Genomic DNA, 43000 nt, shown 5'->3' with positions numbered 1-43000 from the left:
CGGCCCCCAGCCGCTGGTAGAGGTTCTGGTCCGCCAGCAGGAGCAGGAACAGCGGGAGGAAGTAGCCGAGCAGCTGGAGCGGGCTGAGCCCGCCGCTGGGCGTGCGGGCCGCCTCGGGCAGCCCCTCCCAGTAGAGCGGCAGGCCTCCGACCGCCACCAGGATCAGCGGCACGGCCACGATCAGCGCGCCGAAGACGAGGATGGCCGAGACGAAGTCGGTGTAGGCCACGGAGAACAGGCCGCCGGTGACGGTCAGGATCGTCACGACGGCGGCGACCACCAGGGCGCCCTGGGTCGTGGTGAGCGGGGTGATGAGGGCGAGGACGTAGCCGCCGCCGACGAACTGCGAGGCGACCAGGCCGATGTAGGCGATGGTGGTGACCACCGCCGCCACCGTGCGTACCCCGGTGCCGAAGCGGGCTTCGAGCAGTTCGGGCACGGTGTGCCGGGCGGCCCTGCGGATGCGGCGCGCGGCCAGCAGCAGGACCAGGATGCCCAGGGGCGTGCCGGCGAAGAAGATCATGCCGGCCATGGGGCCGTGGTTGTAGGCGAAGTTCGCTCCACCGATGATCGTTCCCGATCCGACCCACGTCACGATGAGGGTCGCGATCATGACGGGTGTGGACAGGCTCCGCCCGGCGAAGAGGAAGTCCTCGCCGGTGCGGACCTTGGAGGAACGGGAGTAGTACAGGCCGATCCCGATCATCACCAGCAGGTAGGCGGTGATGAGGACCAGGTGGGTCGTTTGCATGATCTGCCTCAGGAGGGGACACGGTGGGGTGAACAGCGGGTGAAGCCCGATGTAACCAGCAACGATGTCAATTATGCAATGCTTGTTGCATCTGGTGTGACTCAGATCACCTAGAAGAGCTCGGCTCGTCGCCAGAGCTCCTCAGCCCGCCTGACCGACTCCAGCGCCGCCTCTCCCCCGGCTCGCGCCAGTTCCGCCAGCACCGCGTGCACGACCGTCATCGCCGCGGTCAGGGACGGGAACATCCCCACCCCCTCACTGGGCACGGCCACGACATGGTCGGCCAGCACGCCCAGGGGCGAGTCGCGCCGGTCCGTGATGAGGGCGATCGACACGGACTCCTCGGCGGCGATCTCCACCGCGCGACGCAGGGCCAACGGCAGCATCCACAGGTCGCAGACCACGAGCAGGTCGCCCTCCCCCATCCTGGCCAGCGCGTTGGTCAGGGCGGTCCCGCCGGAGTCGTGCAGCCGCACGTCGTAGCCCATGATCCCGGCGGCGTGGGAGAGCTGGACGCCGGGGGCGGCGAAGGTGCCCGAGCCCAGGACCAGGGTGCTCCGCGCACCGTGGATGGCCGCGGCGACGGCACGCACCCGCTCGGGTTCGAGCGTCCGCTCCAGCAGCCTCAGGTTCTCCCGGTCCGAGCGCACCGCCGCGCGCACGGGGTCGGTGTCGGAGCCCGCGTGCTCGGCCAGCACCTCGCCCGCACTGAGCGAGGCCAGGTAGCGCGAGCGCAGCTCCACTCGCAGGGCGGGCCATCCCGTGAACCCCAGCTGCTGGGCCGCGCGCACCACGGTGGCGACGTTGACCTCGGCTCTGGCCGCCACCTCGGCCGTGGTCGCGTAGGAGGCGAAACGGGGTTCGTCACGCAGGACGTGCAGCACCCTCTCGCTGGCCCTGCCCAGGCGCCCTCGCTCCAGCGTCTCCTCGATCCAGTCCGCCATCGGTCTTCCCTCCGTTCGAGCGGTCCGGAACACCCGGGTCGCGCCAACCCAGCGATACCACCCCCGTTCGACAACCGAGGCCAGATGCAACGTATATTGCATTGCATCGCTGCGGATCGCCCCGCACCAGACCGCGCACCCGACCCCTGGAGGTTCCCCGTGTCCGACGGCCCCCGGCCCACCGCCTACACGAACACAGCCCTGCTCGACCCCGAGACCGGTTCCCGCACCCCCGGGTCCTGGCTGCTCGTCGAGGACGGCGTCATCGCGGCACGCGGCACGGGCGAGGTACCGGTCTCCGTGACCGAACGGGCGGAGACCACCGACCTCGGCGGGGCCACCCTCATGCCCGGCCTCATCGACGCCCACGTGCACGTCACCGCGCTGAGCGCCGACCTCGGCGCGGTCGGCGACCACTCCCCCTCCTACGTCGCCGCCTTCGCCGCCAGGTCGCTGTCCGACATGCTCGGCCGCGGCTTCACCACGGTGCGCGACGTCGGCGGGGCCGACTGGGGGCTCGCCGAGGCCGTGGACGACGGTCTCGTGGACGGCCCCCGCCTGGTCTTCGGCGGCAAGGCCCTCTCGCAGACCGGCGGGCACGGCGACTTCCGTCCGCGCGGCCGCCACGGCACGGACCAGCACGGGTGCTGCCCGGGCGCGGGTCTGGTCTGCGACGGTCCCGTCGAGTTCCGCAGGGCCGCCCGCGAACAGCTCCGTACCGGCGCGCACCACGTCAAGGTGATGCTCTCGGGCGGGGTGGCCTCACCCACCGACCGGATCGACTCCACCCAGTCGTCGGAGGACGAACTGCGCGCGGTCGTCGAGGAGGCCGAGGCCGCGAACCGGTACGTCACCGGGCACGCCTACACCGCACGCGCGGTCAACCGCGGGCTGCGCCTGGGTGTGCGCTGCATCGAGCACGGCAACCTGATCGACGAGAGCAGCGTCGAGCTGTTCGTGGAGCACGGGGCGTTCCTGGTCCCGACCCTGGTCACCTACCGCGAGCTGTCACGTCAGGGGGCGCGCAACGGGCTGCCCGCCGAGAGCCAGGCCAAGGTGGACACCGTGCTGCACCGGGGGCTGGAGGCGCTGCGGATGGCGCACGAGGGCGGTGTGCGCCTGGTGTTCGGCACGGACCTGCTCGGGGGCATGCAGTCGCACCAGAGCGCCGAGTTCTCCATTCGCGGCGAGGTCCAGCCCGCGGCGGACGTGGTGCGTTCGGCCACCAGCGAGGCCGCGGCGCTGCTCGGTCTCGAGGGTGAGGTCGGCACGCTGCGCACGGGGGCGCGGGCCGACCTGATCGTCGTCGACGGGGACCCGCTCTCCGACCTCTCCCTGCTGGCCGAGCCCGAGCGGGGCGTGCGCGCGGTGCTGCGTGACGGTGTGACACGGCGCACCAATTCGTAACGGTCCCGGCCCCCGCCGGGGCCGTGGCGGGCACACGCTGCCCGCCGCCGGGGCCGTGGCGTGAGCCGCCTCGGCCCCGGAGTCCACCCCCTTCCGTTGACGGCGCCGACGAACACGGCCCGACGGAGCTCGGCGCGTGAACCGACCGGCGGGGCGTGGGTCCGCCTCCGCCCCCGAACGCCCGACAGTCAGGGCTTGGCGCCACCCGAGACGCCGCCGACCGGGCCTCCCCCGTCCCACCATGGGTGGGTCGGACACGCTCGTTCCCTCGGTCGGCCGCGAGCGAAGGAGGTCGCGCCCGCCTCGGTGCGGACGCGGGACGGGACTCCCGTGATGGCGCTCCCCGCCTCCCCACCGACCCGGCCCTACGACCCGACGACCGGTGACCGGGGTGGCGTCCCCGCTCCCACATGCGAGTACGCTCTTCCGGAGGCCCTTGCCAGCTCTTCGGCCCCGTGGGGCTCGACCGCTCTCACTCCGACCTCCGAAGGTCGATACGCGAAAGGTCGAACCACGAGCGGTGCCCGGTCCGCACTCCGGTCCGGAACTGCGCGAAGGCCTCCTGAGTCAGTGCCCGCCCGTGCTGTCGACCTCGCCGGGCGCCGACTCGGTCAGAGGCCGTCCCACATGCGGCGGCCACCGACACCCGCGTCGCGGACTCCCTCCGCGGCGCTGTTCTCGTTCTCCCGGGTTCCGTCACGCTCGCCTCGACGCCGATCGTCCCGCAGTTCCGTTCGGCTCGAAGGGCGCCTGCCGCCATGCGCGCTCCGGGACGGTTCCCCGGGTCCGATCTTCCACAGACGAACAGGCGGTTCATTCCCGTGCGACGCTCACCCGACCCCAGAACGGTCGTGCTCCACTGCCCACCGCCGTGCGACGCCCCCCGCGTGTCCCCCGTGACCGCGGCGCGTATCGCCCGAAAGGTGTCCACACATGAATGACGCTCCGACCGGCCGAAGAACCGTCGGGGTGGTCTTCTGGGCCTCCCTTGCGATCTCCGCCCTGTTCGTGGTCTGGGGCGTGGTCGCCCCGGAACACCAGATGTCCACGATGAACTCCGCCCTGAACGCGATCACCTCCGGATTCGGCTGGGCGTACCTGCTCCTCCCCCTCCTCCTACTCGCGTTGCTGGTCGGACTGGCCCTCAGCCGCTACGGACGCGTCCGATTGGGCGCCGACGAGGACCGCCCCGAGTTCGCCACGCACACCTGGATCGCCATGATCCTCTGCGCGGTGATGGGCATCGGTCTGGTCTCCTACGGCATCGCCGAGCCGATCTCGCACTTCGCCGTCCCGCCGCACGACCTCGCCGAGCCGGGAACCCCCAAGGCCGCCGTGCTAGCGCTCCAGTACTCGTTCTACGACTGGGGCCTGCACGCCTGGGCGATCTTCGCCGTCTTCGGTCTGGCCCTCGGGTACTCGATGTACCGCAAGCAGCGCCCCGGCCTGGTCAGCGCGCTGTTCCGGCCGCTCCTGGGCCGGCACGCCGACGGCCCCGTCGGTAAGGCCATCGACGTCTTCACGGTGTTCGCGACCCTGTTCGGCACCACCACCTCGCTCGGGCTGGGCGCGCTCCAGATCGACAACGGTCTGAACCGCATCCTGGGCACGCCCACCGGCGCCACCACGCAGGTCGTCATCGTGGTCGCGGTGACGGTGCTGTTCAGCCTGTCGGCGGCCTCCGGGGTCAAGCGGGGGATCCGCTACACCAGTGAGATCAACCTGTCAGTGGCCTCGGTGCTCTTCCTGTTCGTGCTGTTCCTGGGCCCGACGGCGTTCCTGGTCTCGCTCTTCCTGGAGTCCCTGGGCCAGTACGGCAGCGAGTTCCTGCTGATGAGCCTGCGGGGTCCGGCCTTCGGTGACACCGAGTGGCTCCAGGGGTGGACCTACTTCATGATGGCCTGGTGGGTGTCCTGGGGCGCCTTCGTCGGCGTGTTCCTGGCCCGCATCTCGCGCGGCCGCACGATCCGCCAGTTCATCCTGGTCGTCCTCGGGATGCCCAGCCTGGCCTTCTTCGCCTGGTTCTCCGTGTTCGGCGGCTCGGCCATCGACCTGGACCTGAACGGGGGCACGGACATCGCGGGCGCCACCGCCGCGGACCTGAACAGCGCCTTCTTCGTGACGCTGGCGGAGTTCCCGCTGCCCATGGTGACGGCGACGCTGGTGGTGATCCTGGCGGTGCTCTTCTTCGTCTCCGGGGCCGACGCCAACACCTACGTGCTGGGCATGCTCACCACGCACGGGTCGATCCAGCCCCGGACGCCGATCCTGCTGCTGTGGGGGGCGGTGACCGGCGCCCTGGCGATCATCCTGTTGATCTCGGGGGGTCTCAACGCTCTGCAACAGACGGTGATCGTGGCCTCGGCGCCCTTCCTCGTGGTCATCGTGGGTGTGGTGGTCAGCTTCCTGCGCGACCTGCGCACCGAACCCGCCACGGCTCCCTGCCCGCACCACGACCACGGCACGGCCGCGCAGGCGGACGAGCCGGCCCGTACGGGCTGACGGCCGGCCGGGCACCGGCACCTCGCGACAACGCCCCGGCCGCCACGGGACCACCCGTGGCGCCGGGGCGCGGCCGTGTCCGCCTGCCCTTCTGGACGGCGGGGAGCCGCTCCGGTTCACTGTGATCGCCACGGGGAACCTCCCCGCGCTCCACGGCCGCCCGATCCGATCACTCCCCACCCCCCTGGGAGCCTCCATGACCCCCTCCCCCGACCGCTCCCCCGGCGCCGCCAGGAAGCCCCTCCTCGACCGCCGCACGCTCCGATCCGACCTGCGCCACCTCCTCTTCGACGCCACCGCCGCCCTGGCTGTCACCTTCGTGATGTTCGTGGTCCTGTACCTGCGCGTTGAGGGCGGAACCTCCCAGACCCTGGAGGTGATGCCCCACCTCGCGGACGCCCAGCGGTACTGGCTGTACTGGGCCTGCCAGGCCTTCGGCTGGTCCGCGCTGCTGTGGGCGTGGATCACCGTCATGCTCGGCCTGCTGCGGGCGACCATGCCGATCCCGTCGTCCCCCGTGCGGCACTCCCGGCTCGAGCGCTGGCACCGGGTCACCAGCGTCACCACCATCGCGCTGATGTTCGGGCACGCCCTCGCGTTCTTCCTCGAACTCCTCAGGCAGAACGAGGACGGCCTCGGCACGCTGCCGCTGCTGTTCTCGGCGTTCGTCGACGTGTTCGTTCCCGGCGGGTACTCCTCGGGGACCGGCCAGGTGGCCATCCTGTTGGGGCTGATCGCCCTCTACCTGGCGATTCCGCTCAGCCTGTCGTTCTACGTGCGGGCCTGGACCGGGTCGCGGCTGTGGCGGGTCCTGCACCGGTTCGTCATCGTCGTCTACGTCCTGAGCGTGTGGCACACCCTGCTGTACGGCACCAACGTGTGGTTCGACGGCGCGTTCCGCACTTTCGTGTGGGCGCTCCAGCTGCCCGTGGCCCTGCTGTTCCTGGCCAGGCTGCTCACACCGCTGCGCCCGGAGGAGCGCCTCACCCGGTCCGACCTCCAACGGGGCCCGGTGTTCCGGGGTCTGGCCCGGCTCTGCGGCCGTCTCCTCGCGGCCGCCGCCGTGGTCGTCCTGCTACTCGTGACAGTGACCGGCCGCGACGGAGGGCGGACCCCCGGGCAACCGTCCGGGGACATGCTGGTCACACAGCCGATGGTGTGGGGCGGCCTCGCAGTCCTGCTGACCGTCATGGGCGCGGTCGGGCTGGCCGTCCGGGCCTCCGACCAGGAGCCCGGGCGCGTCCGGCGAGCCCAGCGCACCGGGGACTCGTAGCGGAGGGGGCCGCCGGGTCAGGCCCCGGCGGCCCCGTCACGGCGGTCGGGCCCCGCGAACCTCCCCCTACCCCCGCCGTCCCCGCAGTCGTCCTCTCCCGCCGTCACCCCTTCACGGCGCCCCGGGTGATGCCGTTGACGAAGCTGCGCTGGAAGGCCAGATAGACGGCCACGATGGGGGCGATCACGATCAGGCTTGCCGCCGAGAGCAGCGGGATGTCGGTGCCGTACTGGCCGACGAACAGCCCCAGGCCGGTGGGCGCGGTGCGCAGGGCCGGGGTCTGCATCATCACGAGGATGAGCAGGAACTGGTTCCACGACCACATGAACACCAGGACCGACAGCGTGGTGATCGCGGGCCAGGAGATCGGGAGCAGCACCCGGGCCAGCACGACGCTGTCGCGGGCGCCGTCCACCCGTGCGGCCTCCACCAGTTCCCTGGGGACCCCGGCGAAGTGCGACTGCATCCAGTACACGCCGAAGGGCAGGAACAGGGCGACCTCGGCGAGGACCACCCCGGTGTAGGTGTTGGTCAGGCCCACCTCGCGCAGGTTGAGGTACAGGGCGATGACCAGCAGTTCGACCGGGAGGGTGAGGCCCAGGACGAAGGCGAGGGAGAGCACGCGGCCGCCCCACACACCGAGGATGGCGAGCGCGTACCCGGCCAGGGTCGCGAAGCAGACCGTCAGCGGCACGACGAACGCGGCGATGACGAAGCCCGACCTGGTCAGCTGCTCGAAGCGTCCCGCCTCCCAGGCGAGCCGGAAGTTCTCCCACGACCACTGGTCCGGCACGCTCAGGCCGCCGACCTGGGTGTTGGTGGGATGCAGCGCGGCCAGGACGATCCCGAGGAAGGGAAACAGGATCAGCACGGCGATCAGGGCCAGCACGCCGTGGCGCAGGACCGACAGCGGTACTCCTCGACGCATCACTTCTCCCTCGCGAGCAGTCGGATGACGCTGACCAGGGCGATGACCAGCAGGGTCAGGACCACGGCGAGGGCGCTGGCCGCTCCGATGTCGCCCTCGTTGAAGGCGAGCCGGTAGACGAGCAGGGCCGGGACGTTGGTCTGCCCGGCGGGGCCGCCGTTGGTGGTGACGTACACGAGGTCGAAGCTGGCCAGCGCCGCGATGGTGGTGATGACGCCCGCGATGCTGATCTCCTTGCGGAGCCCGGGCAGCGTGACGTGGAGGAACCGGCGCGGCCGTCCGGCCCCGTCGAGCGCGGCGGCCTCGTGCAGCGCCGGGTCGATCTTCTGGGCACCGCTCATGAACAGCACCATGCACAGGCCGCTCATGCACCAGGTGCCGATCAGTCCGAGGGCGACCAGCGCGACGTGGTAGTCGGCGAGCCAGGAGCGGGCCAGCCCGCCCAGCCCCACTGCGCCCAGGAACTCGTTGACCGCGCCGTCGCCGCTGTAGAGCCAGCGCCAGGTGGTGCCCACCGCCACCAGCGGCAGCACCTGCGGAAGGAAGAAGACGGTCCGGTAGAAGGTGGTTCCCCGGCCGCCGCGGGCGGTCAGCAGCCCCGTCATCAGCAGCCCCACCGCGATGGGGACGATGGAGAAGAAGAGGATGAGCACGAGCCCGTTGCCGATCGCCCCGGCCAGGAGCGGGTCCGTGACGACCCGCCCGTAGTTCTCCAGCCCGGCCCAGGCCGGGGGTTGGACCCCGTCCCAGTCCAGGAAGGAGAAGGAGAACGTGCTCAGCGCGGGGTAGATCGCGAAGCCGCCGTAGACGGCCAGGGCTGGCAGCAGGTAGAGCCAGCCCTTGAGGCCGGACCGGACCCGCCTCCGCCGTCGCGGGCGCCCGCCCCCGGCGCCGTGGCTCGGCGCGGGGGCGGGTGTGGTGGGCGGGTGCGCTGGAGCGCCGTCACTCATGGTGGCTTTCCCATTCGGCCTGCAACGAGGCGAGGAACTCCTCCGGAGTGGCGCTGCCGGAGATGAGCCCCTGGATTCCGGGTGTGAGCTGGTCGATCATGCCCGGCGTGGCGTAGTCCGGGAAGGGGACGATCCCCTCGTTGTCCGCGACCGTCGAGAAGCCGAAGTTGACCTCGTTCAACAGGCCGTAGCTCTCGATCGGCGCCTGCGTGTCCACGGGCATGAAGCCGGTGGCCAGCTGGATCTCGGCCGCCTCGACGCTGCTGAGGTAGTCGAGGAAGGCGGCGGCCACGTCCGGGTGCTCGGTGTGGGAGGACACGGCGTAGGCGACGCTGGCGCCGGAGGCCACCGGTGCCCGGTCCACGGTGGTGCCGGGCATGAGCAGGAAGCCGACGTCGTCGCCCATCTCCGCCTCCAGCTCGGAAGCGGCCCAGTTACCGGTCACGAGAAACATGCTCTCCCCGTCGACGAACTCGGCGCGGGCGTCGTTGTCCGAGGTGGCGTTGGCGCTCTCGGTGACGTACCCGGCCCGGACCCAGCGGTGGAAGGTCTCGGTGGCCTCGGCGGCCGCCTCGGTCTCGATCGTGGCGCCCTCGGCCCCGTACACCCAGTCCTTGTACTCGTTGTGGTCTCCGAGCCCGTTGAGCAGGGCGTTCCAGATCTGGAAGCCGCCCACTTCGAGACCGCCCACGCTCATGGGGGCGATGTCGGCCTCGTGGGCGAGTTCGAGGGCGGCCTCGAAGTCGTCCAGGGTGGCGGGCGGTTCGGGGACCCCGGCCTCCTCCAGGACCTCGGTGTTGTAGAAGACACCGAGGACGGAGAGGGCTCCGGGGGCGGCGTAGAGACTGCCGGTGGCGAACTCGGAGGCCTCGTCGTTGGACTGGAGGGGTTCCAGGCTCGCCTCGGGGAAGGACTCGTCCCAGTTGTAGACCTCGGCGTAGGGGTCGAGGTCGAGGATGTGGCCGCCCGGGATGAGCGACCGCATCGCCCCGGGGTTGTACTGCGCGATGTCGGGGGCGTCGTCCGAGGTCATCGACAGGCTGATGGTCTTGACGTAGTCCGTGAACTGGGTCTGCTGGAGCTCGATGTTCACGTTGGGGTACAGGGACGTGAAGCCCTCCACCAGTTCATGGGTGGGCGGGTCGTCCGCGAAGGCCAGGGTCAGGGTGGCCTCCACGTCGCTGATGTCGGTGGAGACGTTGTCGGGTGTGTTGTCCCGGGCGGAACCGCCGGAGAGGGCGGCGCAGGCCGTGAGTGTGAGCACAGCCGACGCGCTCGCCAGCGAGAACGCGGCGGGGCGCAGAACCTTTTCCTTGGGGGGCATCCTGAATCTCCGTGATCCTTTTTCGCGGGGGGGTGCCGAACCCCCTGGGGAAACCGCCCGTCGAACCCCCGACGCACGAAAAAAAGGGGGGGAACAGCGGCGGGGGAGTTCGCAGGTCGGGGGGCATTTCACCACCACGCACCCGCCCCGGCGCGACAGGGCGAGGCCTGGCACCCCAAGGCTTGTCCGGCCTCAGATCGGTTATGTACTGTACGTAACTGAATTCTCACGACGCAACTTGGATAACCTAAATGTCCGCTCTTGCAACAAATCCTCCAATTTGGGATTCAGTAGTGACCGGCTTGGTCACCAGGATTCTCGGTCCCGCCCATCCGGAAGTCCACTTCGGATCGCTCGACGCGCGGAAACGGTCCTTCGAATACCGCGCCGAGGCGGGAGTCCTCACGGTCGCCGCCACCGACGCGCTCGCCGCCGCCGTGGGCCTGCACACCTATCTGCGGCGCGTCTGCGCCGTCGCGGTCGGCTGGGACACCCCCCGCCCCCTGCCGGTCACCGAGTTCCCGGACGCCCCGACCACCGAGGGGACCGCCGAGACCGACCACCTCTACTACCTGAACTTCTGCACTCAGGGGTACACGTCCGCCTACTGGGCCTGGGAGGACTGGGAGCGCGAGACCGACTGGATGGCGCTGCACGGCGTCACCATGCCCCTCACCCTGCTGGGCCACGAGGCGGTCCTGCTGGACGCGTACACCGGACTCGGGCTGGACGAGTCGACGCTCCTGCGGTTCCTCGGCGGCCCCGGCTACCTGCCCTGGCAGTACATGGGCAACCTGGACGGGTTCCCCGGCCCGATGCCCTCCTCGTGGATCGACGGCCACCTGGCCCTGGCCCGGCGGGTCCTCGAACGCCAGCGCTCCTTCGGCATGACCCCGGCGCTCCCCGGCTTCACCGGGCACGTCCCCGCCGAACTGGCACCCGGCCGGACCCGGACGCGCACCTGGCAGGGCTTCCTGACCCACGTCCTGGACCCCGCCAACCCCCTGTACGCGCGCGTGGCCGAGGAGATCACCCGCAGCCAGACCCGCCTGCTGGGCACCGACCACCTGTACGCCATCGACCCCTTCATCGAGATGGTCCCGGTGGACGCCGACCCGGCCTTCCCCGGAGCTGTGGCACGGGCCACCCTGGACGGCCTGACCAGGGTCGACCCGGACGCGGTGTGGGCACTCCAGGCCTGGCCCTTCTCCTACCAGCGGGACTTCTGGTCCGACTCCCGGGTGAACGCCTTCCTGGACGCGGTCCCCGACGAGCGCCTGCTGATCCTCGACCTCTGGGCGGAGGAGGACCCCCAGTGGTCCCGCCTGGACTCGTTCGGCTCCAAGACGTGGGTCTGGTGCGCCCTCCTCAACTTCGGCGGGCGCACCGACCCCATCGGCGACCTCCAGGGCGCCGTGGACGGGATCAACGCGGCCAAGACCACCGGGAACCGCCCCGTGGGCCTGGGGCTGGCCATGGAGGCCACCCGGAACAACCCGGCCTTCTTCGAGCTCGTGGCGGACCAGGCGTGGACCCGGACCGGGGACGTGTCCCGGGACTGGCTGCCCGGGTTCGTCCGGGGGCGCTACGGCGCGGACGCCGACCCGGCCCTCCTGGCGGCCTGGCGGGCGCTGAACGCCACCGTCTACGGCGCAGCGGAGCTGCGGATCTTCCCCGAGCAGTTCAACGGGGTCATGCCGGCGCGACCGGGCTACGCGGATCTCGGCTCCCCCGACCGCGTCCGTTCGGAGGCCGCCGGGCTGGTCTGGTACGAATGGGCGGACCTCGTCGGGGCCTGGGAGTCACTGGTGGGCGCGGCCGAACGGAGCCCGGGACTCGCGGACGGTCCCCTCGGCGGCGACCTGGCCGACGTCGCCACGGCGGTCCTGGCCAAGGTCGCCGACCACCGCTACGCGGACCTGGTGGAGGCGGCGGCCGGACGCGGCGAGGTCCCGCCGGAGGGTGTGGAGCGGTTCCTGCGCGTATTCGACGACCTCGACGCGCTCCTGGCCACCCGACCCGAGTACCGGTACTCGACCTGGGAGGCCCGCGCGCGGACGTGGGCCACCGACGAGACCGAGCTCCGTGCCCTGCGGGACAACGCCCGCCGTATCCTCACCGTCTGGACCACGTCCGGGGACACCGTGCTCGACGACTACGCCGCACGCCTGTGGGCGGGTCTGGTCGGCGGTTACTACCGGCCGCGGTGGAAGGTGTGGGCGGAGGGCCTGCCCCTGGCCCTCTCCGACCGGTCGGCGGCCTCGGCGGAGCTCGACCGGAAGCTGACCGGGATCGCGGAGCGCTTCCTGGCCGAGGGTGCGCCCCAGGTGCCGGTCCCTGAGGAGGGGATCGTGGGCCGTTCCCGCCTGCTCCTGGACCGCTATGGCCGCTCCGGCGCCCCGTGAGCGCGGTCCCGAGGCGGCCTCCGTTCCGAGGGCGAGCCGCCGGGGACCGGCTCCAACGCGGGTACCCGCACCGGTCAATGGAGGACAGAACCTGACCTCCACCTCTGCGAGGGTCTCCCCGGTACGACAGAAAGCAGGGGGAACAGACCATGCCCACCAGGAACGCGACCGTGCTGGACGACCGGGCGCTCAACCGCGCCACCCTCGCCCGGCAGGCGCTGCTCGAACCCACCGGGCGGTCGGCGCTGGAGACCGTGGCCCACCTGGGCGGACTCCAGGCGCAGGAACCCCAGGAGCCGTTCGTCGGACTCTGGACCCGGATGCGGTCCTTCGAGGCCGCGACGCTGTCCGACCTCCTGGCCGAACGGCGGGTGGTGCGGGTCCACCTCATGCGGCGCACCGTGCACCTGGTCACCGCCGAGGACGCCCTCGCCTGGCGGTCCCGGTTCGCCGCCATGCTGCGCCAGAAGGTCATGGGGGTCTACCGGGACGACCTGCGCGAGGTGGACCTGGACGAACTCGCGGAGGCGGGACGGGAGGTGATGTCCGACGGCCGGCCCCGTTCCATGACCGAGCTGGTCGCGGAGCTCTCCCACCGCTGGCCGGACCCGGGTCGGCGCCCGCTGGGCGAGATGCTGATCTCGGCCCTGGTCCCGGTGGCGCAGGCCCCGCCGCGCGGACTGTGGCGGACCGGGGGCGGGGTGCGCAACGTGCTGTTGTCCTCGTGGCTCGGCCGGGAGGTCGACCCGCTCGCCCCGGACGGCTCCGACCCTGTCGGGCGGGCCCTGGTCCGTCGCTACCTGGCCGCCTACGGCCCCGCGACCTCCACCGACCTGCGCTCCTGGTGCGGTCTGGCCGGGCTGCCCTCGGCGCTGGCCGCGGTCCGCGACGAACTGGTGTCCTTCCGGGACGAACGCGGCCGTGAGCTGCTGGACCTGCCGGACGCGCCGCGCCCGGACCCCGACACCGCGGCCCCGGCCCGGTTCCTGCCCGCCTTCGACAACGCCGTCCTCGGCTACCAGTACCGGAACCGGATCATCGACGACGAGCACCGCGGGCTGTCAGTGGCGGGCGAACGCGTGGTGCTGGTGGACGGCCGGGTCTCGGCGACCTGGCGATCCGAGGACGGCACCGTGGCGGTCACCCCGCTGCGGACCCTGTCCGGAGCCGACCGCGACGAGGTCGCCGAGCAGGGTCGGCTGCTGGCCCTGTTCCTGTCCGACCAGGACAGCGACCGCGTGCGTGTCGAGGCCTCACCCACGTGAGCGCCGCGCCCTCCGGTTGACACCGCCCTGCCCGTGAGCCGTCCGGGCAGGGCACCACGGGCAGCCGTCAGCCCTGCCGACCGTTCGCGGCGAGCCTGCGCAGGGTCTGCTCCGAGGCGGTCGTCATCTCGTTCGGGACACCAAGGGAGTCGAGGAAGTCAGCGGTGGCCCGCACCTCCTCGCTGCGCCGCCCGGCGTGCTTGACCGTCCCGCTGAGGAAGCGGTCGACCAGCTCCGCTCCTCCGGTGAGCTGGGAGGCGATCTGCTCGCGCACCCACTCCTCCGCCCCGGCGGCCCGGCCCGCGACCACGGCCTCGCACACCACCGACGCGAGGGGCTTCATCAGGGAGCTGCGCAGGAGCTTGCGTGCCGTGGCCTCGCCCGGTTCCCCGGGCAGGGCCTCGACGTCGGCGCCCAGGGCCTGGCACACCCGCGCGACCTCGGGGGCACCCGGGCCGCTGGCGATCAGGTCGGTGGCGGCTCCCCCGATGGTCATCGGGCCGAGGATGGCCACGTCGGCGAACCGGGCCCCGGTGGCGTGGACCCTCTCGCTGAGCGACCTCATGACGTCGGGGGTGGCGGAGGTGAGGTCGGCGTAGACCGTGTCCGGGGTGAGCGCCCCGAGCACACTGTCCGCGACGGCGGGGGCGACGGAGGCGGAGGTGAGCACCAGCACCATCTCCGCTCCGGCCACGGCCGTGTGGGCGGAGTCGGCGCGGCGGACGCCCTCGGGGGTGGCCGCCGGGCCGGGGTCGAAGCCGGTGACCTCGTGGCCCGCCCCGGTGAGCGCGGTGGCGTAGATGTTCCCGGCCTCACCGAGACCGATGACTGTGATGCGCATGGTGACCTTTCGTCGTGTGGGAGCCGACGACGGTCCGGTGCGGCACACGGGTGCCCGCTCCGTCCGGTCGCCGCTCCGCCGTGGTCCGGCGGGCGGCGTTCCCGGTGAGGGGTCAGGCGCTGGGCCGGATCACGAGTGCGGGTGCCGCCCGCTGAGGGCGGAGGCTGCTCTTCGGAGTTCGGGGACGGCCTGGCGCAGGCGGTCCTGTGAGGTGTGTTCGGAGGGGCCGGACAGGGAGAGGGCGGCGAGCGCCTCACCGGTCGGGCCGGTGACGGCCACCGCCGCGGCGGCGACGGCGACGTCGCGCTCCCCGATGGTCAGGCTGTGGCCGTCCCTGTCGATGTCGTCCAGTTCCCGGCGCACGCGTTCGGGGTCGAGCGGCTCCCCGGAGGCGTTGACGCACCCCTCCGACATCGCCACCACGGCCTCCCGCTCGTCCTTGGGCAGGTGGGCCGCGATGACCTTGCCGGATCCCACGTAGAGGGGGAACCAGCGGCCGATCGGAACCTGGTAGTGGAGCTGGGGACTGCCGTCGACCCGCACGGCGAGCACACGCTCGAATCCGCTGCGCACGTACAGGGAGGAGGTCAGTCCGGTGACCGAGGTCAGGCTCTGCATGACGGGACGGGCCCGCTGGGTGAGCTGGTCGTTGACCAGGAACCCGTGGGCCATGCGCAGCACGGCCACACCCAGGCGGTAGGTCTGGTTCTCCGTGACCACGAGGCCCCTGCGCTGGAGTACCGCCAGCGACCGGAGCACGGTGGCCGGGTGGAGGTCCACCAGACGGCACAGGTCCACCAGGCGCAGCGGGGTGTCGCTGCGTTCCAGGGCTTCCAGGACGTCCAGGGCACGCTCCACACTGCGCACCGTGGGCTGGCCCGACGACTCTGCGGCCACTGCGGAACCCCTCAGACTAGGGAGCTGGATGTCCCGCAAATGCTACAGGGCGGCGATCCTGGCCCGGGCCTCCTCCTCGCTGGCCCGCTTGTTCTCGGCGGCGGCCACGATCTCCTCCAGACGGTTCCTGGGGATGACGGTGACGCCGTCGTCGTCACCCACGATCACGTCGCCGGGGTTGACCACGACACGGCCCACGGAGACCGGGACCTGGAGCAGGCCGGGGCCGTTGCGGTAGGGACCGGCCGGGGTGACGGCGCGCGCCCAGGTGGGGAAGCCGATGGCGCCGAGGTCGTCGGCGTCGCGGATGGCGCCGTCCACCACGAACCCGGCGAGGCCGCGTGCCTTGGCGCGCCTGCCCATGAGGTCGCCGAGCAGGGCCCGGTGCGTGGCCGCCTGGCCGTCGATCACGAGGACGTCGCCGGGTGCCGCGGCGTCGATGGCCTCGTGGATGTGCTTGTTGTCGCCCCCGGCGGTCATCACGGTGAAGGCCGGTCCCACCACCTTCGCGCCCTTCCAGACGGAGGAGATGGCGGACTCGGCCACGTACAGGCGGTCGAGCACGTCACCGACGTTGGCCGCGGGCAGCGAGCCCAGGCGTCGGTGGAGGTCTTCGGGGAGGGGTGTCGTCTGTCCCGTCATGGGGTTCCTTTCGAGGGCGCGGCCGCCGTGTTCGCTCGGCGACACAGCCAACATTTCACCTAGCGAAGTAACTTGTCAATGCATGAAATTGTCTGCGACGACCGGTGCCACCTCGACGACGGACGGCAACCGTGGCCTCAGGCCGCGGTCTCCTGGTCGTCCTTCTGGAGGTAGGAGGCCAGGAACGCGACGACACCGAAGGTGGAGGCGAGGGTCACCGAGGGGACCAGCAGGTACTCGGAAGCCGCGCTGACGAGCCCGGGCAGCGACAGGATGGTGCCCAGCAGCTGCCCCAGCACCATGAGGATCGCGACGAGGAAGAACCCGGCGAACGTCGCGACGAAGAGGACCCGGAGGACGCTCAGTGCGATGTGGCGCGCCGACTGTGTGCGTTCGGACATCAGGTGTCCCTTTCTGTTCGGGCGGGCGGCGCGGTGCCGCCCGCCCCGGACCGCGGTGGATCAGACGACGAAGATGGGCAGGATCCCCCAGCCCACGAAGCAGGCCAGGAGGATGATCGGCACGAGGTAGAACAGAATCAGCGGCACGAAGGTCTTCTCCGCCTTGACCTGCACGATCCCCGAAGCGATGAAGATCGGAGCGGAGGGCGGGGAGGAGCCCTCGGTGGAGGCGGCCACCAGCGGCACGACCAGCGCGATCACCGGGTCCACGCCGACGGCGACGAGGCTGAGGAAGGACACCTGGCCCACGGCGGTGAGAGCGGCGGTCGAGGTCAGCGGGATGGAGACGATCGCGACCAGGAAGACGGTCAGCGCCACCATGAGGAAGGGCCCGGCGTTGAAGTAGCCCAGCACCTGCTCGACGTCCTCGGCCAGGCCGAGGTCCGCGAGCACACCGCTGGCGGCCATCGCGAAGATCAGCAGCGCGCCGATGGTGCCCAGACGCGGCATCGCCGCGAGAACGAAGTCGTACCACTGGCGCGCGTTCCCCGGCAGCTCGCGGCGGCCGACGATGGCGGCGATGAGGATGATCAGGATTGGGATCCAGGTGATCAGCGAGATGTCGCCGAGTGCGTCCCCGAGCCGGTCCGGCGAGCCGAGGTAGTCCGAGAGCGGGCCGGTGGTCACCGCGATGGGGATGAGGGCGCCGAGGTAGATGAGGGTGGCGGGCCACCCGGTGCGCCACACCCGGCCGAGCGGCAGGCGGGCCTCGTCCTCGGCGACCCGCACGCCGTCCACACGGACGAAGACGAAGGCCATCACGAGGCGGTGCAGGACCTGGTAGAGGCCCGTGACCAGCAGAGCGAGGTAGATGTCCCCGGTCGAGACGGCGGCGCCCGCGAAGCCGAGCATGATCACCATGGAGGAGCTGGGCGGCAGGGCGGCGCCCATGCCGCCGTTGCCCGCCAGGATCGTGGCCGCGCGCGCACGGCTGAAGCCGTTGCGCACCATCCACGGACCGGTGACCGAACCGGTGGAGGCGACGTTGCCGGAGTTGGACCCCGAGAGCGCCCCCATCACGCCGGAGGCGACGACGTCCACGTAGGCGGGGCCGCCGCGCAGGCGCCCCAGGGCCGCGTTGAGGATGTCGAGGATCTTGTTGATGAGGCCGGTGCGCTCAATCATGTAGGCCATGAACACGAAGGCCAGCGCGGCGTAGATGACCTCGTTCGAGGTGGTGTTCACGAGGCCGGAGACCATCGCTCCGAAGAAGTCCTTGCCCGCGAACAGGCAGGTGGCGATGAAGCCGAGGAACATGGCCTCGCCCATGTTCCTCTTGAAGACGGCGCTCCAGACGATGATGACCGCGATGAAGGCGGCCAGGGCCAAGAGTGCAGAGGGCATGGGAGACTCCCGGGCTCGGTGATCAGGGAACGGCGGCGCGGAGTACGCCGCGGGTGGCGCGTGACCGTTCGGTGGAGTCGGACGGTCGGCCCGGTGGGGAGGTCGTCCTCGCCCACATAGTCGACACTTTTCACCTGGACGAAACAACGTTTCAATCAGTGAAGTGTAAGTTCGCTGTGTGAAGTGTGTCCCAGGTTACGTCGGACGTCAACCGTTCGCCAGAAATCTTCTGACCTGCGATGGAGCGGTCACACCGCGCACACGGCCAAGGGCTTGCCCAAGGCACGCGTGGCGGGCGCCCCGCGGCGCTCCGTTCGTCGGCGCGGGGTCGCTCGGGCCCTGAGGCGGGACGGGGAACCGCCCTCCCGCCTCAGGGAGCGGGGGCGGACCTCAGTCCGACCCCCGTTCGGCGATGCTCTCGGCCAGGGCCAGCGTGCGCTGGGCCGCGGCCACCACCGGGGCGTCGATGAAGCGGCCGTCGGGCAGGGCGATCGCGCCGCCGCCCCGGACCGACTCCGCGGAAGCGCCCTCTGCCGCCTCCGCGATCTGGCGGGCGCGGGACACCTCCTCCTCGGAGGGGGTGAAGGCGCGCCGGATCACCGGGACCTGCCGCGGGTGGATCGCCGAGCGGCCGAAGAGTCCGCCGTCGCGCCCGCGCAGGCAGGAGCGGTACAGACCCTCGGTGTCCTGGACGTCGATGTAGGCGGCCATCCCCGGAGCGGCCAGTCCGGCGGCGGCCGAGGCGACGACGATGCGGGTCCGCAGCCAGGAGAAGGCCTCATCTCCGCGAAGACCCAGCTCAGCGGTCAGGTCCGCCTCTCCCAGGGCCAACGAGCGCACGGCGGGGTGCGCCGCGATCTCCGGAGCGTTCTCCACGCCCCGCGCCGACTCCAGGAGGCAGTCCACGGGCACGCCGTCGCCGACCGCCTCCACGACGAGGTCGACGTCCCCCGCCGACTCGATCTTGGGCACGCGCACCCCGTCCGCTCCCCCGGCCGCCACCGCGGCGGCGTCGAGCGCGAACCACTCGCTGTGCGGCGCGTTGATCCGCACGTGCACCCGCACCCCGTCGTCGTCGGCCGCCCCGCGCTCTCCCAGGAAGGCCCGCACGTTGCGCCGGGCCGCTTCCTTCGCCGAGGGCAGGACCGCGTCCTCCAGGTCGAGGATGACGGCGTCCGCTCCGGAGGCGACCGCCTTGGCGAAGCGTTCGGGCCGGTCACCCGGTACGTAGAGCCACGTGACCAGTGGCGCCTGGGTGCCGCTCATCAGATGACCCCCGCTTCACGCAGCCCGGTCCGGGCCTCCTCGGAGTAGCCGAGCTCGGCCAGGACCTCGTCGGTGTGGCGGCCCTTGGGCGGGCCCACCCACCGGATCTCGCCGGGGCTCTCGGACAGGCGGAAGGGCACGTTCTGGATCGCCACGCTCCCGAGTTCGTCGTCCGGGACGTGCACGATCGTCTCCAGGGCCTGGTACTGCGGGTCGGTGGCGATGTCGGACGCGTCGTAGATGGGCGCGATGGCCGCCTGGGCGCGGTCGAACTCCTCGATCACCTCGTCCGCGTCGCGCTCGGCGATCCACGAGCCGACGGCCTCGTCGAGTTCGTCGGCGTGCTCGTAGCGGGTGCGGCCGGACGCGAACCAGGGCTCGTCCACCAGGTCCTCCCGACCGACCAGGCGCATCACGCGCTCGGCGATGGACTGGGCGCTGGTCGAGATCGCCAGCCAGCGGCCGTCCCGGGTGCGGTAGGTGTTGCGGGGGGCGTTGCTGGTGGACCGGTTGCCGGTCCGCTCCGGGATCGCCCCGGTCGCGTGGTAGGCCGTGAGCTGGGGGCCCAGGACCGTGAGGATCGGCTCGATGATGGCCAGGTCGATCACCTGGCCCTTGCCGGTCTCCTCACGGTTGTGCACGGCGACCATGACGGCGTAGGCCACGGCGAGCGCCGCGATCCCGTCGGCCAGGGCCAGGGGCGGGAGCGTGGGCGGGCCGTCCGGCTGCCCCGTCATGGAGGCGAAGCCGCTCATGGCCTCGGCGAGCGTCCCGAAGCCGGGGCGGTGGGCCATCGGCCCCTTCTGCCCGAACCCGGTGACGCGGGCGATGATGAGCCGGGGGTTGCGTTCGAGGAGTTTCTCGGGGGACAGGTTCCAGCGTTCGAGGGTGCCGGGCCGGAAGTTCTCGATGAGGACGTCGGCCTCGTCCAGCAGGCGGAGCGCGACCTCCTGCCCCTCGGGCTGGGAGAGGTCGAGGGTGGTCGTGCGCTTGTTGCGGGCCAGCATCTTCCACCAGAGCCCGACCCCGTCCTTGGTGGGCCCGTGTCCCCGGGCGGGATCGCCCCGCCGGGGGTGCTCGACCTTGACGACGTCGGCCCCGAAGTCGCCCAGGTAGGTCGCGGCCATCGGACCGGCGAAGAGCGTGGCCGCGTCGACGACCTTCAAGTTGCCCAGTGATCTCATAGCAAACAACTTATAAGATATATGAACACACGCAAGGGGGTGGGCGAGGAATCCCACCCCACGAGACCCCGCCAGCCCCGGCGGGACAGCGGCACCGGACCTCTAAGCTTGGTTCCATGAACATCGTGTCGACGGGGAGGTCCGCTCTTGTCCGCCTCTGGTAGCGGGGAGACAGCGGGGCTCCCGCGTACCGGGCGTCCCCCGACGAGCAAGGCCGAGTACGTACACGAGACGCTGCGGCACGAGATCGTGAACGGGGTCCATCCCCCCGGGGCCTCCGTCAACCAGGACGAGGTCGCCACCCGCCTCGGGGTCTCCATCACCCCCGTGCGCGAGGCACTGCGCCGCCTGGAGAGCGACGGCCTGGTGACCTACCGCGCGCACCACGGCGCGACCGTCTCCGGGCTCGGCGTCGAGGCCGCCGAGGAACTCCGGCTCCTGCGCGCGTCAGTGGAGGGTCTGAGCGCGCGACTGGCGGCCCAGCGCGTCACCGCCGCCCAGCTCGCCGAGCTCACCGAGGTCCACGACCGTATGGTCGCCGCACGCGACACGGCCGACTCGCAGGACCTGGCCCGGGACAGCCGCCTGTTCCACCAGATGGTCGCCGACGTCGGCGGCCCCGCCTTCCTGAGCGGTCACGTCCGCTCGCTCCGGCGCAACAACCCCATCCTGGAGACCGTCTCGCGCTGGAAGGACCCGGTCAAGGCCAGCCTGTACCTCGACGCGCACGCGCGGATGCTCAAGGCCTTCGCGCAGGGCGACGGGGCCGAGGCCGAACGCCTCATGGCCGAGCACATCCTGGCCTCCCCCGGAGAGGACGGGGCCCACTAGGGAGCGCTCTTCCCAGGCTCGCGCCGATGGCGGGGCCGCCCCGAGCGACTGGGCCGTCCCCGGCGGGACGACAAGCAAGGGTCAGCCCCGGCGCCGCTCACGGGCGTTGCGAGCCGGTACGCACTGGTACCCGCCGACCCTGACTTGTGAATTCCTGTGCTCATGACGCATCATGTCTTCGTGATCGCACATGTAATCGTTTCCATGCGGGTCGTCAGCCCCGGTGGCCACACCCCGGAACGCGGCAGGGGCGGTGGTCCCGGGTGGTGAGCATCAAGGACGTCGCCGCCTCATCGGGGCTGTCCGTGGCCACCGTCTCCCGGGCCCTGAACGGGCACCCGTCCGTCAGCGACGGCGCCCGTCAGAAGGTCCTCGCGGCCGTTGACGCCCTGGGTTACCGGCCCAACGTCGTGGCGCGCTCCCTGCGCACCGACCGGACCGGCACCATCGGCCTGGTCATCAGCGACGTCCTCAACCCCTACTTCACCGAGCTCGCCCGGGCCGTGGAGGAGGAGGCCCGCGCCCTGGGGTACAGCGTGATCATCGGTAACGCCGACGAGCGGGCCGACCTGGAGGACCACCACGTCCGGGGTCTGCTGGAGCGGCGCATCGACGGGCTGCTGGTCTCCCCCGCGGACGGCCGCTCCCCCACCACGCTCGAAGCCGCCGCCGGACCCACCCCCGTGGTCTTCGTGGACCGCTGGATCGCCGGTGCCGACGCCCCCGTGGTGCGCGCGGACGGCAGGGACGCCATCCGCGACCTGGTCGACCACCTGTTCGCACTGGGCCGCCGCAGGATCGCCGTCATCACGGGCCCGGCCGCCACGACCACCGGCCGCGAACGCCTCGACGCCTTCCGCGAGGCCCTGGCCGGACACGGCCTCCCACTCCCGGAGGCCTACGTGGGACGGGGCGACTTCCAGGCCGAGAGCGGCCGCCTGGCCACCGAACGCTTCCTCGACCTGCCCGAACCCCCGGACGTCGTCTTCGCCACCGACAACCTCATGGCGCTGGGCGCCCTCGACGCGATCTCCGCGCGGGGCCTGCGCGTGCCGGACGACATCGGGCTGGCCGCCTTCGACGACATCCCGTGGTTCTCCCACACCGACCCGCCGATCACCACGATCTCCCAGCCCACCGCCGAACTCGGGCGGGTCGCGGTACGGGCCCTGGCCGCGCTCATCGCGGGCGAACCGGCCACCTCGACCGTCCTGCCCGCCCACCTGGTCGTCCGCCGCTCCTGCGGCGAGCCCGCCACTCCACCCCGAGGAGGAGCCGCACGTGAGTAGCCCGCACGAACTGCTGCGCATCGAGGGCGTACGCAAGGCCTTTCCGGGGGTGGTGGCCCTCGACGACGTCGGCTTCGACCTCCGCCGAGGCGAGGTCCACGCCCTGCTCGGCGAGAACGGAGCCGGGAAGAGCACCCTCATCAAGGTGCTCTCCGGTGCGCACCGCCCCGACCGGGGCCGCCTCCTCGTGGACGGCGAGGAGGTCGTCATCCGCGACGCCCAGGACGCCGCGCGCCTGGGTATCGCCACCATCTACCAGGAGTTCAACCTGGTCCCCGACGTCACGGTGGCCGAGAACATCTTCCTGGGGCGTCAGCCCCGCCGGTTCGGGCTCATCGACCACAGGCGGATGGAGACCGAGGCGGCGCTGCTGCTGGACCGGGTGGGCGTGAACGTCTCCCCGCGCGCCAAGGTACGCGGGCTGGGCATCGCCCAACTCCAGATGGTGGAGATCGCCAAGGCGCTGAGCCTGGACGCCCGGGTCCTCATCATGGACGAGCCCACCGCCGTGCTCACCACGGGGGAGGTCGAGCGGCTCTTCGAGATCGCCGGGCGCCTGCGTGACGAGGGCGTGGGAATCGTCTTCATCACGCACCACCTGGAGGAGATCGCCGCGCTCGCCGACCGCGTGACGGTCCTGCGCGACGGCCGTTCGGTGGCCCACGTGGGCGCCGACACCCCCGAGGACGAGCTGGTGCGCCTGATGGTGGGGCGCAGCATCGAGGAACAGTACCCGCGCGAGCGCCCCGAGCCCGGTGAGCCGCTGCTCCGGGTGCGCGGCCTGACCCGGACCGGTCACTTCCAGGACGTGGACCTCGACGTGCACGCGGGCGAGGTCGTCGGGCTCGCCGGGCTCGTGGGCGCGGGCCGCACGGAGGTCGCGCGCTCGGTGTTCGGGGCCGACCCCTACGACGCGGGCGTGGTCGAGGTGCTCGGCCGCTCGCTGTCCGGCGGGGACGTCAACGCCGCCATGCGGGCCGGGCTCGGCCTGGTCCCCGAGGACCGCAAGGGTCAGGGCCTGGTTCTGGACGCCTCCGTGGAGGAGAACCTGGGCCTGGTCACCCTCGGCCCGACCAGCCGGGCGGGGTTCGTGGACCGCTCGGGGCAGCGGGCCTCCGCCCGGCGGATCGCCGGTGAACTCGGGGTCCGCATGTCCGGCATCGACCAGCACGTGCGCACCCTGTCCGGCGGCAACCAGCAGAAGGTCGTCATCGGCAAGTGGCTGCTGGCCGACTCCAAGGTGCTGATCCTCGACGAGCCCACACGCGGCGTGGACGCCGGCGCCAAGGTCGAGATCTACCGCCTGGTCAACGAACTGACCGCCTCCGGGCACGCGGTGCTGATGATCTCCAGTGACCTCCCCGAGGTGCTGGGCATGAGCGACCGCGTCCTTGTCATGGCCCAGGGCCGCATCACCGGGGAGCTGACCGCCGAGGACGCCACGCAGGACGCCGTGATGTCCCTGGCTCTGGCCGCCGCGCCCCGCACAGAAGAGAACGGAGTGGAGGGCCCCCATGGCCACTGACACAGAGAAGACCGGCGGCGTCTGGCCCGCCCTGCGGCGTTTCCTGTTGGAGAACGGCGCACTGACCGCCCTGGCCGTCCTGGTCGTGGTCATGTCGCTGCTGTCCGGCGACTTCCTCACCGCGCAGAACCTGCTCAACGTGGGTGTCCAGGCGGCCGTGATCGCGGTCCTGGCGTTCGGTGTGACCTTCGTGATCATCGCGGGCGGGATCGACCTGTCCGTGGGCTCGGTCGCGGCGCTGTCCGCGACGGTGCTGGCGTTCCTGGCGACGGTCGAGGGGGTCCCGGTCTGGTTGGCGCTGCCGTTGGCAGCCGCCACGGGTACCGCGTGCGGTCTGGTCAACGGTGCGTTGATCGCCTACGGCAAGCTCCCGCCGTTCATCGCCACCCTGGCGATGCTCTCCGTGGGGCGCGGTCTGTCCCTGGTGATCTCCGAGGGCAGCCCCATCGCGCTGCCGGACTCCGTGGCCGCCCTGGGCGGTTCGATCGGTGGTTGGCTGCCCGTGCCGGTGCTGATCATGGTCGTGATGGGCCTGGTCACCGCCGTCATCCTGCGCCGTACCTTCACGGGGCGCGCGATGTACGCGATCGGCGGCAACGAGGAGGCGGCGCGCCTGTCCGGTATCCGGGTCAAGCGCCAGAAGCTGGGCATCTACGCGCTGTCGGGCCTGTTCGCCGCGGTGGCCGGTGTCATCCTGGCCTCCCGTCTGGCCTCCGCGCAGCCGCAGGCCGCGCAGGGGTACGAGCTGGACGCCATCGCCGCCGTGGTCATCGGCGGTGCCAGCCTGGCCGGTGGCGTCGGGACGGCCTTCGGCACGCTGATCGGTGCGCTCATCCTCGCGGTGCTGCGCAACGGGCTGAACCTCCTGTCGGTCTCCGCGTTCTGGCAGCAGGTCGTGATCGGTGTGGTCATCGCCCTGGCGGTCCTGTTCGACACCCTGCGCCGACGCTCCGGTGGTGCTGGCGGCGGTACCGGGGCCGGAGCTTCGGTGAGCAGGGGCCGACGCGGGATCCAGCTCGCGATCGCGGCCGCGGTCACCGCCGTGGTGGTGGGAGCGCTGTCCTTCCTCGTCCCCAACTCCTCCTCCGACGGTCCCCGCGTGGGGATGTCGGTGTCCACGCTCAACAACCCGTTCTTCATCCAGATGCGGGACGGCGCCCAGGCCGAGGCCGACGAGGCCGGGGTGAACCTGGTGGTCACCGACGCCCAGGACGACGCCTCCCAGCAGGCGGACCAGATCCAGAACTTCATCAGCACCGGTGTGGACGCCATGGTGGTCAACCCGGTGGACTCCGACGCCGCCGGTCCCCCGGTGGGAGGCGCCAACAACGCCGACATCCCCGTGATCGCGGCCGACCGTGGGGTGACCGAAGCCGAGGTCGCGACCCTGGTGGCCTCCGACAACGTCGAAGGTGGGCGTTTGGCTGCGCAGGCCATGGCCGAAGCGCTCGGTGAGGAGGGCCGGATCGTGGTCCTCCAGGGCACCCCGGGTACCTCCGCCAGCCGTGAGCGCGGAGCCGGATTCGAGGAGGGCATCGCGGAGTTCCCGGACATCGAGGTGGTGGCGGAGCAGACCGCCGACTTCGACCGCTCCAAGGGGCTCGACGTGATGACCAACATGTTGCAGGGCAACGGGGACATCGACGGTGTGTTCGCGGAGAACGACGAGATGGCCCTGGGCGCGGCTGCCGCGCTGTCCTCGCGTGGCGAGGAGGCCGTGGTGATCGGCTTCGACGGCACCCCCGAGGGTCTGGAGGCGGTGGCGGACGGCGTACTGCACGCCTCGATCGCCCAGCAGCCCGCCGAACTGGGCAGGACGGCGGTGCGCAACGCCATCGCCGCCGCCAACGGTGAGGCCCTGGAGGAGACCGTGATGGTCCCCGTCGAAGTCGTCACCGAGGAGAACGTCGAGGACTTCTCCTGACCAGGTGAGCATGACCGCGTGACGGCATGAGGGAGGGCCCGGGGCATGCGCCCCGGGCCCTCACCACGATCCTCCGAGCACGCCCTCACCGCCTCGCTCCAGGCCCGCAACCCGCACCTGATCATCTGGTACGGAGAGCGGACCGGCTCCTACTGGATCGCCAGCCCCGCCGGCCTCACCGAGGTCCCCGACGCCCAGACCCTGGACCGCCCTCTGATGTCCCCTGAGTGTCATCGGGGAGACCGCCCACTGCGACATGCGGCCCTCAGAAGGCTCGTTCTGACTGCTCTGTGCGTACTGTGCGGCCCCTCAGCACCGACATGACACTATGGTTCGGCCGCTGGGCGCGGTGCGAAACGGAAACGGAAGACATGGAACGCGAACTCGCCGCTGAGCTGGGCACAGAGGAAACGTGCACCCTGGAGTTCAAGCGAGAGATCAGAAGCCTCGATATCGTTCGCAAGGCCGTGTGCGCGATGGCCAACGACCTCACCAACAAGGGTGGTGGTGACGTTCTGGTCGGGGTCCGGGATGACGGGACGGTCGATCCGGAGCTGGACACCTCCGACAGGGCGCTGCTCAACCTGGCGAACCTTCGCGATGACGGCAAGATCCTGGACCGTCCGTCCTTCACCGTAGAGCGCGCGCTCTTCAATGGCGAGTCGATCATCCACATCCATGTCGAGGCCTCACCCGCCCCGCCGGTCCGACTCAACGGTGTGGCCTGGGTGCGCCCGGGTCCCACCACGCGGAAGGCCACGGCGGACGATGAGCGCATCCTCACCGAGCGCAGGCGTCACAAGACACTCCCTTTCGACAGTCACGCCTGGCCGGGAAGCTCCGTCTCCGACTTGGACATCCAGCTCTTCCGCGGCACCTATCTGCGCTCCGCGGTCTCGGACGAGGTCCTGGAAGAGAACCACCGCCCAGAGGAGCAACAGCTCGCCTCGCTGCGTCTACTCGACCCAGGCTCACAGAGGGCGACTGTTCTGGGACTCCTCCTCATCGGTCTGGATCCGACCGCTTGGCTGCCCGGTGCCTACACCCAGTTCGTGCGCTACGACGGCGACAACATGGACTCCGCGGTGGTCGACGACCAGGAGATCCGTTCCAACGTGGTCGACACGGCCGAACGGCTGGACGCGGTACTTCGCGGACACCTGCACACGCGGCTCGTCGAAACCGGTGGGTTCCGTGAGGAGAGCCGCCCCGACTATCCGCTCCCAGCGCTGCGCGAGGCTGTCATGAACGCCGTGATGCACCGCAACTACGAGTCGTCCAACGCCCCCATCCGCATTCTCTGGTTCGTGGACCGAGTGGAGATCAGCAACCCGGGTGGCCCCTACGGTGCCGTCCGTGAGGACAACTACGAGCACGTCAACGACTACCGGAACCCCTCACTGGCAGGAGCGATGAAGAACCTCGGCTACGTCAACCGTTTCGGCCGTGGCATCGGCCGCATCATGACTGCCTTGGAGAGCAACGGGAACCCGCCTCCGGAGTTCACGGTTGGTGAATCCCACTGGTCCGTCGTGGTGAGGAGAGCCCGATGACGTCGGTCGCGCTGTTCAACAACAAGGGCGGTGTCGGCAAGACGACGCTGGTCTACCACCTCGCGCACATGTACCAGAGGCAGGGCAAACGAGTCCTGGCCGTTGACCTGGACCCGCAGTCCAACCTCACCTCGTCCTTCCTCGACGAGGATGACCTGTCATTTCTGTGGGACGAATCGGAACCGACCATTCCTGACCATCAGGGAAGACTCTTCTCCCGGTTCGATCTCGGCGGCGTCTGGACCATCGCCCAGGCGGTCGACCCGATCGTCAAGGGCACGGGAGACATCAAGGCGGTCGATCCCATCGAGGTGGTCGAGAACCTGTGGCTGATCCCCGGAGACCTGGAGCTCAGCCGATTCGAGGACGAGCTGTCCGCCAACTGGACCAGGGGATTCGGCGGAGACGAGAAGGCACTGCGCACCACCTCGGCCTTCCACCGCATCATCCAGAAGGCGCAACGGAGGATCGATCCTGACATCACTCTGATCGATATCGGTCCGAACCTGGGCGCTATCAACCGGGCGGCGCTCCTGTCGTCTGACACCGTCCTGATGCCGCTGGCAGCCGACCTGTTCTCCCTGCGGGGTCTTCGCAACCTCGGTCCCACGCTTCGCGAATGGCGCGAGAAGTGGCAGAAAGTCGTCCTGCCCTGGGCACCCGACGGACTCGACCTTCCACCCGGGCACATGGCACCGCTCGGTTACGTGATCATGCAGCCGGGCATGCGCCTGGACCGCCCGGTACAGGCCTACCAGCGTTGGCTCGACCGGATCCCGGTCGTCTACGACCGCTTCGTCCTGGACAGTTCCGTCCGATCGAGGAACACCGAGCACGAGATCGCCACCATCCGCAACTACCGCAGTCTCATGCCCCTGTCACACGATGCCCGCAAACCCATGTTCGACCTGCGAGCCGGAGACGGCGCCCTCGGCAGTACCCAGGCCTTCGTCCAGACCTGCTACCGGGACTTCCGGGATCTGGTCGAGAAGATCGACGACCGCCTGGCCCAGTCCTCCAGGGCTCCGAGGCCTGGGAGCATCTAGAGCGGCGCGAAGCCGAATCTGTCTCTGTCTGCTGTCCGCCCTGGGAGTCCGTCGCACGCTGGCTCAGGGCGCGTGCCTCGTCGGAGAGGGCGAGGACCGGCACCCTCCCGAACAACTTCTGCGAGGCCACGAGGCCGGAAGACCACCGGGCGGTCCGGGTTCGGATTCGGGTCTCGGCCGGCGCCGATGGCAATCAAGATCGCCAGCCCCACCGGCCTCACCGAGGTCCCCGACACCCAGACCCTCGCCCGCCTCCTGCCCCCGCTCCTNNNNGGCCGCCCCAGCCCGGGACGGCCACCACCGTGTCTCAGGCATCAGCGTCAGGCTGCGGAGGCGACCAGGTTGGATTCTTCGTCCAGCCAGATCCGTTGGTGCTGGGCGGACACCGTGAGACCGAACCGGGCGTGTCCGGGGCGACCCTCCCGTCGCCACCACCGGTAGGCGGACTCCAGCTCGGCGAACAGCTCCCGTGAACCGTGCTGACGGACCTCATAGCCGGTCCCCCGCTGTTCCGGGTCGATGTGCCAGGACGCCCAGGAGGCGGTGTCGGGGTCGACCAGATAGACCGTGAACCGTCCATCCCCTGCCTCCGCGAACTCGACCCGGTTCAGCACGGTGGGCATGCGCAACCCGATGGCGAACCTCGCGTCGAAGTCGTTGATCGGCTCGTACGGGTGCAGTTCCGTTCGGCTGGTCTCGAACCCCTGTTCCTCGGGGTGGACGTAGGTCTCGACGACGTTCCTCGGCACGCGCTGGTCACGCACCCACATGAACACCACGCCACCCCCGAAGCGCCCGTGCGCCGTGCCATGTGATCCGACCCGGAGTTCCGCGAGGACCCCGTTGTGGAAGGCGTTGCCCCAAGGGGTGAGTATCCTCCCGCCAGGACAGGTCTGGGCGACCCAGTGGTAGGGAACCCGTTGCACGGCGGCGGTGCAGATCACCCGGTCATAGGGGGCGCGGGCAGGCCAGCCCTGGGTTCCGTCACCGGTGACCACCAGCGGGGTGAACCCGGCCGACATCAAGCGGATCCGGGCCAGCTCGGCCAGCTCCGCGTCCACCTCGATGCTGGTCACCTCGCCGTCACCGAGCAGGTGCGACAAGAGGGCCGCGTTGTACCCGGTGCCGGTTCCGATCTCCAGTGCGCGCATACCCGGGAACACGTCAAGTCGGCGAAGCATGTCGGCGACGATCGACGGTTGCGAGGCGGAGCTGGTCGGACACCCGGAGCCGCCCTCGGCGCCGTCGTCGGTCTGGGTGACGACCGGGATGTCGTCATAGGCCAGCTCGAACCACCGGGCCTCGTCCCGGAGCCGGTCCACGGTGGCGCCGTTCAGACTGGTGATCCGGTCCGGGAGGAAACGGTGTCGCTCGACTTTCTCGAACGCGGTGCGCCAGTGCGGGGACAGGTCGCCCGCCTGTACGAGGCGGGCGACCAGCTTTTCGTGTTCAGGAAGCACTACTTGTCGCCCCTCTCGTGCTTGCCGCAGCCAAAGCCCCCGTCATTGGGGGTGAGCGAAGGGATCGGCGGCTTGTGCCCATCGGAGGTGGGGTTGTCGTCGTGCTTGCCGCGCACGGCGGTGATGAACACGGGCTGCTCCAGATGTGGGGGGTTATCGCTTATGTCGGCAGAGTCAGACTAGGGAGCAGCGGGAGCGGACGAAAGCGGAACGCGTGTACATGCAGGACAAGCCGATGACCGGCGAGCGTGGGTGCGAAGGGATGTGATCGCGCCGAACCCGTGGTCGACCCCGTAGCCCTCGTAGATGATCCCGGTGCGCGCCACGTGGGCTGGTCCGGGAGGTCCGGTATCCGAGAGGCTGGCGCACCCGGCGGCGACCGCACTTCTCCGTACTGCGGTCGCCACCGGAACACGCACGCGGCCCGGGTCAGGAGGTCGGGTGGGGAACCGCCGGGACACGGAGCGGGCCGTTGATCAGCAGCGACGGAATCGGGGCCCGGTCCCGTCCCTCCTCCGTGAGGGCGATCCCCGGCAGGGCCGTGAACAGCTCCTCCAGGGCGACCCGGGCCTCCATCCGGCCCAGGTGGGCCCCCACGCAGAAGTGCGCTCCGTGGCCGAAGGACAGGTGCTCCTTGGACGCGCGGTCCGGGTCGAAGACCTCCGGGCGGTCCGGGTTCAGCTCCGGGTCCCGGCCGGGGGCGCCGAAGGCGACCAGGATGGGTTCGCCCTTGCGGATCAGCACACCGCCGACGTCGATGTCCTCCACCGCGTAGCGCAGCGGCACGTACTTGGCGGGCGGGTCGAGGCGCAACGATTCCTCCACCACCTCGTCGGCCGCCAGCGAGCCGTCGACCAGGCGGTCGCGGTACTCGGGGTGCGCCAGCAGCGAGTGCACCGAGTTGGCGATGAGGTTGACGGTGGTCTCGTACCCGGCTCCGATCATGAGCAGGAGCGTGCCGATCAGGTCCGCGTGGGGCAGCGGCTCGCCCTCGGGTGGGGCCACCAGGTCCCCGGTGAGGTCCGCGGCAGGATGGGCGCGCTTGTGCTCGGCGAGCAGCTCCAGGCAGGTCAGCAGTTCCAGCTGCTGGGCCAGGACCGCTTCAGGCTCGGCCGTGGTGTCGACGCCCGCGTCCATCGCCGTGCCGAGCCGATCCCGCAGCTCCTCGGGGACACCGAAGAGTTCGCTGATCACCCACATGGTGAGCGGGCGGGCCAGGGCCGCGCGCAGGTCCACCTCCTGGCCGGGTTCGGTGGCGGCGATGTCCGCGACCAACGAGCGGGCCCGATCGCGAACGGTGTCCTCCATCCGGCGGATACGGCCGGGGGTGAAGGCGGGGGTGACCTTGCGGCGCAGCCTTCGGTGTTCCTCCCCGTAGCGGTTGATGAAGCTCTCCAGGAAGACCAGGGCGGCCAGTGGCCAGTCGTGTCCGACCTGGTCGTGGTCGGGCCAGTGCGCACGGAAGTCCCGGGAGACCCTCGGGTCGCTCAGCAGTTCCCGGAGGAGGTCGTGTCGGGTGATCGCCCAGGCGACCAGGTTTCCGGGGAGCTCCACACGGACGGCGGGCTCACGTTGGCGCAGTTCGGCGACCTCTTCGTGGAAGGCGGTGCCGTCGGGGCGTAAACGGTACGGACAGCCGGATTCGGGGGGTGTGATGGCGGCCTCCTGTGGTGAGGGTGGCGGTCCGGCCGCTGGGCGCGGCCGGTCCCACACCCTCGTTCTACGTCGCCGGGGTCGCCCTGACAACAGTGGCCGGTTCCCAGGCACGGTCCACCACGCGCACCAGCCCGCGGTCGGTGATCTTCACGCTCGGGGACACCGCCAGGGTGAGGGTGGACAGACTCATGAAGGCGTTGCGGTTGTCCCATCCCCAGGCGGCCAGCTCGGCGCGGAGCCGGCGGGAGGCCTCGGCCACCTCGTCCGCGGGCCGCTCCGACATCACCCCGCCGATGGGCAGGGGCAGCCCGGCACCCGGCCCGTCCTCGCGGACCAGCCGCATGCCGCCGCCCCAGGACACCACGTCGGCGGTGGCGGTGAGCAGGGCGTCCTCGGTGGTGGCGACCACGGTGAGGTTGTGGCTGTCGTGGGCGTAGGTCGTGGCGAAGGCGCCCGGCCCGAGGTCCTGGCCGACGACCGGGGCGAAGGCCACCCCGCCGTGCCCGGTGTGGCGTTCGAACACGGCCACCACGGCGGTGCGGCCCTGCCAGTCGACCACCCCGTCGCGGACCGGGAGCACCACCTCGTCGGGTTCGGTGTAGGTGTCCACGCCGTTCACCCGCATCGCGCGGAAGGCGTGCTCACCGTCGGGCAGGTCGACCCGCCAGCGCGCGGTCTCGGCGCGGGGGGCGTCGATCCGGACGGTCGCGCCGAACCCGTGCTCCGGCGCGGGGCCGGGGCCGTCGACCGGGGCGCCGTCGCGGCCCACCACCTCCCCTCCCGCGATGGTCACGACGGGGGTGAGCTCGGTGAGCGAGCGCAGGAGCACGAGGTCGGCGCGCTTGCCGGGGGTGACGGTCCCCCGGTCGTCCAGGCCGAGCCTGCGGGCGGGCTGGAGGGTGAGCGCGCGCAGCACCGCCAGCGGGGGCAGACCGCGTTCCAGCGCCACCGAACCCACCCGGTCCAGGTGGCCGGTGGTCACGATGGCGTCCACGACGATGTCGTCGGTGACCAGGCAGAAGTCGGGCAGGTGGGGCAGGTCCAGGAGGGCGCGGACCACCTCCGGTGTCAGGCACTTCTCCTGGAGCATGAGCAGCATGCCCAGGCGGGCCTTCTCCACGGCGACCTCGGCGGTGTTCTTGCAGTGGTCGGAGTCGATCCCGGCCCACAGGTACTCGCCCAGTTCCGCGCCGGAGAGGTTGGGGCAGTGCCCGTCCAGGCGCACGCCCCGGCGCCGGGCCGCGTCGATGATGGCGTGCATGCGGGGGTCGCCGTTGACCACCGCCCGGTAGTCCATCACCTCGCCGAGCGTGGTGACGCCCCCCCACTCCAGCATCTCCGCGATGTCGGTGTGGTCGAGCCGCGCCCCGGCGGTCTCGAACCCGTCCAGCGCGGGTACGCACGAGGGCACCGCCCAGCGCATGGACTGCGCCGTGTCGCCGCCCTGTTCGATCATCCAGGCCTGCCCGTCGCGTCCGGCGACGTTGACGATCTCGTGGGCGTCGGCGAGCACGGTCGTGGTGCCGCGCGCCAGCGTGACCCGGGCGAACTCGGCCGGTGCCAGCAGCGAGCTCTCGATGTGCATGTGGGCGTCCACGTAGCCGGGCGCGACGACGAGCCCGGTGGCGTCGAGGATCCGTTCGGCCCGCACCGGCGTCCCCGGGGGCAGCACCGCGCGGACGCGNCCCCCCCCCCCCCCCCCCGCCACACCTGGCCGGTGTGCACGGAGACGACCTCCCCGCCTTGGATGAGCAGGTCTGCGCTGAGCTGGGCGTGGGACATCGGTGTCGGGTTCCCTTCGGGTGGGCGGGTGCCTGGTTCAGGGGGCTGGTGCGTGCCTGGTTCAGGCGGTGGGGCGCGTGCGGTGGCGGGCGATGCCCTCGGTGAGCAGGGCGGAGAACGCGTCGGCGTCGACGGTACGGCCCACGCGTACGTTGCGGGTGCGGTCGGGTGTGCGCACGTCGGCGACGAGGGCTCCCCGGGTGAGTTCACCGGAGCACTCCACGGACGCGCTGCCCTCCTCCCAGCCGATGAGGTCGGGGTGGCTGACGGCCGCGACGGCCAGGGCGTCGTGCACGGGGACGGCCGGGACACCGAACCGTTCCAGGTAGCGCACGGCGTAGGCGCGCAGGAGTTCTCCGGCGATCCCTGCGGTACCGGGCAGGGCGGCCAGGTGTTCGGCCTCGGAGAGCGGGTACAGCGCGGCGCGGGTGACGTCCAGCCCCACGATCCGCACCGGCAGGCCGGACTCCAGGACGTAGCGGGCCGCCTCGGGGTCGGCGTGGAAGTTGAACTCCGCCGCCGGGGTGACGTTGCCCTGGGCGAAGGCGGCGCCGCCCATGATGACGATCTCCCTGAAGGCCGGACCGGCCTCGGGGTGGCGGGCGAGCATGGCCGCGACGTTGGACAGCGGGCCGATCGCCACGAGGGTCAGTTCGCCCGGGGACTCCAGGGCCTTTTCCGTGAGCCAGTCCACGGCGTGGCCGGGGGTCAGGGGCCGGGGCGGGGAGTCCGGCACCAGTCCGCCCAGTCCCCCGGCTCCGTGCATGGGTTCGTCCCGGATGCGTGAGGTGCGGGCGATCGGTCCTGCCAGCCCGGAGACCAGCGGGAGTTCGGTCGGCGCCCCGGCGAGGTCGAGCACGTGGGCGGCGTTGCGGTTCACGTCGGCGAGCGAGACGTTGCCCGCGACGGTGGTCACTCCGCGCACGTCCAGGAGCGGTGAGGCCAGGGCCAGCAGGAGGGCGACGGCGTCGTCGACCCCCGGGTCGCAGTCGATCACGATGGGCGCGGGCACCGGTCCTCCTCCGTTGACGGGGACGTCGCTCACTTGGCGACCTCCTCGGTGAAGCGGTCCAGCCAGGCGGAGCGCTCGTTCGCGAGCAGTTCGAGGTCGCCCTGGTGGTAGCCGCTGGCGACCGGGTCCGAGGCCGCCTCCCGGGAGACCTGTTCCATGAGCGGGGTGGGTTCGGCCCCCAGCGCCACGGGCTTGTCGTAGAGCGCCTCGGCCATGCCCTCCTGGATCTCGGGGCGCAGCAGGAAGTCGGTGAAGGCCCGTGCCCCGGCCGGGTTAGGGGCTCCCTCCACCACCTGCACGGTGTTGGCGGTCATCACCCTTCCCCCGTCGGGGGCGGCGAAGCCGACGGGCTGGCCGGCCTCCACGGACCCCATGGCGAAGTTGTCGAGGCCGGGCGCCATCGCGATCTCGCCGCGTTCCAGCAGGCTGGTGAGCTCGGTGGAGCCGGTGTAGAACTGGAGCGCGTCGGGGCCGATCTCGGCCAGCGCCTCGAACCCGGCGTCGGCGTCGGAGGGCCCGGACCCGAAGTGCTCCCCGGCGGCGAGGACGAACATCGGGCCCGCCGACACGGAGATGTCGGGAAGCGCGTAGCCGCCCTCGGGCTCCGCCCAGAGGTCGTCCCAGGACTCGGGCGCCTCGTCCACCATGTCGGTCCGGTACATCAGGCCGAGGAGCTGGAAGGTGTAGGCGGGGCCGTACCCGTCGGGGTCCACGGCCCAGGGCTGGATGGCGTCGAGGTTGGGCACGTCCTCGCTGCTGACCGGGGCGAACAGCCCCATGTCCTTGCCGATCTGCGCGTAGTAGTCGGAGATCAGGACGACGTCGGTGTCGGGCCGCTCGGAGTTGATCCTCAGCTTGGTGAGCCGCCCCGCGTTGTTCCCGGTGTCCAGGACCACCCGGATTCCGGTCTCGGCCTCGAAGGGTTCGGCGACGACCTGGGTGAACTCCTCGGTGGCGAACGCGAAGGTGCTCACCACCAGGGTGTCGGGGTCGTCCTCGCGGACGGGTGCGCAGGAGGCGGTCACGGTGGCCAGGGCCAGCGCCCCGGCGAGGACTGCGGTCATCCGCGCCCTGCGTGCGGGTCGGTTCATCCGGTCGTCACCTCACGGGCGGGCAGTTCCACCAGGTGGCGGTGGGGCAGGGCGATGCGGACGGGGTCGCCGGGGCGCAGGTCGTCGCTGGGGTGCAGCACGCGCAGCACCGAACCCGGTCCCTCGGCCCCGTTGATGGCCGCCTCGACCAGGCAGTTGCTGCCCTGGAAGGTGACCTCGCCGACGGTGCCGTCCAGGCCGGTCTCACCGGACTCCTCGCGGGCCTCGCCGGAGAGCAGCCGCACGTGTTCGGGCCGGACGGTGACGGGCCCGTGCCCCGGCACCTCGGGGAAGTTGTCGTATCCCAGGAACTCGGCGACGAACCGGTTGGCGGGACGCGGGAACACGTCCCGGGGCGAGCCCTGCTGTTCCAGTCGGCCCTCGTTGAGGATGACCATCGTGTCGGACAGCTCCAGCGCCTCGTCCTGGTCGTGGGTGACCAGGACGGCGGTGAGGCCGGTCTCGCGCTGCACGCGCAGGAGTTCGCGCCGCATCTGCACCCGGAGCTGAGCGTCGAGGTTGGACAGGGGTTCGTCCAGGAGCAGCACGGAGGGGCGGATGGCCACGGCGCGGGCCAGGGCCACGCGCTGCTGCTGGCCGCCGGAGAGCTCGGCGGGCTTGCGGTCGGCCAGGTGGGCGAGACCGACCAGGTCGAGCGCCTCCTCCGCGCGACGCCTGACCTCGTCCGAGGCCACCTTGCGGGTGCGCAGGCCGTAGCCGACGTTGTCGCGCAGCGTCATGTGCGGGAAGAGCGCGTAGGACTGGAAGACCATGCCGATGTTGCGCTTCTCGGGCGGCGTGCGGGTGGCGTCCACGCCCTCCAGGAGGATGCGCCCGGAGGTGGGCTGGAGGAACCCGGCGATCATCCGCAGGGTGGTGGTCTTGCCGCAGCCGCTCGGGCCGAGCAGGGTGGTGAACTCCCCCTGGCGCACGGTCAGGTCCAGTTCGGCGACGGCGGTGGTGCCGCCCTTGCCGCCCCGGGCCCCGAAGATGTGGCTGACGCGGTCGAGTTCGACGACGGGTGTCATCTGTGTGTCTCCTTCTTCCCGGCGGGCGGGCTTCCCGGTCATCGGCCGAAGACCTTCGTGAAACCGACCAGGCGTTCGGTGGCGAGGGCGACCCCGACGCTGAGCGCCAGGAGCAGCACACTGACCGCGGCGACGACGGGGTCGAACGAGGACTGGACGTAGTTGAGCATCTCCACCGGCAGGGTGGCCACGCCGGGGCCGGTGAGCAGCAGGGACAGCGGAACGTTGTTCAGCGAGGTGATGAAGGCGAGGATGGTGGCCGAGAGGATGCCCGGAGCCATCACCGGAAGGGTCACCGTGAGGAAGGTGCGCACCGGTCCGGCGCCCAGCCCCCGAGCCGCCTCCTCCAGCCGGGCGTCGGCCAGGGCCAGCGAGGCCCCGACCACCCGGACGGTGTACGGGAGCAGCAGGACGGCGTGGCCGACGATCAGCGCGCCGACCGCGGTCACCCGCATGCCGACCATGAGCTGCTGGAACAGGGCCAGGCCCAGGACCAGCTCGGGGACCACGATCGGGGCGAAGAACAGGTTCTCCATGATCCTGCGCCCGCGCGGGTTGCCCCGGTGCAGCGCCAGGGTCGCGGGGACGCCCAGGGCCAGCGCGATCACGGTCGAGACCGCCGCGACCAGCATGCTGGTGCCGAAGGAGTCGATGAACGGGCCGTAGGCCAGGGCGGCGGAGAACCAGCGCAGGGACAGGCCCTCCGGCGGGAAGGCGAGCGTGCTTCCGGCGGTGAAGGCGACCCCCACCAGGATCACCACGGGGCCGAGCATCAGCACGAAGGCGGCCGCCGCGAGCAGGGAGAGGAACGGGCGTCTCAGGATCATGAGGTGGTGCTCCCGATCTTGCCGAGCCGACCGGACAGCGCGCCGACCACCAGCACCAGGGCGGTCATCACCAGGGCGATGGCGCTGGCCGAGGGCCAGTCGAGGCTGACGTTGACCCGGCTGTAGAGCAGGGTGGACAGGAGTCGCTCGCGGGGCCCGCCGAGCAGCTGGGGCGTGGTGAAGGCGGTGACCGCCCCGGCGAAGACCAGGGTGCATCCCACCAGGGCGCCGGGCAGGGCCAGCGGGAAGACGACGTCGCGGAACGCGCGGCCGGGCGAGGCGCCGAGTCCGCGGGCCGCCTCCTCCAGGCGGTGGTCCTGCTGGGAGAGGCTGGAGTAGGCCGACAGGATCATCAGGGGCAGGAAGAGCTGGACCAGGCCGAGCACGATCGCCGTCTCGGTGTAGAGCAGCTGGACGCGGCCCAGGCCCAGGGCCTCGCTGACCTTGCTGATCAGCCCGTTGCCGCCGAGCACCACGATCCAGCCGTAGGTCCGCACGACGGTGTTGAGCAGGAGCGGGAAGATCGCCAGGGCCAGGAGGCGGCCGGGCCAGGGACCCGGCGCCCGCGAGATGAGGTAGGCCACCGGGAAGCCCATGAGCAGGCAGAGGGCGGTGGTCAGGACGGCGACGCGGACGGTGCGCGCGATCACCGGGAGCAGGTAGGGATCGGTGAGGAGGCTCCCCGTCTCCCGCGCGACCGTGGCGGGGTCGCCGTCGGGCGGCCAGGCCAGGGTGGCCACGACCGGGTAGCAGAAGGCGAAGAGCATCACGGCGAGCCCGGGGACGAGCAGCACCGTGACGGGTGGGCGTGGGAGGAGACGGCGGCGCGAAGCGACTCGGGCGGCCTCTGCGGTGGGTGACGGGCGGGACAATTCCACTCCCGGTCGCTGTCGGCGGGTGTTCGGAGTTTGTGTGGTGTCTCATCTGCGGTGACACCTGCAAGCGCTTCTGCAAGCGCTTGCAACACCGTAACCTTCAGGTGGGCACCGAGCCAAGCCCACGGCCGCGAATGTGACCGGGGGCACCGTGACCTGCGAGGAGTCGGAATGGCGAGCTTGGACGACGTGGCCAGGGAGGCCGGCGTCTCGGCGTCCACCGTGTCGCGGGCGATGTCGCGGCCGACCATGGTCGCCGAGTCCACCCTGCTGCGGGTGCGCGCCGCCGCCGAGCGGCTGGGCTTTCGCGCCAACCCGGCCGCCCGGGCCCTGACCACCGGGCGCAGCGGCTTCTTCGCCATGCTCGTCCCCGACCTGGACAACCCCTTCTACTCCACCACCGCCACCGCCGCGCAGGACCTGGCGGGCGAGACCGGCCGCCGCGTGATCATCGCCGTCACCGGCGGCGACCCCGCTCGTGAGGCGGCGGCGCTGCACGATCTGGAGGACCAGGTGGACGGGTTCGCCGTGCAGTCCCCGGTGAGTTCGGCGGCCGAGCTGAAGGAGGCGCACGCGCGCAGACCGGTGGTGGCGATCAACCGCCGGGTGCCGGGGCTGACCTCGTTCACCGTGGACACTCCCGGGGGCCTGGGCGCGGTCTACGACCGCCTCGTGGAGCTCGGGCACCGCGAGGTCGCCTACCTCGCGGGGCCGCCGAGCTCGTGGATGGACCGGCACCGGCGCGCGGAGCTGGTCGAGCACGCGGCCCGGACCGGGCTGCGGGTGCGGGTCCACGGCCCGGTACGCCCGGCGTTCGCCGAGGGGGTGGCCGCGGCCCGCGGGATCGTCGACTCCGGCTGCACGGCGGTGCTGGTCTACAACAGCCTGCTGCTGTTGGGGGTGATGTTCGAGTTCGGCCGCCTCGGTGTGCGGGTGCCCGAGGACATCAGTGTCGCCGCCGCCGACGACATCGCCCTGGCCGACCTGCCCGGACCACCGATCACCGCCGTGCGCACCCCCGCCGACGAACTGGGGCGCGCGGCGGTGACCGCCCTGTCCGCGATGGTGGACGGGGACCGGGACGACCGGCCGAGGGGACGGCGGCTGCCCACGACCGTGCGGCTCACCGACTCGCTGGCGCCGCCGCGTACAGCGTGACCGTTGCGACCCCGCCGACCTGTCCGAAACCCGGGGCCGTCCCGCGTTTCTTCGCTTCCCTATGTGGAGAACTCCTGACATTCTCCCCCAGGAATAGCCCTGGACCCCGAGGAGTTCGACGAATTCACTTGCCATTCTGATTTCCCGTGACGCACTCTGTTGGATACCGACGAGCCGAGACAACGACCCACAGGACAGCGCCCTCACCAGCGACGACACCCGACAGTCGGACCACGGGAAAGGATCGGGAATTCCCTCCCCGGCCGCCACCCCTTCGCGCTTCGACCCGAAAGGCATTCCATGAGAACGCACAGATTCCTCTCCGCCGCCCTCGGCGGCACCGCCCTCTCCTGAGAACGCCCCGGCTCCCGTCACCTCGCGCCAGGCCGGGAGCCGGGGTCGGGCCGCGGCGATAGGGTTGCCCTTGCCGCGCACTCCCGTGAGGTGTCCGGGGGTCGACGAGGCACCGCCGGGGACTGCGCGCGACCCTGCCGTCTCCCCCGCCCGAGAGGAAGTGTCGTGCCGAGGCCGCTGCTCGCCGACGAGATCGCCCAGAACCTCCTGGACCGCATCGTCGACGGTGACCTGCCCTCAGGGGGCAGGCTGCCCTCCGAGAACGAGCTGGGCCAGGAGTTCGACGTCAGCCGCCTGACCGTGCGCGAGGCGATCCGGACGCTCCAGGCCCAGAACGTGGTCGAGGTGGTACGGGGGCGGGGCACCCTCGTGCGCCCCGTGGACGAGTGGACCGGCCTGGAGGCGGTGCTGCGCGCCACGGTGCGCGGCGGTGACGACCTCACCGCTTCGCTTCAGCTCATCCAGGTGCGGCGGATGATCGAGACGGGGGCGGCCGCGCTGGCCGCCGAGCACCGGGACACCTCCGACCTCGCCGCCCTGGAGCAGGACCTCCAGGGGATGCGCGACGCGCACCAGCGCGGCGATCTCGCGGCGTTCGTGGAGCACGACATCCACTTCCACGACGTGATCCTGTCGGCGACCGGGAACGTGTTCGTCGCCGTGCTGTTCGAGCCGTTGTCGCGGGTGATGCGCGAGAAGCGCCGGCAGACCTCCTCGATCCCCGCCATCCAGGCCCACGCGATCGACGAGCACGGCCGGGTACTGGAGGCGATCCGCTCGGGCGACGCGGAGACGGCCCGGCTCGCCATGGAGAGCCACATGGCGCAGACCGCGCGCGACCTGCGCGAGCACGTCTTCGGCCTGCCGGACTGACCGGCCGTCCCGTACCGGTCTCACACCACCTCGCGGAGGTCCCGCAGCCCCCGTCCTCACGTATCCCAGCCCGAGCGCCCCAGGTCCGCGCTCGGGCTTTCGACCGCCCCCACCTGGTAATCCCTGTGACATGACGCTTGACGACCACGCCGTTTAACATAAGATGTCTGATGTCTTACAAGGGAGTTTCCATGGTCGATCCCCACGAAGTCCTCACCCTTGCCGGGGCACCGAGCCCCGTCACCGCGTCCGCCGTGGCGCGGGAGGCCACCGCCGCCGGTTCCGTCATCGTCGTCCTCGACGACGATCCAACCGGCACCCAGTCGGTGCACGGCCTGCCCGTGCTCACCCGCTGGTCCGTCGACGACCTGCGGTGGGCGTTCGAGCAGGGCACGCTCGCCGTCTACGTCCTCACCAACACCCGCAGCCTCGACCCGGCCGAGGCCGAAGCCCGCAACGCCGAGGTGGTGCGCAACGCCCGCACCGCCGCTGGGGACCGCCCGCTGGTCTTCGCCAGCCGGGGAGACTCCACCCTGCGCGGGCACTACCCGCTCGAACCCCGGGTCCTCGACGCCACCCTCCAGGAACTCGGCGCCCCCGGCGTCGACGGGGTCGTCATCGTCCCCGCCTTCCCCGACGCCGGACGCGTCACCGTCGGCGGCGTCCACTACATGCGCTCCGGCACGGAGTTCACCCCCGTCGCGGAGACCGAGTTCGCCCGCGACGCCACCTTCGGCTACCGCAACTCCGACCTCCGGGCCTGGGTCGAGGAGAAGACCGAAGGACAGGTCACCGCGAGCGACGTCACCCTCATCGACCTCGCCCTGCTGCGCGGAGGCGACACCGACGCCGTCACCGCCCGACTGATGGAACTCCACGACGCCGCGCCGGTCGTGGTGGACGCCGAGTCCGAGGAGGACCTGCGCGTCCTCTCCCTGGCCCTCATCACCGCCGAGCGACGGGGCCGCCGTTTCGTCTACCGGGTCGGCCCGCCGTTCGTGCGCGCCCGCATCGGCATGGAGGCCCGCGTACCCCTCGACGAGGACGAGATCAGAACCGGCACGGACGCCCCCGGCGGACTCGTGGTGGTCGGCTCCCACGTCGCACTCACCACCCGCCAGCTCGCCGCCCTGGTGGACCGGCACCCCGGCGCCCGTGTGATCGAGCTCAATGTGGACGAGGTCCTCGCCCCGTCCGCTCGCGACGCCGCCGTCGCCCGCACCGTGGACGCGATCGTCGAGGGCCTGGCCGACCACGACGTCGTCCTGCACACCTCGCGCCTGCTGCGCCTGAGCGACGACCCGGCCACCAGCCTGGCCATCGCCCGCGAGGTCTCGGCCGCCCTCGTCCGCTGCGTGTCCGACACCCTCGGCCGCCGCGCACCGCGCTTCGTGGTCGCCAAGGGCGGGATCACCTCCAGCGACGTCGCCTCGCTGGGCCTGGGCATCCACCGCGCCCTGGTGCGCGGGCCGATGCTGCCCGGCCTGGTCTCCCTGTGGGAACCGGTCGGCGGTCCGGCCACCGGCATCCCCTACGTCGTCTTCGCGGGCAACGTCGGCGCCGACGACTCCCTCGCGGAGGTCGTCGACCGCCTGAGCTCCCTGACCACCCGCCCCGGTGACGGCGACCCCGTCACCGGCGCCCCGAACACAGGAGTCCACCCATGACCACCAGCTGCGTCTCCAGCCCCGTCTCCAGCGTCGCCGTCATCGGCCTGGGCGCCATGGGGCTGCCGATGGCCGCGCGCCTGGCCGGGACGATGACCGTTCACGGCTGTGACATCGCCGCCGTTCGCCGCGACCTCGCCGCCGAGGCCGGTGTGGTGCCCTTCGAGCACGCCGCCGACGCCGTCGCCGGGGTCGACTCCGTGGTGCTGGTGGTGCGCGACGGCGCCCAGCTGCGCGACGTGCTCTTCGGTGAACACGGCATCGTCGAGTCCCTGGCTCCGGGCACCGTTCTGGTCCTGACCAGTACGGTCGGGGTGGAGACGGTCACCGCGACCGCCGAGGAACTGGCCCCGCGCGGCCTGTTCCTCGTGGACGCCCCGCTCAGCGGGGGTCCAGTCCGCGCCGGAGAGGGTGACCTGCTGATCGTGGTCGGCGCCACCCCCGAGGCNGCCCCCCCCCCGGGGGCGGGGGGGCCCGCCGATCCGGTGCTGCGGCGGCTCGCCTCCACCCTGAGCGTCATCGGTGACCGTCCCGGCGACGGCCAGGCGTTCAAGACCGTCAACCAGCTGCTGTGCGGGGTGCACATCGCCGCGGCCGCCGAGGCGCTGGCCCTGGCCCGGTCGCTGGGACTGGACCCCCAGACCACCCTGGAGACGCTGGGCGCG

The 43000-nt window shown here is 71.3% G+C and carries 37 protein-coding genes (1 of these 37 running past the window's edge); 16 read left to right on the top strand and 21 right to left on the bottom strand.

The features are described 5' to 3' along the window. Both D452_RS0117580 and D452_RS0117575 read right to left on the bottom strand, forming a co-directional pair. Window positions 1-751: sodium:solute symporter family protein (locus D452_RS0117580; RefSeq protein ID WP_017545459.1), on the bottom strand; the 751-nt coding region annotated here is incomplete at its 3' end. Between the two features lie 110 nt (window positions 752-861). Further along, the gene (locus D452_RS0117575; RefSeq protein ID WP_017545458.1) at window positions 862-1695 is read right to left on the bottom strand and encodes a MurR/RpiR family transcriptional regulator; all 834 of its coding nucleotides are present in this window, start codon (window positions 1693-1695) and stop codon (window positions 862-864) included. Window positions 1696-1854: 159 nt separating this feature from the next. On the opposite strand from D452_RS0117575, the gene D452_RS0117570 reads away from it, so the two are divergent. The 3 genes from D452_RS0117570 to D452_RS0117560 all read left to right on the top strand — a co-directional run bounded on the left by D452_RS0117570 (window position 1855) and on the right by D452_RS0117560 (window position 6877). Continuing rightward, window positions 1855-3102: a metal-dependent hydrolase family protein gene (locus D452_RS0117570; protein ID WP_017545457.1), complete on the top strand. Its 1248-nt coding sequence runs from the start codon at window positions 1855-1857 to the stop codon at window positions 3100-3102. A 933-nt stretch (window positions 3103-4035) separates the two neighbouring features. Further along, complete coding sequence (locus D452_RS0117565) at window positions 4036-5604, top strand: BCCT family transporter (protein WP_051061325.1); 1569 nt, start codon at window positions 4036-4038, stop codon at window positions 5602-5604. Window positions 5605-5800: 196 nt separating this feature from the next. After that, window positions 5801-6877, top strand: coding sequence for a ferric reductase-like transmembrane domain-containing protein (locus D452_RS0117560; RefSeq protein ID WP_040694117.1), 1077 nt, complete (start codon window positions 5801-5803; stop codon window positions 6875-6877). Between the two features lie 103 nt (window positions 6878-6980). Here the strand turns inward: D452_RS0117560 and D452_RS0117555 are convergent, their stop codons facing one another. The 3 genes from D452_RS0117555 to D452_RS0117545 are packed head-to-tail and all read right to left on the bottom strand — an operon-like array spanning window position 6981 to window position 10079. Continuing rightward, window positions 6981-7805: a carbohydrate ABC transporter permease gene (locus D452_RS0117555; RefSeq protein ID WP_017545454.1), complete on the bottom strand. Its 825-nt coding sequence runs from the start codon at window positions 7803-7805 to the stop codon at window positions 6981-6983. Continuing rightward, window positions 7805-8755, bottom strand: a complete 951-nt coding sequence (locus D452_RS0117550; RefSeq protein ID WP_017545453.1) for a carbohydrate ABC transporter permease — start codon at window positions 8753-8755, stop codon at window positions 7805-7807. The genes D452_RS0117555 and D452_RS0117550 overlap by 1 nt, the downstream gene beginning before the upstream one ends. After that, complete coding sequence (locus D452_RS0117545) at window positions 8748-10079, bottom strand: ABC transporter substrate-binding protein (protein ID WP_017545452.1); 1332 nt, start codon at window positions 10077-10079, stop codon at window positions 8748-8750. Before D452_RS0117545 ends, D452_RS0117550 begins: the two co-directional genes overlap by 8 nt. Before the next feature lie 251 nt (window positions 10080-10330). On the opposite strand from D452_RS0117545, the gene D452_RS0117540 reads away from it, so the two are divergent. Both D452_RS0117540 and D452_RS0117535 read left to right on the top strand, forming a co-directional pair. Continuing rightward, entirely contained in the window at window positions 10331-12484 is a 2154-nt protein-coding gene (locus D452_RS0117540; RefSeq protein WP_026129424.1) for an alpha-N-acetylglucosaminidase TIM-barrel domain-containing protein, read from the top strand. Window positions 12485-12633: 149 nt separating this feature from the next. Beyond that, the gene (locus tag D452_RS0117535; RefSeq protein WP_017545450.1) at window positions 12634-13749 is read left to right on the top strand and encodes a winged helix DNA-binding domain-containing protein; all 1116 of its coding nucleotides are present in this window, start codon (window positions 12634-12636) and stop codon (window positions 13747-13749) included. A gap of 67 nt (window positions 13750-13816) precedes the next feature. On the opposite strand, the gene D452_RS31745 is transcribed toward D452_RS0117535, so the two are convergent. From D452_RS31745 to D452_RS0117500, 7 genes are all read right to left on the bottom strand, one after another. Next, the gene (locus D452_RS31745; protein ID WP_017545449.1) at window positions 13817-14590 is read right to left on the bottom strand and encodes an NAD(P)-dependent oxidoreductase; all 774 of its coding nucleotides are present in this window, start codon (window positions 14588-14590) and stop codon (window positions 13817-13819) included. A 129-nt stretch (window positions 14591-14719) separates the two neighbouring features. Beyond that, entirely contained in the window at window positions 14720-15487 is a 768-nt protein-coding gene (locus D452_RS0117525; RefSeq protein WP_040694102.1) for an IclR family transcriptional regulator, read from the bottom strand. 42 nt (window positions 15488-15529) lie between these two features. Further along, on the bottom strand, window positions 15530-16129 hold the full coding sequence (locus tag D452_RS0117520; protein WP_017545447.1) for an RraA family protein: 600 nt from the start codon (window positions 16127-16129) through the stop codon (window positions 15530-15532). A 137-nt stretch (window positions 16130-16266) separates the two neighbouring features. Next, window positions 16267-16530, bottom strand: coding sequence for a hypothetical protein (locus tag D452_RS0117515; protein WP_017545446.1), 264 nt, complete (start codon window positions 16528-16530; stop codon window positions 16267-16269). Window positions 16531-16590: 60 nt separating this feature from the next. Next, complete coding sequence (locus tag D452_RS0117510) at window positions 16591-17934, bottom strand: TRAP transporter large permease subunit (protein ID WP_026129422.1); 1344 nt, start codon at window positions 17932-17934, stop codon at window positions 16591-16593. 390 nt (window positions 17935-18324) lie between these two features. After that, window positions 18325-19200: an HpcH/HpaI aldolase/citrate lyase family protein gene (locus D452_RS0117505; protein WP_017545444.1), complete on the bottom strand. Its 876-nt coding sequence runs from the start codon at window positions 19198-19200 to the stop codon at window positions 18325-18327. Further along, complete coding sequence (locus tag D452_RS0117500) at window positions 19200-20384, bottom strand: CaiB/BaiF CoA transferase family protein (RefSeq protein ID WP_026129421.1); 1185 nt, start codon at window positions 20382-20384, stop codon at window positions 19200-19202. The genes D452_RS0117505 and D452_RS0117500 overlap by 1 nt, the downstream gene beginning before the upstream one ends. A 147-nt stretch (window positions 20385-20531) precedes the next feature. Here D452_RS0117500 and D452_RS0117495 point away from each other — a divergent pair, with 147 nt between their 5' ends. From D452_RS0117495 to D452_RS0117470, 7 genes are all read left to right on the top strand, one after another. Further along, on the top strand, window positions 20532-21215 hold the full coding sequence (locus tag D452_RS0117495) for a GntR family transcriptional regulator (protein WP_026129420.1): 684 nt from the start codon (window positions 20532-20534) through the stop codon (window positions 21213-21215). Between the two features lie 263 nt (window positions 21216-21478). Further along, the gene (locus tag D452_RS0117490) at window positions 21479-22504 is read left to right on the top strand and encodes a LacI family DNA-binding transcriptional regulator (protein ID WP_017545441.1); all 1026 of its coding nucleotides are present in this window, start codon (window positions 21479-21481) and stop codon (window positions 22502-22504) included. After that, complete coding sequence (locus D452_RS0117485; protein WP_017545440.1) at window positions 22497-24029, top strand: sugar ABC transporter ATP-binding protein; 1533 nt, start codon at window positions 22497-22499, stop codon at window positions 24027-24029. The genes D452_RS0117490 and D452_RS0117485 overlap by 8 nt, the downstream gene beginning before the upstream one ends. Further along, on the top strand, window positions 24019-25953 hold the full coding sequence (locus D452_RS0117480) for an ABC transporter permease/substrate-binding protein (protein WP_017545439.1): 1935 nt from the start codon (window positions 24019-24021) through the stop codon (window positions 25951-25953). Before D452_RS0117485 ends, D452_RS0117480 begins: the two co-directional genes overlap by 11 nt. Before the next feature lie 45 nt (window positions 25954-25998). Continuing rightward, complete coding sequence (locus tag D452_RS29735; RefSeq protein WP_239646413.1) at window positions 25999-26277, top strand: hypothetical protein; 279 nt, start codon at window positions 25999-26001, stop codon at window positions 26275-26277. Window positions 26278-26324: 47 nt separating this feature from the next. Further along, entirely contained in the window at window positions 26325-27506 is a 1182-nt protein-coding gene (locus D452_RS0117475) for an ATP-binding protein (RefSeq protein ID WP_017545438.1), read from the top strand. Then, window positions 27503-28552 carry a ParA family protein gene (locus D452_RS0117470; RefSeq protein ID WP_017545437.1) on the top strand — a complete coding sequence of 350 codons (1050 nt, stop codon included), beginning with the start codon at window positions 27503-27505 and terminating at the stop codon, window positions 28550-28552. Before D452_RS0117475 ends, D452_RS0117470 begins: the two co-directional genes overlap by 4 nt. Window positions 28553-28872: 320 nt before the next feature. Here D452_RS0117470 and D452_RS0117465 read toward each other — a convergent pair whose 3' ends face one another. The 9 genes from D452_RS0117465 to D452_RS0117425 all read right to left on the bottom strand — a co-directional run bounded on the left by D452_RS0117465 (window position 28873) and on the right by D452_RS0117425 (window position 38202). Next, entirely contained in the window at window positions 28873-30012 is a 1140-nt protein-coding gene (locus tag D452_RS0117465; RefSeq protein ID WP_017545436.1) for a methyltransferase domain-containing protein, read from the bottom strand. After that, window positions 30012-30143: a hypothetical protein gene (locus tag D452_RS31740; protein WP_017545435.1), complete on the bottom strand. Its 132-nt coding sequence runs from the start codon at window positions 30141-30143 to the stop codon at window positions 30012-30014. Before D452_RS31740 ends, D452_RS0117465 begins: the two co-directional genes overlap by 1 nt. Window positions 30144-30441: 298 nt before the next feature. Then, on the bottom strand, window positions 30442-31725 hold the full coding sequence (locus D452_RS0117455) for a cytochrome P450 family protein (protein ID WP_394297091.1): 1284 nt from the start codon (window positions 31723-31725) through the stop codon (window positions 30442-30444). Between the two features lie 7 nt (window positions 31726-31732). Further along, window positions 31733-33319 carry an adenine deaminase C-terminal domain-containing protein gene (locus D452_RS28495; protein ID WP_017545433.1) on the bottom strand — a complete coding sequence of 529 codons (1587 nt, stop codon included), beginning with the start codon at window positions 33317-33319 and terminating at the stop codon, window positions 31733-31735. A 192-nt stretch (window positions 33320-33511) separates the two neighbouring features. Beyond that, on the bottom strand, window positions 33512-34462 hold the full coding sequence (locus D452_RS0117445) for a nucleoside hydrolase (protein WP_026129418.1): 951 nt from the start codon (window positions 34460-34462) through the stop codon (window positions 33512-33514). Between the two features lie 29 nt (window positions 34463-34491). After that, window positions 34492-35553, bottom strand: coding sequence for an ABC transporter substrate-binding protein (locus D452_RS0117440; RefSeq protein WP_026129417.1), 1062 nt, complete (start codon window positions 35551-35553; stop codon window positions 34492-34494). Beyond that, window positions 35550-36581 (bottom strand): ABC transporter ATP-binding protein, encoded by a 1032-nt coding sequence (locus D452_RS0117435; protein ID WP_017545430.1) that lies wholly within the window; start codon window positions 36579-36581, stop codon window positions 35550-35552. Before D452_RS0117435 ends, D452_RS0117440 begins: the two co-directional genes overlap by 4 nt. Before the next feature lie 38 nt (window positions 36582-36619). Then, window positions 36620-37408: an ABC transporter permease gene (locus tag D452_RS0117430; RefSeq protein WP_017545429.1), complete on the bottom strand. Its 789-nt coding sequence runs from the start codon at window positions 37406-37408 to the stop codon at window positions 36620-36622. Further along, entirely contained in the window at window positions 37405-38202 is a 798-nt protein-coding gene (locus D452_RS0117425) for an ABC transporter permease (protein ID WP_017545428.1), read from the bottom strand. Before D452_RS0117425 ends, D452_RS0117430 begins: the two co-directional genes overlap by 4 nt. A 252-nt stretch (window positions 38203-38454) precedes the next feature. Between D452_RS0117425 and D452_RS0117420 the strand changes: the two genes are divergently transcribed. From D452_RS0117420 to D452_RS0117405, 4 genes are all read left to right on the top strand, one after another. Then, window positions 38455-39441, top strand: coding sequence for a LacI family DNA-binding transcriptional regulator (locus D452_RS0117420; protein WP_017545427.1), 987 nt, complete (start codon window positions 38455-38457; stop codon window positions 39439-39441). Window positions 39442-39960: 519 nt separating this feature from the next. Continuing rightward, a complete protein-coding gene (locus D452_RS0117415; RefSeq protein WP_017545426.1) occupies window positions 39961-40668 on the top strand; it encodes a FadR/GntR family transcriptional regulator in 708 nt (235 codons plus the stop codon). A gap of 191 nt (window positions 40669-40859) precedes the next feature. Then, window positions 40860-42335 carry a four-carbon acid sugar kinase family protein gene (locus D452_RS0117410; RefSeq protein ID WP_017545425.1) on the top strand — a complete coding sequence of 492 codons (1476 nt, stop codon included), beginning with the start codon at window positions 40860-40862 and terminating at the stop codon, window positions 42333-42335. Next, on the top strand, window positions 42332-43000 hold the 5' portion of the coding sequence (locus D452_RS0117405) for an NAD(P)-dependent oxidoreductase (RefSeq protein ID WP_017545424.1). It continues 270 nt past the right edge of the window; only the first 669 of its 939 coding nucleotides appear in the window; its start codon is at window positions 42332-42334; its stop codon lies beyond the right edge, outside the window. The genes D452_RS0117410 and D452_RS0117405 overlap by 4 nt, the downstream gene beginning before the upstream one ends.

Origin of the sequence: Nocardiopsis prasina DSM 43845 (assembly GCF_000341265.1) — a bacterium.
Lineage (GTDB): Bacteria > Actinomycetota > Actinomycetes > Streptosporangiales > Streptosporangiaceae > Nocardiopsis > Nocardiopsis prasina.
This window is presented reverse-complemented; position numbering and strand designations above follow the sequence as displayed.

Coding starts and splice junctions, on each gene's coding strand:
- D452_RS0117430 (WP_017545429.1), bottom strand. CDS start 37,408: ATGATCCTGAGACGCCCGTTCCTCTCCCTGCTCGCGGCGGCCGCCTTC.
- D452_RS0117520 (WP_017545447.1), bottom strand. CDS start 16,129: ATGACGGGACAGACGACACCCCTCCCCGAAGACCTCCACCGACGCCTG.
- D452_RS0117515 (WP_017545446.1), bottom strand. CDS start 16,530: ATGTCCGAACGCACACAGTCGGCGCGCCACATCGCACTGAGCGTCCTC.
- D452_RS0117475 (WP_017545438.1), top strand. CDS start 26,325: ATGGAACGCGAACTCGCCGCTGAGCTGGGCACAGAGGAAACGTGCACC.
- D452_RS31745 (WP_017545449.1), bottom strand. CDS start 14,590: ATGCGCATCACAGTCATCGGTCTCGGTGAGGCCGGGAACATCTACGCC.
- D452_RS0117565 (WP_051061325.1), top strand. CDS start 4,036: ATGAATGACGCTCCGACCGGCCGAAGAACCGTCGGGGTGGTCTTCTGG.
- D452_RS0117480 (WP_017545439.1), top strand. CDS start 24,019: ATGGCCACTGACACAGAGAAGACCGGCGGCGTCTGGCCCGCCCTGCGG.
- D452_RS0117470 (WP_017545437.1), top strand. CDS start 27,503: ATGACGTCGGTCGCGCTGTTCAACAACAAGGGCGGTGTCGGCAAGACG.
- D452_RS0117420 (WP_017545427.1), top strand. CDS start 38,455: ATGGCGAGCTTGGACGACGTGGCCAGGGAGGCCGGCGTCTCGGCGTCC.
- D452_RS0117545 (WP_017545452.1), bottom strand. CDS start 10,079: ATGCCCCCCAAGGAAAAGGTTCTGCGCCCCGCCGCGTTCTCGCTGGCG.
- D452_RS0117560 (WP_040694117.1), top strand. CDS start 5,801: ATGACCCCCTCCCCCGACCGCTCCCCCGGCGCCGCCAGGAAGCCCCTC.
- D452_RS0117410 (WP_017545425.1), top strand. CDS start 40,860: ATGGTCGATCCCCACGAAGTCCTCACCCTTGCCGGGGCACCGAGCCCC.
- D452_RS0117550 (WP_017545453.1), bottom strand. CDS start 8,755: ATGAGTGACGGCGCTCCAGCGCACCCGCCCACCACACCCGCCCCCGCG.
- D452_RS0117510 (WP_026129422.1), bottom strand. CDS start 17,934: ATGCCCTCTGCACTCTTGGCCCTGGCCGCCTTCATCGCGGTCATCATC.
- D452_RS0117505 (WP_017545444.1), bottom strand. CDS start 19,200: ATGAGCGGCACCCAGGCGCCACTGGTCACGTGGCTCTACGTACCGGGT.
- D452_RS0117540 (WP_026129424.1), top strand. CDS start 10,331: ATGTCCGCTCTTGCAACAAATCCTCCAATTTGGGATTCAGTAGTGACC.
- D452_RS0117575 (WP_017545458.1), bottom strand. CDS start 1,695: ATGGCGGACTGGATCGAGGAGACGCTGGAGCGAGGGCGCCTGGGCAGG.
- D452_RS0117500 (WP_026129421.1), bottom strand. CDS start 20,384: ATGAGATCACTGGGCAACTTGAAGGTCGTCGACGCGGCCACGCTCTTC.
- D452_RS0117555 (WP_017545454.1), bottom strand. CDS start 7,805: ATGCGTCGAGGAGTACCGCTGTCGGTCCTGCGCCACGGCGTGCTGGCC.
- D452_RS0117440 (WP_026129417.1), bottom strand. CDS start 35,553: ATGAACCGACCCGCACGCAGGGCGCGGATGACCGCAGTCCTCGCCGGG.
- D452_RS0117535 (WP_017545450.1), top strand. CDS start 12,634: ATGCCCACCAGGAACGCGACCGTGCTGGACGACCGGGCGCTCAACCGC.
- D452_RS29735 (WP_239646413.1), top strand. CDS start 25,999: ATGCGCCCCGGGCCCTCACCACGATCCTCCGAGCACGCCCTCACCGCC.
- D452_RS0117435 (WP_017545430.1), bottom strand. CDS start 36,581: ATGACACCCGTCGTCGAACTCGACCGCGTCAGCCACATCTTCGGGGCC.